This window comes from Chitinophaga pinensis DSM 2588, from assembly GCF_000024005.1.
Taxonomy (GTDB): Bacteria; Bacteroidota; Bacteroidia; order Chitinophagales; family Chitinophagaceae; genus Chitinophaga; species Chitinophaga pinensis.
Genome location: NC_013132.1, coordinates 4,094,532 through 4,152,202, shown reverse-complemented (window position 1 = coordinate 4,152,202; position 57,671 = coordinate 4,094,532). Strand labels below are relative to the sequence as shown.

The following is a 57,671-nucleotide window of genomic DNA, read 5'->3' as shown; positions in this document are numbered from 1 at the left end:
TCCGATGCCGTCAGGAAGATCTCCGGTTGCCCGCTGGTAAAACTTGTTTAAGGAAGTATGCTCGATCATGTTATTGCCGAAAGATGACGTGATCAAAGGTACCATGTTTGTGAAATCTGCAAAATTCATTCTATCACCGTTAGCCATTTCCTTATTTGGAGATCTGCCTTACCCATCGTAATATTGCGATATATGAGCTGATAAAACCAATCTATTCACCAAAGGCAAAACAAGGTCGCCATCGTGGCGAAGGCTGTAGTAAGTATGGAAAAGGTATACGATGTTATAGTGATTGGCGGAGGACAAAGTGCATTGGCGGTCGCGTATTATCTGCGACGCACCACACTCGATTATATAATACTTGACAAAGAAGCGATGCCAGGAGGCGCATGGCAGCATACCTGGGACTCGCTGACGCTCTTCTCTCCTGCTTTATGGAGCTCTCTTCCCGGCGTTATCATGCCAGGTGGCAACAATTATTATCCTACAAGAGACGAAACGATCGATTACCTGCGCAATTATGAGATGCGGTACAATTTCCCTGTACAAAGATCAGTGACCGTTTCGGCTGTCCGCAGAGAAGAAAACATATTTATCCTGTCTACCGATAAAGGGGATTATAAGGCCCGGGCTGTCATCAGCGCTACCGGTTCTTATGTAAATCCTTATATACCTGCCATCCCCGACAGGGAACTGTACAAAGGCACTGTGCTACATTCTGCACAATATAAAAACCCGGCAGCCTTTGCCGGTAAAAAAGTCGCTGTCGTAGGAGAAGGTAATTCAGGCGCCCAGATCCTCGCGGAAGTATCCAAAGTAGCCAGTACCCTGTGGATCGTACAGGAAGCGCCTTCTTTTCTCTCCGGCGAAATAGACGGCCGGTATCTTTTTGATGTCGCCACGATGGTCTATAAGGCAAAGCAGGAAGGACGGACCTACCAGGCCCCTACATTGGGACATATCGTACAGGTCCCTGCAGTAAAAGAGGCGATTGAAAGGGATATTTATCACTCTTTACCCGCTTTTGACCGCTTTACGGAAAATGGTATCGGCTGGAACGGCGGACAGGAAGCAGCTGTGGATGCAGTCATCTTCTGTACCGGCTTCTCTCCTGCTTTACAGCACCTGGCCCCATTAAATGCGACCCGTGCAGACGGTAAGATCCATACCAATGAGACGATTGCCATAGACATTCCCGGCCTTTGGCTGGTGGGCTATGGACAATGGACAGGCTTTGCTTCGGCTACCCTGATTGGTGTAGGCAGAACTGCCAGGAAAACAGTGGAGGAAATCCAGCTTTATCTGCAATAATCAATATTGACCTTTACAACAAAGTAAATTGACCTGTGCAACAAAGTGCCGGGATGGTCTTGTGTCTACCTTTGTGTTGTAAACAAAAACAAAAGGTTATGCAAAAAGTATGGTTTATAACAGGTAGCGCAAGAGGTTTAGGCAGAAGCCTGACAGCAGCAGTATTAGCAAAAGGTGATCTCGTGGCAGCAACCGCCAGAAATCCTTCACAGTTAGATGAATTCGTTCAGCAATATGGCGATCATATATTCCCCGTTCAACTGGACGTTACAGATTATACACAGGTACGCAAAGCAGTAGAAAATACCATTGCGCGTTTCGGCAGGATAGATGTACTGGTAAATAATGCCGGTTTTGGTATCATTGGGGCAGCAGAAGCATTTACAGACGAGCAGGTACGTAGTCAGCTGGAAACAAATCTGTACGCACCGATAGAAATTACAAGAGTTGTGTTACCTTATATGCGTAAACAACGCTCCGGCAGGATACTGCAGATCAGTTCCATCGGTGGTCGTATCACCAGCAATGGCCTGACCATGTACCAGAGCGCTAAATGGGGTCTCTCCGGCTTCGCAGACGGTCTTGCGAAAGAAGTAGGTGCACTGGGTATTAAAGTGACTGCCGTTGAACCAGGTGGATTTCGTACCGACTGGGCAGGCGATTCAATGACCTACGCAGCAAACGTAGAAGGATATGAATCTACGATTGGTCAGCGGACAGAGATCTTCAAAACCGGTAAATTTGTTCCTAAAGGCGATCCTGAAAAAGCAGCAGCCGTACTGGTGAACCTGGCAGATCATCCGGAACCTCCTGTACACCTCGTATTAGGTAGTGATGCAACCGGGCTACTGCAACAGGTGAATGCTGCAAGACAGGCCGAATTTGAACAATGGTTGTCTGTGAGCGAGTCCACCGATGCAGCCGACAACAAATAATTCAATCTATCCGCATAGCTGTTGACATGACAGCTATGCTTTTTACTTTTTTAATGCACTGAATATATGAGCGATAGTAAACCATTAAAGCAGATCAGTTATTCCTGCTATCATACAAAAACAAAAGAAGGGGAACAGTTCGTTGCCGAACATGTGTTCAGTTACCAGATAGCAGGTACACTTATCATGAATGATGGGGAACGCGAATATCAGTTCAATGAAGGGGAATTCCGGTTCAGCAAAAGAAATACGCTGATCAAATTCACCAAACACCCGCCTGCTAACGGAGAATATAAAAACTTATCGGTTTTTCTTGATCAGCAGACCTTGCGCAGCTTCGGCGCGGAATATGGTTATACCTCAGAGAAACACGTACAAACAGCTCCGTTTTTCTCATTACGCCCCCATGCACTGCTGAAAAACTATATGGATTCTTTACAGCCGTATGATCAGCTGTTACAGTCCGGCAATGAAGTGTTGCTGTCCTTAAAAGTGAAAGAGGCCATCGCTATACTTGTGCAGACAAATCCGCAGTTAAAAGATATCCTTTTCGATCTCAGCGAACCTGGTAAAATAGACCTGGAAGGCTTTATGAACAAGAACTTTCACTTCAATGTCCCGCTTGACAGATTTGCGTACCTGACCGGCAGGAGTCTGTCTACTTTTAAACGGGATTTTGAGAAAACATTTAATACGCCCCCAGGGAAATGGCTGCAACAAAAAAGATTGCAGGAAGCTTATTACCGGATTAAAGAAAAAGGCGTAGCGCCGTCTGACGTCTATATTGATGTCGGATTTGAAGACCTCTCACACTTTTCCTATGCGTTTAAAAAGATGTACGGTCAGGCGCCAAGCAGGATATAAATACCTGTCCGGGATGCTCAACGGACAGGTATTTACGGATACTTATTTCATATGCTTTAATGCGCAGAGCCAAGATCACGGTCTCCTTCCTCACCACTCAGCAGACGGGATAATTCATTACAATAGACAATCTTTCCATCCGCAATATGAAACTCGGCGATCAGGTGTGTGCGCGCTACCGTACCATCAGGTTTGGTAGCTGTTACGACATGATTGGTGAATACGATATTTCCTTCCTCAATAACCGTATTATATAAAAATTCCAGGCGGGTAGTACGCTGTTTTACCATGGCCATATGGGCCACAAACTGCGCATAGTTTAACTCCTTTCCATCAACGAACTGGCGATAAGACAAACCAAAATAACGGGCGATCATTTCTTCATTAAATACCGGGTCTATTAATACCTTGCTGAATGCTTCTTTTACAAGCGCTTTGTAGTTATTCATACTTGCTTTGATTTTGTATCACAAAGTAAGCGCGAATCCCTTCCTGTTCCGGTGGACAAAACCGGGTAATGTGTATATGATCGCCTATAAATGCCTGTCAGGCATCCTTTTCCCGGCTGTATTGGGTTCTGAATTGCTGTGGAGATATACTTGCTGCTTTTTTGAATAAACGGGTGAAATACCTGTAATCTTCATAGCCCAGTTGCCCGGCAATTTCGTCGATATTTAATGTCGTATGAAATAGCTGCCGTTTGGCTTCGGTCACGACTGTTTCCTGTATCCAGCGTGAGACTGTTTTTCCTGTAGCGGCTTTTACGGCTTCATTGAGATAGTCGGTGGTGATATGTAACATATCTGCATATGCCGCAGGACTTTTTATGGTCCTGAAATGTTGCATCAGCAGTGATATGAACTGACGGCTGATATCGATCATTCTTGTACCGCGGCTGTGCTGACTATGCTTTTCTTTATAGTATACGGAGGCAAATATGCTGAGGCAACTTTCGGTGAGATGCCTGATATTTTTATTATAAAACGGCAACTCATTTTTGCTTTCCGTCGTATGCTGTATCAACTGTATGTTCTGTTTTAAAAGCGCAGCTAATGAAGGGGTAAGCGGCATTGGCCGGATACTTCCCATGGCCAGGTGGAAGAGTGACTGGTATTGTTCATTGATCAGACTTGGATTGACGGCTAGCAGGAATACGGCGGACTGCTGACTGGAAAGTCCGTAATGCATTTGTCCGGGGAGAATAATAAAGAGAGATGGACCTTCAAAACTAATTTCCTGAAAATCGACAAATAGTCCGGAGCTGCCTCTTTCCTGGTATACCAGCAGATAAAAATCATCCCTGTGAACGAGCTGGAGATAATGCCTGTCTGCAATCGTTTCATCAAAATAACGCACAAAGATCCCTTCCTTATCGACCTGTGAAATAGTATGTGTGGGAATACCAGGTAATGCCCTCATTATTATGCTATTAAAATGCAAAGGTATTCATCATCCGCTAACCATTTTATATACTTTTCTGTGTGTATTGATTGCACAAAACCGATGTGCAAAAAAATAGCCTGCACAATACTAATATTATTAGTAATATTGCTAAATAAATTAGTCGTAAACAAACAGATTGTTCGTAGCAATCAGCGTCAGCTATGCCAGAAAAAGCAGATATAATTTCTCAGCTGCAAAAGGATATTCTCCGTTTGCAGGGATACAGGTCCGTACCGCAGGACAATGCGCCTGTAATAGACCTGGGTCCGGTGAATACTGCCTTTCCGAATGGCGTCTTCCCTACCGGCGTGATACATGAATTTCTTTGTCCGCTGACAGAACAGGCAGCAGCAACTTCGGGTTTTGTGAGTGCACTTACCGGCTCTTTGATGCAATTTGGCGGCGCCTGTATCTGGATAAGCGTTTCCAGGACACTCTTTCCTCCTTCATTGAAAACATTTGGCATTGAGCCACACAGGGTGGTTTTTATTGATCTGCAGCGTACAAAAGATGCACTCTGGGCATTGGAAGAAGCCCTGAAATGTGAAGGATTAGCTGCCGTTATTGCGGAATTACCGGAGATTGGATTTACACAGTCGCGCAGATTGCAACTGGCGGTAGAACAAAGTAAAGTCACCGGCTTTATCCTGCGCACTTCTTCCAGGAGTGTGAGTACGACCGCTTCCGCAGCCAGGTGGCAGATCACACCATTACCAAGTGCTATGGAAAATGATATGCCTGGCGTAGGTTATCCGCGTTGGCAGATAGAACTGCTGAAGGTACGGAACGGGCGGAATGGCGTTTGGAAAATTGAATGGTCGGAAGGCCGTTATACGATTCTGCAGGAGCCCTCTTCCAGTAAAAATGTACAGATACATCAATTAAAAGCAGGTTGATATGTCCGCACGCTTTTTTACGATATGGTTTCGTCACTTAACGACGGACTGGCAAACCCGCCGTCAGCCGGAACTGCAAAACGTTCCTTTTGTTTTTGCAGCCCTGTTACATGGCAGAATGGTCATCACTGCTGCGAATATTCCCGCTGAAACACAAGGCATCCGCATTGGTATGCCAGTCGCTGATGCAAAAGCGATTGTACCTAGTTTACAGGTCTTTGATGAATTACCGGAAAAAGCATCCCAATTGCTACAGGCGCTGGGAGAATGGTGTATCCGTTATACGCCACTGGTAGCAGTCGACCTGCCTGACGGACTCATTCTCGATATCAGCGGCTGTGCACATCTCTGGGGAGGTGAACGCGAATACCTCCGGGAGATCATTAACAAACTACGGGCGATCGGATATGATGTAAGAGGCGCTATCGCTGATACTATTGGTACCGCCTGGGCAGTCAGCCGCTATGGCAGGATTAAACCTATTATTGAAAGCGGACAACAATCTGCCGCCCTGCATCCATTACCGCCGGCCGCATTACGACTGGAACCTGAACTACTGGACAAACTACATAAACTGGGCCTGCAACAGATCGGTAGTTTTATGACAATACCAGGCAGAATATTACGCCGTCGTTTTGGTCCCGTACTCCTCTCACGTCTCAGTCAGGCCCTGGGATATGAAATAGAAGCTATACAGCCCTTATTTCCGCCCGCTCCTTATCAAGAACGCTTACCCTGCCTGGAACCGATACGGACCGCTACAGGGATCGAAATTGCCATTCAGACACTATTGGAGAAGCTATGCCTGCGTTTGCAACAGGAAGGAAAAGGATTGCGTACAGCGACACTTAAAGGATACCGTACCGATAACAGGATAGTACAGGCGAGTATCGGTACCAGCCGGGCATCACATCATGTGCAGCACCTTTTTAAACTGTTTGAACTGAAGATATCGTCCATAGAGCCCGCACTGGGTATTGAACTGTTTACGCTGGAGGCAGAACAAACTGAAGAAGTTGCTGCTGCACAGGAAGCATTCTGGACGGCAGGCCCGGGACTGAACAATCCATCTGTGGCAGAACTGCTGGACAGACTGGCCGGAAAAGTAGGCGCTGACAGTATCCGCCGGTATCTGCCACAGGAACATTACTGGCCGGAGCGCTCTATCAAGCAGACGCCTTCCCTGGAAGAACAACCGGGTACCAGCTGGCGGACCGACAAACCCCGGCCGGTACAGCTACTGGCAAAACCGGAGCCGATTGAAGTGACAGCCCCGATACCGGATTACCCGCCTATGCTGTTCCGCTATAAAGGGCAACTGCATGAGATCAAAAGAGCAGACGGACCGGAACGCATAGAACGCGAATGGTGGCTGGATGGCGGCGAACACCGGGATTATTACAGTGTGGAAGATAAAGAAGGACGACGCTATTGGTTATTCCGCTCAGGACATTATTCCGGTCAGCAGTCACAATGGTTTATTCATGGATTTTTTGCCTAGAGAAAAGTGAGGAGATATGCATTACGTTGAATTACAGGTGACCAGCAATTTCAGCTTCCTGCGCGGCGCTTCCCACCCGGATGAACTGGTGGAACAGGCAGCGGAATATGGTTACAAAGAGATTGCTATTACTGACCGGAATACACTGGCAGGTATTGTGCGGGCACATGCTGCAGCTAAAGCAAAAGGGATCCGGATTATTCCCGCCTGCAGACTGGATTTACAGGATGGTCCTTCTCTCCTGGCTTATCCCACCGATCAGGCGGCCTATAGCCGATTATCGTCCCTGTTAACCACCGGCAATCTACGGGCAGAAAAAGGGGATTGCCTCCTCTACAAAAAAGATGTGTATGCCTACGCAGCGGGCATGATTTTCATCGTAGTACCACCAGAACAACTCAATACTAAATTTGACTTCGAAACCGCTTTCAAAAACGATCTCAAAGAATACAAGGACAAACTGGGATCACAACTCTACCTCTCTGTTACCCGCTCCTATCTGGGAGACGATCACAAAAGGCTCTACCGGCTGGCGCAACTATCTGCATTATATCATATTCCGCTGGCAGCTACCAATGACGTACATTATCATCATCCTGAACGACGGCAGTTACAGGATATCCTGACCTGTGTAAGGGAAAAATGTACCATCTACAATGCCGGCTTCCGTTTACACCAGAATGCAGAAAGACATTTAAAAACACCGGCAGAAATGCAGCGGTTGTTCCGCCAGTATCCTGAAACCATCAGCAATGCACGACATATCGCAGATGCCTGCCGGTTTACACTGGAAAGCCTGAAATATGTCTATCCGGAAGAACTGACTACAGAAGGCCGTACGCCACAGGAAGAACTGACCTATCTGTCCTGGGAAGGTGCGAAAGAGCGGTTTGGCGACGATATTCCGGAAAAAATCTCCTCTGCGATCAGCTATGAACTGACATTCATAGAAGAGATGAATTATGCCGCTTATTTCCTGACGGTGCATGACATTGTACGTTTTGCCCGAAGTCAGCATATCTTGTGTCAGGGACGTGGTTCTGCCGCGAATTCCACGGTCTGTTATGTATTGGGAATTACTTCTGTGAATCCGACTAAAATCGATCTCTTATTTGAAAGATTCATTTCTTCTGCCCGTAATGAACCCCCGGATATTGATGTAGACTTTGAACACGAACGCAGAGAAGAAGTGATGCAATACGTCTTCAACAAATATGGCCGGGACAGAGCAGCCATCGTCGCTACCGTTACACAACAACACCAGAAGGGCGCCATCCGCGATGTCGGCAAAGCGATGGGATTATCCGTAGATACCATCAACCGCATGTCTACGTCTATCTGGCGGTATACGGATGAATGGTTTGATGAAGGACGCTTGCTGGAACATGGTCTGAATCCGGAAGATCCACACCTGAAAAAAGTATTGGCACTGACAAAACAGATGATGGGATTTCCGAGACAGCTGGGACAGCATACCGGTGGCTTTGTAATTACACAAGGAAAACTGCATGAACTCTGTCCGATACTCAATGCCCGTATGGAAAACAGGACGTGTATAGAATGGAATAAGGATGATATCGATACACTGGGATTCATGAAGATTGATGTACTGGCATTGGGGATGCTGACCTGTATCAGAAAGGCCTTTGACCTGGCAAAACAGCATTATGGAAAAGATTATACGCTGGCGAATATTCCTGAAGATGATCCTGCTGTGTATGAAATGATCAGTCATGCAGATACAATTGGTGTATTCCAGATTGAGAGTCGTGCGCAACAGTCGATGTTACCACGGCTACGACCACAAAGGTTTTATGACCTGGTAATTGAAGTAGCAATCGTACGTCCGGGTCCTATTCAGGGAGACATGGTGCATCCTTATCTGCGGCGGCGGAACGGACAGGAAGCGCCGGATTATCCGCCACAACTGGAAGATATCCTGAAGAAAACACTCGGCGTCCCACTCTTCCAGGAACAGGCTATGAACATCGCCATTAAGGCCGCCAGTTTCACGCCAACAGAAGCAGATGAGTTACGCCGTAGTATGGCTACTTTCAGATTGAATGGCGTCATTGAAAAGTTTGAGAAAAAACTCATTGATGGTATGACGGCCAATGGCTATGAACTGGACTTCGCGCAACGTATCTTCAAACAGCTGAAAGGGTTCGGTAGCTATGGATTCCCGGAAAGTCATGCTGCCAGTTTTGCCTTGCTGGTCTATGTTTCTTCTTATCTCAAGTGTTATTACCCCGATGTTTTTGCGTGTGCATTATTGAACAGTATGCCCATGGGTTTCTATCAGCCGGCTCAGATAGTGAGCGATGCGCGTGCACATCATGTGGAGGTCAGACCGGTGGATATTAATCATTCCAGCTGGGATAATACACTGGAAGAAAAAGAGACGATTCCTCATGCATTACGCTTAGGCTTTCGCCAGGTAAAAGGCTTAAACCAGGAAGAAATGGACGTCTTATTATCCGCCAGGAAAAAAGGCATTACCAGTATCCTGGCTTTACGGGAAGCTGGTGTATCGCAGACGGCCTTGGAAAAACTGGCAGATGCGGATGCCTTCCGGTCCATTGGTCTTGACAGGCGAAGGGCATTATGGGAAATATCCTCTTTACATGACCGGCCTATCGGTCTGTTTACCGGACAAGCATCTGAAAGCACCGTAGAACAGCCCGTTGACCTGCCTGAAATGTCTGCACCGGAACATGTGGTACAGGATTATAATGCAATGGCTCTATCCCTCAAAGCACACCCGGTAAGCTTCGTGAGAGAAAAACTGAGTCTGTTACATGTAACGTCGGTGAAAGATCTGGCGACAATACCGGATGGAATGCCGGTAAAAGTGGCAGGTCTGATATTGGTGCGACAAAGACCCGGTACAGCCAGCGGGGTCTGTTTTATTACCATAGAAGACGAGACGGGTTGTGCAAACCTCGTAGTATTTAACCAGTTGTTCGAAAAGTACCGGAAAGAGATATTACAGGCCAGGTTACTGATGGTAGAAGGGAAAATGCAACGGGAAGGTGAAGTGGTGCATGTGGTGGTGAGACAATGTTATAACCTGAACAGGTTGTTGCAGCAGATGACGGCGGTGGAAGACGTAACGGTGAAACAGTTGGAAATAAAGGCAGGTACTGAAGAATTGAAGTTGCCCGGAGCGAGGAATTTCAGGTAGGAAACCCAATCCCGGTACGCAATGTTAATTCTTCTTTGCCGACGGAGTCTGGCAGGATATATGCAGAAGAAGGATGATATCATGTAACTATGAAAAAGACCATTTTCCTGCTTTTCGCTTCATTATTAGGGATTAGATCCCAGGGAAACGCCCAGGATAAAACATCCGCGTCCTTCAACGACCTGATCGCAAAGGAGTGGAAATTAGCCTATTACGGAGATAATGGCAAGAAACAGCCTCCTTCAAAGCAACAAGCCGACAACCGGATGACCTTTTACAAGGACAAACGCGTATTGTCAGTCGAACAGGGAAAACAGGATCAGGGGGTATGGCAATATGACTCCACTACCAAAGTGCTGACTATTACGGACAATAAGACAAAAGGAATACTGGCATTGCAGGTGATGCAATTGGACCAATCCAAATTTGTCGTTGGTTATAAAGACCCGAACGGGGCTTTAGTGGAAATACATATGCTGGCTGTCCGACAGTAACTATTTCCCTTTTACTTCAATCCATACCGGCGCATGATCGCTGGTTTTCTCCCATCCCCTTACATCGCGGTCTACACCGGCAGCTTTCAGGCGTTTGCCAAAATGCGGACTAAGCAGGAAGTGGTCGATACGGAGCCCCGCGTTACGGCCATAAGCGTCCCGGAAATAGTCCCAGAAGGTATAGATCTTTTCTTCCGGGTAAAGTTTGCGGATCGCGTCCGTCCAGCCCAGCTCCACCAGTTCTTTAAATGCAGCCCTGGTTTCCGGTCTGAACAGCGCATCATCTACCCAGCGTTCCGGTTTATATACATCCAGTTCTGTCGGCATAACGTTGTAATCACCCGTCAGGATTACAGGCACATCCTGTGCGAGCAGTTCTTTGGCGTGGGCGGTCAGGCGTTTGAACCAATTCAGTTTATAGTCAAATTTAGGTCCGGGTGCGGGGTTCCCGTTGGGCAGATAAAGGCATCCCAATATAAAGTCGCCATTGATCACAGCTTCAATATAGCGGCTATGTACATCCTCAGGATCACCGGGAAGGGCTCTGCGGATCTCTTCGATCTGGAGGTTGCGGGCAAGGATGGCCACACCGTTCCAGCTTTTCTGCCCATGCCAGATGGCGTTATAACCGGCATCTCTGATGGCCTGCTCCGGGAATTTCTCCTGCGGGGCTTTCAGTTCCTGTAAACAGACAACATCGGGTGCGGACTCTTCCAGCCAGCGAAGCAGGACAGGCAGACGTCCGTTGACACCATTCACATTATACGTGGCTATTTTCATGGCGAATCGATCTGTGTTTAATAATGGATATTGCTCTTAAAATCATGCCGGTTAAAGGGCACCTTGCAATTTATCACTTTTAGGATTATCACATCAGATCTATACTGTAGAAAATACATGCATCCCCTTCCCGTGTAAAGAGATGCATGTAGTGAACGGCTATTAATGTAATTTAATCGAAACGACTTCACCTGATTCCTTGATCTCCACGAACTCTTCTACCCTGTCAGAGTGACCAACGCTGTAGTATTCAGGCGTGTAGTAGTCCGTACGACCGTAGCCGCTATAACCACTCCCTGTATATACGTTCCTGGAATGACTGGTAGACCAGCCTATAATGGCCTGCAGGAAGTACCTCCCCGGTTTCATTTCGGTAAAGGTAAAGTTGCCATAGCTGTCTGTCGTCGTTTCCAGGCGGAAGCGGAAGGCTTCATCCGACATATATACGTAGGTGTGCTTACCTTCTTTTTTCCTCCGCAGCGCGAGCCACGCGTCGAAATAAGGCGTTACGGGAAACAACACAATTTTCGTGTTGGTGGCATAAATGCGTTCAGCCAGTAGCGGTTTAACGCCAAAATTATTCTTAGGCTTTGTAAAGGCAATACCTTTGATGGTCCCTTTCCCCCTTTTCAGCTGTTCGCGGGCGGTTAAGGAGTCAAAAGCGAATTCCGGATAAATAATCTTTGGAGGTTTAGGTCCCCTTTGTGCCAAAACAATTCCTGCAAGGCATACGAATGCCATAGTCAATACTGATGATGCGATTCTCATTATACTTGTTCGTTGGTTAGCATATGGTTTTTAAAGCTTTCCGTTTTTGGGCTTTTAGGTCTTTCTATTAGGGGTTGGGCTGTGCAATTGTGTTTACGAAGCAGCGAAGGTAGAAAAAAATTAGGAATTAGGAATTACGAATTAGGAATTACGAATTAGGAATTATAGGCAAATGACTGTATAACAAGCAATAAGGAAACAAGATATCGGGGTATTAAGCCATTAGCGTATCAGGATATTGAAGATATAGTAGCCAGGTACGTTATATAACGCCTTATGGCTAACCAATTCCTAATTCGTAATTCCTAATTCCTAATTCCTAATTAAATTTGTTATATGGAAAATGTATTGAAGCAGTTCTTCTCCAAGAAATTCGGATATATAGATTTTGATGCCGATACGGCAGACGATCTCCTCTACGAGGAGTATAATTCTTTTATTAAAGTACTCTTTATGGAAGCGGGATCGGAAGTGATGGTGGATTTTAAGGAATACAAACTGGAAAAGGACGCGCTTTTCTTTATTAAAGACGGACAATGGTACAAGTGTGCCGGTAAGGGTACGCTATTATATTATAACCGTGACTTCTACTGTATCCAGATACATGATGCCGAGGTGGCGTGTGATGGTTTGTTATATAACAATGTATATGACGTACCGGTTGTGTACCTGGATGGAGAGGCTTCCCGGCAGACCAGACACATATTGGAGGAAATAAAGATGGAGGCGGTCAGTTCGGAAAGCAGTACCGAAGAAATGATCAGGATTTTCCTGAAACAGCTGATCATCCGCTCTACCCGTATGTGGAAGAAAACGCATGACATGGCCGACAACAGCGTCACACAGGAAGTAGAGTTCCTGCGGAAATTCAGTCAGCTGGTAGAAGCACATTATATTAAACACCACAACGTAGCCGACTATGCAGATATGCTGAGCATTACCCCCAAAGCGCTCAGTAAGAAAATATCCAAGTACAGTGCTAAAAGTCCGAATGATATCATTAAAGACAGGATCATCCTGGAAGCAAAACGCCTGCTGATACATACTGATCTCAGTGTAAAAGAGATCGGTTATAAGCTGGGATATGAAGATCCGGCGTACTTTGTACGTTTATTTACCAATCAGACGGAGAGTTCTCCCCTGCTCTTCAGAAAAAAATACGCAGAAGGAGAAAAAGTACAATAACTGTCGTCATTCGTGCATTGATCGCCTTCATTTGCTGCCGTAGTTTTGTGTCATCAAATTAAATGATCACAATCAACAACACACAAATGAAAAAGCAAATACTCTCTCTCGCAGTTGCCAGTATATTAAGTGCAAGCGCTTTCGCACAGAACGTAAATCCGGACAATGATCCTAACATTGACAGACACACGAAAGCATTCCTGCATGCACTAAACAACAGCGGTGGTGCACCTTTGGAAACATTGTCTCCTAAAGATGCCCGCGAAGTACTGATAGGTGCGCAGAAGAGCGTAAAAGTCGATATATCCGGTATTACAGTTACTGAAAAAACAATTACACAAGACGGTCAGACTATAAAATTACATATCGTTCGTCCGGAAGGAGCGAAAGGCATACTGCCGGTATTCATGTTCTTCCATGGCGGCGGATGGGTGCTGGGAGATTTCCCTACTCACCAGCGGCTGGTACGTGACCTGGTGGTAACTTCAGGTGCAGCCGCTGTTTTCGTTGACTATACACCTTCACCGGAAGCACACTATCCGGTAGCTATCAATCAGGCATATGCAGCCACCAAATGGGTAGCCGCAAATGGTAAAGAGATCAATATAGACAGTAAACGTCTGGCAGTTGCAGGTAACAGCGTGGGTGGTAACATGGCGGCTGTAGTAGCACTGATGGCGAAAGAGAAAGGTGGTCCGGCTATTAAGTTGCAAGTACTGCTGTGGCCTGTAACAGATGCTAACTTCGAAACAGGTTCCTATAATCAATATGCAGAACAACGCTTCCTGACGAAAAATCTGATGAAATGGTTCTGGGATAATTATACAACAGATGCAAATCAGCGGAAAGAAATCTATGCTTCTCCTTTACAGGCTACCGCTGAACAGCTGAAAGGTTTACCACCAGCACTGGTACAGGTTGCAGAGAATGATGTACTGCGTGATGAAGGCGAAGCGTATGCACGTAAAATGGATGCGGCAGGCGTGAATGTGACACTGGTAAGATATGATGGTGCGATCCATGATTACGGTCTGCTGAATCCTATTGCAGACAATCCGTCTACACGTTCTGCGATGTTACAGGCAGGCAACGAATTAAAAGCATATCTGAAATAGTTGAGGTTAAATAAATGAGGTTTTATTAAAGAGTGGTTCCGCCCTGACAGTGTTTTAATACGCTGTCGGGGCGGATCTTTTTTTGTGTTATATTTGGTTACACCAAAACCCAGATATGCTACACATCGGTCTTATACGGGAAGAAAAACAGCCACACGATAACAGAGTTGCCTTTACGCCACAGCAATGCCAGTGGATCACCAGACATCATCCGCAGGTACGCATCAGTGTACAGCCCTCCCACTGGAGATGCTTTACAGATGATGAATACGCCGCCGCCGGTATTACACTTTCCGAAGACCTCTCCGATTGTGAGGTACTGTTAGGTATCAAGGAGGTACCGGCAGACAAACTGCTTTCGGGGAAAACATATCTTTTCTTTTCGCATACACGTAAGAAACAACCACATAACCAGCATATGCTACAGACGATCCTGGAAAAACAGATCACGCTGATAGATTACGAATGCCTGGTACATGCGGATGGTGCGCGTATATTAGGATTTGGCTTCTTTGCCGGCGTCGTTGGCGCGCACAACGGTCTGCTGACGTACGGGAAGAAAACAGGCACTTACAGCCTTGTACCCGTACATCGTTGTCATGACTTTAAAGAGCTGATCAATCACTACTTCGGCGCCAAACTCCCTCCCCTGAAGATTGCCATTACCGGATCCGGACGCGTAGCCGCCGGTACACTGGAAGTCATGGGATTACTGGGCATTAAATATATTCCACCGGAAGAATATCTGATTAATACTTACGCTTACCCGGTATATACGCAGCTGAAAGCAGGCGAACTGTATCTGCGGAAAACAGATAAGACCTATAGCAGAGAAGATTTTCACCTGCATCCCGAGCAGTATGACTGCCGCTTTCTGCCTTTTGTAACAGCCACTGATATCCTGATGAATGGTATTTATTGGGATGAACGGATACCGCCGCTATTTACCTGGAATGACCTTGCAAAAGAAAACTTCCGGATTAAAGTGATTGCAGACATTACAGATGATACAAATGGATCCATTCCGTCTAATCTGGGTGATTCCAGTATTGATGATCCTGTATATGGCGTGGACAGGCAGACGAGAGAGCGGACCACTCCTTTTCTACCGGATACCCTGGATATGATGTGTGTGAGTAATCTGCCGAACGAACTGCCAAGGGATGCTTCACAGTATTTCGGAGACCAGTTGATGAAGTATGTGTTTGATGAATTGCAACAGGAGAATAGTGTAACTATCCGGAATGCAACGATTGCAGATAAAGGAGCCTTGACAGAACGCTTTGACTATTTGAAAGATTATGTGCGCGAGGAGGATTGATTACAGGAAAAGATAATAAGGCTTTAAAAGCCCTATAAACGCGGCAGTATATGTTTTCTTATCTGCTTCCCGTATGGACATGAACTGTTCGGTGGAAGGCAGCGTAACAGTCACTTTCCTGCCGAAAATACCTACACTGCGGAAATAATCATGTTGTTCACTTTGTTTTACATGCAGCACCTCCTGTAAAGAGAACCCTGTTGTCTCCGCCAATGCCTTAAACTCCGCAAAGGGCTTATACGGCAGTAATACAGAAAAACGACCAGCTGCCGACAGCTGGGTAGCTATAACCTGTAGCAACTCACTATAATCCAGTGTGATGGCGTGCATAGCCTGATTACGCAGTTGATCGACGCTTTTCAGGTCACCCTCATAAAAAGGAGGATTCGTGACGATAAAATCATACGGCTCCCCTGCCGGCAATTGTTTGGCATCCGTCTCTATCACCTGTAAGCGTTCCTTCCAGGGAGAAGCATCGAAATTAGTACGGGCCTGTCCTGCGGCAGCGGGATCCAGTTCTATACCGGTAATAGCCGCCTCAGATTGCTGCGCCAGCATCAAGGAAAGCAGTCCGGTACCTGTACCGATGTCTAAAATACGGCTGACCGGAGATTGCTCCCGGAGCCAGGCAGCGGTATACGCACCCTGCACACAGGCGTCTGTGCAGACTTTCATCGCACAGGCGTCCTGGTATACGGTAAATTGCTTGAAACTGAAATAGTGATTGGGCATCGGCAGTGACTAATGTTCAAAACCTGCTCTGGCGCCTGGAACGGCATCCAGTCCTACAAACTCCCCTGCCTGATATTTATACCAGGCGGTCATGGCAATCATCGCAGCATTATCTGTACAGTATTCAAATTTCGGTATGTAGGTTTTCCAGCCATACTTTTCACCATACTGTTGTAAAGCGTTACGTAAACCGGAATTAGCGCTCACGCCACCTGCTATACCGATCTCTTTGATACCCGTTTCCTTTGATGCTTTTACCAGTTTGTTCATCAGGATACTGACGATACGATGCTGGATAGAAGCACAGATATCCGCCATGTTATTTTCGGCGAACTGCGGATCTTTCTGTTGCTGTTCCTGGAGGAAGTAGAGAATGGAGGTCTTCAGACCGCTAAAGCTGAAGTTCAGTCCCGGGATCTGTGGTTCAGGGAATTTGAACCTGTCCGGATTGCCCTCACGGGCGTATTTATCTATCAGCGGACCACCAGGATATGGCAGGCCCAGTAATTTGGCACTTTTATCAAACGCTTCACCAGCGGCATCGTCTAATGTTTCACCGATTACCTTCATCTGCAAAGGACTGTCACAACGTACGATCTGGGTATGACCACCAGACACTGTCAGACAGAGGAAAGGGAAAGAAGGCTTATCCTCACCAATGAAATTAGCCAGTACGTGCGCCTGCATGTGGTGTACAGCTATCAGCGGAACGTCCAGGGCCAGCGCCATGGATTTAGCAAAACAACTACCTACCAGCAGGGAACCGATCAGACCCGGCGCCTGGGTAAAGGCAATGGCGTTCAGTTCCTCCTTACGTACACCCGCCACTTTCAGGGCCTGGTCCACGACAGGGACAATATTTTCCTGGTGAGCACGGGAGGCCAGTTCAGGCACTACGCCACCGTATTGCTCATGAATAGTTTGATTGGCAATAAAATTAGACAGGATCTTTCCATCGGCCAGTACGGAAGCACTTGTCTCGTCGCACGATGACTCTATGGCCAGTATTTTTACAGACATGCCCGCAAAGGTAGGAAATTATAGCTTTATCAATTGCTACGGATAGCCACCACCGGATCCAGTCTGGATGCCAGGTAAGCCGGGATGAAACCGGCAATGATCCCTACGACAGAGGACACGGTTAATCCGAGGATGATATTATTAAGTGTGAGTGTGAATTCAAAGAAATGTAAACTGTTCACCGCAACGGTGGTCAGAAATACCAGGACTAAGCCTAAAAGTCCGCCCAGCATACACAGAATCATGGATTCCAGCAGGAATTCCATCAGGATCACCTTTTTACGGGCGCCGATCGCTTTTTTCAGTCCGATGATATTGGTGCGCTCCTTTACCGTCACGAACATGATATTCGCGATACCGAAACCACCTACGATCAGGGCGAAACAGGCTATCAGCCAGCCGCCCATATTCACCATACCAAACACTTTGTTCAGGTCTCCGCTAACGGCAGTAATCTCATTCAGGGAGAAGTCGTCCTCTTCTTTCGGACGTAAACGGCGGATACTGCGCATCACCCCTCTGAGTTCGTCTTTCAGTTGTAATAAGGTAGCGCCCGGAGCGGCCTTTACCAGGATAAACGGATCCGCAAAACGGCGTTCATCCACAATGGTACGGCCAAATACATATGGTACGATCACGCTGTTGTCATAGTTGATGCCATCCACCAGACTGGCCCCCTTTTTCTTCAGGGTACCGATCACCCGCATAGGGCGGCCTGCTACGGAAATTGTTTTGTCCATCGCCTTATCAGAAGTACCAAAAAGACCCTCCCAGATATTGGCGCCCAGAATAGCCACATTAGCGCCGTTTTCGTTTTCCTTACCTGCGAAAAAGCGGCCTGACAGGAATGTCAACGCCTGGATTTTCTCATAATCGCCACTGACAGCAAACAGCTCCGTTCCCTCCATATATCCATCCTTGTATTCTACCCTTTTTCCGTTGGAAGAAAAGGCAAAAGCCGACAGACCGGCACTCTGTACCTTTTCTTTGATAGGTACGAGTTCCTGGAACTTAGGCAATGGCCGGTTTACATATTTCCACCAGGGAAAATCAGGACCGCCATCCCATGGCCATTTTTGTACATATACCACGTCGCTGCCAAGGGTTTCTACCTCATTGCGGACATTTCTTTCCAGGCTATTTGTAGCGGTAAGTACGGCGATGATACAGAATATACCAATGGTGATACCCAGCAGGGATAAGAATGTGCGGAGTTTATTGACCCGCAGCTCCAGAACCGCCATTTTCAGGCTGTTCCATAAAATTTTGATCGTGGCAATCATAGATACATGTAAATTAATGATTAAACGTGACAATTACGTACCTTTGCACACATTTTCGGTCACAAACTATATGAAGTACGCAAACGAGATCAATAAAAGAAAGACATTCGCCATTATCGCCCACCCGGATGCCGGTAAGACAACCCTGACGGAAAAGTTCCTCCTGTTCGGGGGCGCTATCCAGACGGCAGGTGCTGTTAAGTCGAACAAAATCAAGAAACATACGACCTCTGACTTTATGGAGATAGAACGCCAGCGTGGTATCTCCGTGGCGACTTCCGTAATGACCTTTGAATACAGGGATATGCTGGTGAACCTGCTGGATACTCCTGGTCACAAGGACTTCGCGGAAGATACTTATCGTACTCTGACAGCGGTAGACAGTGTCGTACTCGTGATAGACTGCGTAAAAGGGGTGGAAGAGCAGACCGAAAGACTGATGGAAGTGTGCCGTATGCGTGATACCCCGGTGATCATCTTTGTGAACAAACTGGACCGTGATGGTAAGAATCCATTTGACCTGCTGGACGAACTGGAAGAGAAACTGAGCATCCGTGTACGCCCGCTGAGCTGGCCGATCAATATGGGTACCGACTTCAAAGGCGTATATAACCTCTATAATAAAAGCTTTGTATCTTTTGCACCCAATAAAAAAGCCACTGATGATGACATCGTTCCGCTCAGTGACCTGAGCAGCAAATACATAGATGAACATTTCAATCCTCAGGATGCCGCTCAGCTGAGAAATGACGTTGAACTGATTGAAGGTGTGTACGATACCTTCGATAACACGGATTATCTGCAAGGTAAAATGGCCCCGGTGTTCTTTGGTAGCGCCGTGAACAACTTCGGTGTGAAAGACCTGCTGGATACCTTCGTGGAGATCGCCCCGGTACCTCGCGACCGTGAAGCAAGCACCCGTGAAGTGAAGGTAGAAGAAGATAAATTCAGTGGTTTTATCTTTAAAATCCACGCCAACCTCGACCCTCGTCACCGTGACCGTATTGCCTTCCTGCGCGTATGTTCCGGCCGTTTCGAGCGTAATAAATTCTATAAACACGTACGTCTGGAAAAAGACATGCGTTTCAGCAACCCATACAGCTTCCTGGCCCGTGAAAAGAACATCGTGGACGATGCTTATCCGGGTGATGTGGTGGGTCTGTTTGACACCGGTAACTTCAAGATCGGTGATACATTGACCGAAGGGGAAAAATTCTATTTCACCGGTATCCCAAGCTTCTCTCCTGAACTGTTTAAGGAGGTGGTGAACAAGGATCCGATGAAAACCAAACAGCTGGAAAAAGGTTTACGTCAGCTGACTGACGAGGGTGTTGCACAGCTGTTCACCCAGCATAACGGTAACCGTAAGATCATCGGTTGTGTGGGCGACCTGCAATTTGAAGTCATCCAATACCGTTTGCTGCAGGAGTATGGCGCTTCCTGTCAGTTCAATACCCTGCCGTTCTTTAAAGCGTGCTGGATCACAGGCGACAAGCAGAAAGTAGAAGACTTTATCCGCTTCAAACAATCCAATATTGTGGAAGACAAGGATGGGCTGCTGGTATACCTCGCGCAGTCTGAATGGTACCTGAATACAGAACGTGCAAACAATCCTGATATCGAGTTCCATTTCACTTCAGAAATACACAAACAGTAAAATAAAAAAGCCGCTTCCTGTGATCAGGAGCGGCGTATTAAGTAATTGTACGACCAACTCAAATCGAAGTACAATTGCAGACTGTCCTTAGTATGTAAAACAATAACGCAAAGCTATACCAGCTTTGCGTTACTTATTTATGCATTTGGGAATTTCATTTACGCGATAAGGAATTCAATAATGAGATGCACCTTATTGCCTGGTATATTGTATGATAATTTCGCGGCTTACCCGGCCATCCTTGCCTTCAAAATGAGCATCCATATGCTTTGTATCTTTCCAGCGATAGGTGATTTTCTGCGGATATGGACTTTGCAGATTTTCAGCAACAAACCCAACGGCTTTCAATACACGTAATTTAAAACGGATCGGTTCTCCGACAGAGTCTCTTACCGCAGCAATGGTAAAGTAGATCCCATCCCCTTCCAGGAAAAGACGCATGTCATCGACTTTTGAACTATCGCCATTTTGCAGGCGCATGGTTCTCCCCTTCCAGGTGTGATCATCCACTCTTTTCCATTTCTCGGCATACAGACCAAGTTTGGTCTTCATCGTCCAGTAGCCTTCTATATTGTCTATATACCGGAAATCGGAAACACGTACCTGTGCGCTTACCGTAAAGGCTGCGCACAGGAAAAACAGGATGAATACACTATTGCGGAACAACTGCTTCTTCTCCATACATCTGTGGTTTATATTTATGAGAAGGAGAAGGAATGAAAGGTCCGAGGTTGAGTGATGCCCACTTTTCATCAATGATCCTGATGGTAGCATCATCTGCAACAATGATATTTGGCCAGTCACGTTCAAAATTGTCAAGCGCCCGGGTTTTCAGGGTACCATCCATACCGATACCGGCGCCTACTTTGCCCGGATGACCAGGTACTGCCGGGCGTACGATAAAGCTGTCACGACGAGGATCCAGGTTGTTACAGAAACGCCAGAGTGCAGAAGGCAGATCCTGTACATCAACGGTATGTTCTACGAAGAGAACCATTTTTACATTGCTGAGATCCGGCAGATTGTATAATTGCTCTGTCAATTCCTTGATATGCAGCGGACGTGCTTTTTCTACGGATACCAGGATACATGGAATATTTTCTTTCAGCAGGGAATCATTGATATCCCTGATCTCAGGGAAACGTTTCATGACGTTCTCACGGCTGAAAGTCTGATCAGTAGTAATCAGTGCTGATTCAATCTCTTCCTCATACTTGCGGGTGCCATCGATACACATCTTGCCACCGAAGCCCATTTTAGAACAGGAGTGGTCCAGTACGTCCATCGGGCCCTGGCTAAGGTAGATATCCGTAGCAGGGTTCAGATGTTTGAATACATACTGCGCGAGTTCTTTATAGTTCTGGATACTGGTATGTTCATCCGCAACGACCAGTATTTTGTTGAACATCATTTGTCCGGCGCCCCACATGGCATTCATCACTTTCTGTGCCTGTCCCGGATAGTCCTTTTTGATCTGTGCGATCACCAGGTTATGAAATACGCCTTCTACCGGCATTTCCATATCTATCATTTCGGGAACCATTGTCATTTTGATCGGCGCCAGGAACACCCTTTCTGTCGCTTTTCCGATCCAGGCGTCCTCCTGCGGAGGGATACCTACGATGGTGGACGGATAGATGGCGTCTTTTCTGTGCGTAATGGCAGTTACGTGGAAGCGCGGGTACCAGTCGGCCAGTGAGTAATAACCGGTATGGTCGCCGAATGGCCCTTCCCAGATCAGCTCTTCTTCCGGATCTACGTAGCCTTCTATCACGAAGTCAGCATCTGCAGGGACTTCAATTTCCGGCTGGGTGATACATTTGACCAGTTCTACTTTCTGCTTACGCAGGAAACCTGCCAGCATGTATTCGTCCACATTTTCAGGAAGTGGCGCAGTAGCGGAATAGGTATATGCGGGATCTCCACCTAGAATCACCGCAACCGGCATACGTTTCTTGAGTTTTTTATATTCCATGAAGTGCTTGGCGGACACTTTGTGTTTGTGCCAGTGCATACCTGTCATGGTTTTATCGAACACCTGCATACGGTACATGCCCACGTTGCGGGTACCGGTATTCGGGTCTTTGGTATGAATAACGGGAAGGGTGATAAAAGGACCACCATCTTTCGGCCAGCACTGCATAACCGGTATCTTGCTGAGGTCCGGTTCGCTCATGATCACTTCCTGGCAGGCGCCTCTTCCGCTTACGACTTTCGGCATCCAGGAGGCAAACTGACCCAATTTTGGCAACATGGCCAGTTTATCGAGAATACCTTCTTTCGGCTTTGATAATAATTTCACCAGGGATTCGATCTCATTCGCCACATCGTCTAATTCCTGTACGCCCAGCGCCATACACATGCGCCTGTAGCTGCCCATGGAATTGATCAGTACAGGGAAATCATAACCTGTGTTTTCGAACAGCAGCGCTTTACCTCCGTTGGGCGATTTACTTACCCTGTCGGTAATTTCTGCGATCTCCAGCTTAGGGTCTACATAAGTCTTGATCCTTATCAGCTCTCCTGCCTTTTCTAATGTGTCTATAAAGTGTTTCAGGTGCTTATATGCCATATTTCTAAATGCTATAAATGCGAATGACGAATTACAATAGGTGCAAAGATACACACAATCGTAATTCGTCATCCTTAATTCCGTTGTTCTGACGGTTGAAACCCGGGTAAGGTGCTTTCCTTCCGGAAACCGCCGTCCTTTCGGAACAATTATTTTACAGCCCTACTACAATCGGACCTGTAGCGATCACTACTTTCGGAGAGCGCTGGTATACGACTCTCGGACGTGGAGGTGGTGGTGGAGCGGGTACATACACTACAGGAGCAGGTTGTACATATACTACCTGGGCCGGAGCCGGACGGCAGCTGTAATAAGCGCCTCTGTAATCCCTGTTGCAATCATCCCAACGACCATGGTGTACTCTGTAGTTTCTTGGACGGCAATCATCATGATGACCGTGTCCTCTTCTTCCCTGAGCCTGTGCACCGAGTATACCTCCCCCTATCAGCAGTAATACTAATACTATCTGTTTCATACGTTGTTCGATTTTGTAGTTGATGGAAATTAAATTAATTAGATTGGAATAGTTGTCCGCTTAGATTAAATAAGTTAATAAAGATGATGGTGTTTCGTGTTTGTGATTAAACGGTTTTTTTTAATATCTAGTATGTGTATTCGTTGGCGACGTTTTTTTTGTTCCGTCTGGTAGGTAAATTTCAAGAAGTATGCCAAAAAAGATTTATCGCTCGCCGCTCACTTATTTTTTTCTGTATACCTTAAAAAAACAGCCGCTTCTGGTAAAAGAAGCGGCTGTTGCTTAGTATGTAATAACAACACTATATTATTAGAATCTTGGACACTGTGATACTTTCTGTCTTTTCCAGTTATTATGCGCATTGCTGCCCCCACCGAAGCGATAACTGAGTGTGAAGCCTGAAAATATATACCAGTCTTTATATTTATCAGAACCACGTGTAGTGCCATCCGCAGGATAAGTACCTGGTGTAACATGACTACCGAGCGTCACTTCATCACCACGATAAGCAAAGTTAGCCGCTTTTTGTCCGCGTGTTCTTACCAGCGTATTTCTGTCTACATACGTCAGACTCACATCATCCAGGTAATCGGTAAACGTCTTACGCAGACCAAATTCGAAGCCCGCAATCCAGTTCTCCGTCAGGAGTATTTTCACACCTGCACCAAACGGAATAGAGATCTGGCGGAGATTGTATTCCTTACGCGTAGGATAAGCTGCTAACCCTTGTCCTTCTGTACCCAGGGGACGGAGATTCACGGTATTACCGAGCGAGTCTTTCGTTGTCGGATAAAAACTAAACAACGCTACGCTGGCGAATACATATGGTGTGATCTTTTTCTCGTCCAGGTCCAGGAAATTAAATTCAAAGCCCAGTTGTCCTTCCCATATCGGAGAACGGAAACTAAGGTTACGCTTCAACAGGAAAGTATCTCTATTGGTACTGTCGGCGCCCGCAATCCTTCCGTAGGAAAGGCCCCCACGGATCGTGAGGTAACGGTTGATATCTCTTTTTACAAATACACCAAGTGCAAAACGAGTGTATTTCAGATCAACTTTTGTTTGTACAAGGTCGCCGCTATAGTTACTCGTACCGATGAAACCACCCGCCTGCCAGTATTGCGCGAAACCGCTAAAAGGGGCACATATCAATAAAACAACAACCACTCTTTTCCATGCAGCACGAGATAAACGATTCTTCAATAAACTTAGATTTGGCATCAATAAAGGGATTGATTAAAGATCATGATTTATGCATCCGGACTCGTTCCGGACGTACTTCAGCAGGCATAAGGGGTAAACAGGCGGAACAATTGCAATAATTGTACTAAGTTCTATTCAAACGCGAAAAATGCATAAAAATTGTTAAATATTTCCGTTTTGAAGGCCGCGAAAGTAAGAATTTTCCATTTCTCTACGCAAAAAGTACTCAATAACATTTGGCGTTAACACGTTTTTTTTCGTCATATTCTTCTAAAAGCTTAAATTCGGAGACTATCGCTTAGTGATTTATCTAATATGTAAATTATTGTTTAAGTAAACAACAGCGTGGACGTTAGAAAAACCTACTGGAACCATTTAACACCTCAAATTAATATAGTCTATGACCCACAACCCTCCGGCTCGTGAAATGGAGCTGATGGCCCTCAAAGCGCTTAGCTATGCGGACGATCATATATCTGACGCGTTCGAGATGAAAGACGTATCCGAATACTTGGGAATCTCTTATTCTTATTTTTATCACAGTTTTACAACCGTTATCGGAGAGCCATACTGGCAATATGTGAAACGGCACCGGCTGGAAGTATCTGCGGGTTTGTTGCGACACAGCGGTTACAATATCAGCGAGATAGGCGACAGAACAGGTTATGCTACCGTAGCCGCCTATACTAAAGCATTTACGCAGTACTTCAACAAGAGTCCGCGTAATTTCAGAAAGATAGAAACATTGCCCAATGAAAAGCGGACGCTGGACATGGTAAACCTGATCGTACAGGCATTTGATAAACAGGGAGAACTGTTCACTCCTTTGTTCAGTTTTGAGCGGACAGAAACCGATCACCTGCCGGATAGTACGCTGTATTATAACCTGTTATCCCGTGGCCAGGATCCTGTTGCACAGATGATCATGAAAATGAACCGGGAAGAACAGCGGATGCGTGGCATCATCAGTAATCATAACCTGGTCAATGCAAAAGTGATCACCAGTACACTGGACTCAGTGCCTGTAACTGATTATGAACGTATGAGCATGTATGCGGGTATCCTGATACCGAATAAGGATGTCACACCGGCATTGGAACAGACCATCCTGGGAGAAAAATTAATGATCAAACGTATACCTGGCGGACATTATATCACGCTGCCGGTACCAACGGATTTTGCGACTGCAGGTATTCCCATGTACGAGTTTATAGACCGCTACATCAAAGAAGGCGTTTTCAAAATGAGTGGTACTCATTTCTTTATATCGATGCTCGCGCCTAATTCGTGCGTCATTTATATCCCCCATTTCAAGCAACTCATCTGATGCGCAGTTTCTGTTTCCCTCTTTAAAAATATATATTTGAGGGAAATAAGACTGTCCATGAATCAAGTAAAGCTGCCATTTAATGCCCGGCTGGCCTACACCCTGTTATGCATTATACTGATTATCTATGTTGCCCGCCTGGGACATGAGCTGATCATTCCTCTTGCATTTGCCATGCTGGTGTCTATTATGCTGTTGCCGATGGCTAATCAGCTGGAAAAGTGGCGCTTCTCAAGAGGACTGGCGGCATTTACCGTCATTTTCCTCTTTGTGATAATGTTGTTAGGCATCTTATTGCTGCTGGCAGCACAAATGGGATCGTTTGTGGCGGATTTCCCACAGTTGCAGCAACAACTGTTGACTTCGCTCAACTCTTTACAGCAATGGATAAACGTAAAGTTCCATATTGATACCGCTCGTCAGATGGATTACCTGGAACAGATGGCTATGGGTACCCTGGGCAGCGCGACCGGTTTTATCAGTAGTACCCTCCTCTCCTTATCTTCTCTGCTGATCTTCGTCATCTTCGTATTATTATATAGTTTCTTCCTGCTGTTATACCGTTCCCTGATCTTCACTTTTCTGATACGCCTGTTCAGGGAAAAACACCGCGACAAGCTGCTGGACGTAGTGATGCAGACCCGTTATATTATTAAAGGATATGTATCCGGACTGATGATAGAAATGCTGGTGGTCGCGGTTGTGAACTGTGCGATGTTATGGATATTCGGTGTGAAATACGCCACCCTGCTGGGTATCATGGCTGCCCTCTTCAATCTTATCCCCTATCTCGGCATATATGTAGCCACTATTATTTGTATGTTGCTCACGCTCACTAACAGTTCCCTCGCGGCGTCTATACAGGTGGGTGCAGGCCTGCTGCTGGTCCATTTCTTAGACAGTAACATCCTCTTACCGCGTATTATGGGTTCTAAAGTGAAGATCAATGCATTAGTCACCATCCTCGGTGTTGTATCCGGTAACCTGATATGGGGCGTTCCCGGCATGTTTCTCGCTATTCCATTTATCGCCATTCTGAAAATCGTATTTGAACATATAGAATATATGCAACCCTGGGCCCTGTTGCTGGGGGACGTTACCTTAAAAAGCAAGAAAGCACCGGTCATAGAAGAAAAAGGACCGGATCCAGTCAGTGAATAAACAGTCATGATGGAAATACCCACGCTTACAACCGGCGATATCAGTCTGCGGACAATAGACGAAAGGGACATTGCAGCGCTCTTCAGCCTTTTTTCTCACGAAAAAGTGGTGCGCTTTATGGACATCGAAAAGTTTGTGAATGTATCGGAAGCCGTACAGCTGATCTCTTTTTTCAGAGAAAAGCTGGCCAGCGGCGAGGGTATGCGCTGGGCCATCACTATTAACGGACGCAATGAACTGATCGGTACCTGTGGCTTTCATCATATCAACCGTACACATTATAAAATGGAACTGGGATACGACCTCCTCCCCGCTTACTGGGGAAAAGGTATTATGACAAACAGTATCCATCGTCTACTACAATATGGCTTCGAAGAATTACAGATGAACCGCATCGAAGCCTATGTGGATCCCGCCAATATTAATTCTTATCGTTTGCTGCAACGCCTTGGGTTTGAACAGGAAGGACTTGTACGCGAAGCGTTCTTTCAGAAAGGAAAGTTTGTGAATGCTTTTATTACGAGTTTACTGCAGAAGGATTACCGTTATGATATGCAATTTTAGGTAAGCAATTAGCGGCCGTAAAAGCTGTCAGCTCTCTCCCTTCATGTGTCAGAACAGGGTTATATAATACTCATTTTTCGTTCAATCCTTCGTTTTGATCGCAAGTATAACGTTGGATAAGTATAGTCAGACTATACATAAAACAGTGTCTTTTGATCTTGTGATAATAACTACAAAACAAGGGAAGATTTCACTGCGAATGATGCCGGTTTTTATTACGTTTGCGTCTATCTAATCACATCAGTATAATGAACTACAGGAACGCTACGCAGGAAGATCTTCCGGAAATTGTCGCTATTTACAACACAACTATTGCAGGTCGTATGGTAACGGCCGATACAGAACCGGTTACTGTGGAAAGCAGACAGCATTGGTTTGACATTCATTCTCCGGAAAAACGTCCTTTATGGATGGTAGAAGATGAAGGTGTTTCCGTGGGATGGGTCAGTTTTCAATCTTTTTATGGTCGTCCGGCGTATGACGGCACTGCCGAGATCAGTATTTACCTGCATGAAAATACACGTGGTAAAGGATATGGTAAGAAAATCCTGGAATATGCAATGGAACAGTGTCCTGCCATTAAAGTACATACTTTACTCGGTTTCATCTTTGCGCATAACATTCCCAGTTTGAAGTTGTTTGAACAGTTAGGATTTAAAGAATGGGCGCACCTTCCGAATATTGCGGTGCTGGATGGTGTAGAAAGGAGCCTGAACATACTTGGTAAAAGAATCTATTGAGCATGTGGTGGTTATATGCATTACTTTCTGCTTTATTTGCTTCACTGACAGCAATTTTTGCTAAAATTGGTGTGGCCGGAGTGAATTCTGACCTGGCGACAGCTATCAGAACAGTGATTATCCTGATCATGGCCTGGGGAATTGTCTTTTTCCGGGGTGAGGGGAAGGGATTGCAGCACCTGTCGAAGACGAACCTGGTCTTTCTGGTATTGTCGGGTATGGCGACGGGGCTTTCCTGGATCTTTTACTTTAAGGCCTTGCAAATGGGTAAAGTATCACAGGTTGCACCAGTAGATAAGTTAAGCGTTGCATTGACCATTATTTTATCAATAATATTTTTACATGAGGCACTGACAATAAAGATGGCGATCGGGGCGGTGTTGATTATAGCGGGGACCTTGGTATTGATTCTATAATTGGGTTTTAGTTGGAGCATACAGCTGAGGGGCTTAGTTGGAGCATACGGTTGAGGGTTTGAGAAGGAGCTATCAGCCAGATAGCCCTTCTCAAATCCATAGCAGCATACATCTCGCTTAGCAACCAGGACATTTTTTAAATCAACAATAATATAAGGAGGCATACTGACATAATTGAAAAAGGGTACATCCAACGGATATACCCTTTTAATTATTTATGAGCAACTATGCTTATCGACTGGTAATCAACTCTTTAATACGCGTGATCTTATATACGCAACGACGGTTACCGGCAATAATGTGATCGACACGTTTTACGTCTACTTCCTCACCCATGATGGTACGGAAGGTTTTCAGTTCAGACTCGCAGATATTAGCGCACTGCGTGGCAGCGCAGCAGATAGGGCAATGATTTTCAATGAATACAAAGCCATCTTCTTCCTCTTTCCATTCGGCCAGGTAGCCTTCGGAAGAGCGGATAGTCGCAAATTGCGCCAGTCTTTCTGCCAGGCCGGTAATGCCTGTCAGTGCATTGATATATTTCTCCTGTTGCTGGAATTCACGGGCGGCCACGACTTTTTCAAGAGCAGCTTCGCCGAGTTCCCGGCGGATGGTTTCTATTAATTGCAGTGTCAGCTCTACATGTGTGTCTGGAAAATGGGCATGACCTAATGGTGTAAGATCCCATATCTGAACGGGCCGGCCCACGCCTCTTGAGCTGGTAGCCGACACCACAAGCCCTTCTTCTGCAAGCTTCAGCAGCTGCAGGCGGGCGCCCTCTCCTGTTATACCTAGCGCAGCAGCCAACATAGCGGCCGACTGAGGCCCCTTCGTTTTGAGTAACTGCAAAAACTTGTCAGCAGTTGCTTTTGTGATGGGTCTATAATTTTCCAAGTTATTACTTGTTTTATTCTCAAATGTCGTAATTTTGTAGGAGTTAAAAAAATTTGTTGCCAGAACAACAGCTTAAAACAGGAGAATTTTAAATGAACGTCTTGATCTTCAACGGCACAATGGACAGTAGCCCCTATACAACTGCCAATCAGTTGACGGGGTACTTCGAAGAACAGTTCCGCCAAAAAGGATTTTCTACGGAAGTGTTCAGCCCTGTTGACGGCCATATTCCGTTCTTTGCATATCCCAAGGGAGAAATGCCCGAATCCGTTAAAAAAATGTGCGATGCCTTCTGCAAGGCGGATGTCCATGTATGGCTCACTCCGCTTTATCATGGCAGTATGACGGGCGTCATGAAGAATGCCCTGGACTGGCTGGAAATGACCAGCAAGCTCAGTAATCCTTATTTAACGGGAAAGGTTGTAGCTTTGGTGTGCTGGGGAGACGGTTCTCAGGCCATGCAGGGTATTAATGCGATGGATTCGGTAGCTAAAGCCCTGAGGGCATGGGTGTTACCATTTTCCGTACCCATTATGAAAGAACATCTTTATGACCAGGAGACGAAAACATTCACCACGTCATATAAGAATAAGTTCGACAGAATGATCTCTCTGCTGGGAGATGCCAAAATCGGGGCAAAGATCCCGTTGGTAAATGTGAATGATAATCTCTGAGAAGGAAGTATTTACAATTTCCCGATAAAATAAACGTCAGGTAAATGGTCTCACCACGCATTATCATACTATGGTGAAATCTGTATAAAAGGAAGCAATATGATAACAGTATCAGAAAAAGCAGGCGAATATATAAAGGACCTTATGGTCAAGGAGAACCATGCTCCCGGTACTTTCGTACGCGTTGGCGTAAAAGGTGGCGGTTGTTCAGGACTGGAATATGTGTTGAAGTTTGAAAGTTCAGAGCATGAAGAAGGCGATCAGACCTTTGAAGATAAAGGTGTTAAAATTGTGGTGCAGATGAAGAGCCTCCTGTACCTGTATGGCACCGAGTTGGATTATTCCGATGGTCTCAACGGCAAGGGGCTTTATTTCAACAACCCGAATGCTACCCGTACCTGTAGCTGTGGGGAAAGCTTTGCGGTATAATTCCCATTATCACCAGCAGGCTTCTGCATTACTTAATTAACTCGGAAAATGAGAAACAGCAACGAAATAATTGATGACATAGCCAACCGGGAATATGAGTTTGGCTTCACTACTGACATTGAGATGGAAATGGCGCCGGTGGGTCTGAATGAAGACACCATCCGTTTTATTTCTGCCAAAAAAGAAGAGCCGGAATGGATGCTGGAATGGCGTCTGAAGGGTTTCCAGGCTTTTAAAAAGATGCAGTTCCCTAAATGGCAGCATTTCGAAATGCCGGAACTGGATCTTCAGAAACTCTCCTACTACGCTGCTCCTAAGAAGAAAAAACAGCTGGGCAGCCTGGACGAAGTGGATCCTGAACTGCTGGCAACCTTCGAAAAACTGGGCATTCCTATCAATGAACAGAAAGCATTGGCCGGCGTTGCTGTAGACGTTGTCTTTGACAGCGTTTCCGTTGCCACTACTTTCAAAGCCAAATTACAGGAACTGGGCATTATCTTCTGCTCCTTCGGAGAAGCGGTAAGAAACCATCCTGACCTGGTTAAAAAATACCTGGGTACTGTAGTCCCTCACTCTGATAACATCTTTGCCGCGCTGAATGCAGCTGTATTCTCCGATGGCTCTTTTGTATACATTCCAAAAGGCGTACGCTGTCCGATGGAACTGAGCACCTACTTCCGTATCAACGCGGAAAACACAGGTCAGTTCGAACGTACCCTGATCATTGCTGACGATAATTCCTACGTAAGTTACCTGGAAGGTTGTACGGCGCCAAGACGTGACGAAAACCAGCTGCACGCAGCAGTGGTGGAACTCATTGCGATGGACCATGCAGAGATCAAATACTCTACCGTACAAAACTGGTATCCTGGTGATAAAGACGGTAACGGCGGTATTTACAACTTCGTAACCAAACGTGGTATCTGTAAGGGTAAAAGCAGCAAGATCTCCTGGACACAGGTAGAAACCGGTTCTGCGATCACCTGGAAATATCCAAGTGTGATCCTGCAGGGGGATGATGCTGAGGGTGAATTCTACTCAGTAGCCGTAACCCGTAACAAGCAGATCGCTGATACCGGTACCAAGATCTACCACCTGGGCCGCAATACCCGCAGCCGTATCATCTCCAAAGGTATTTCCGCTGGTTTAAGCGACAATACTTATCGCGGACTGGTACAGGTAGGACCACGTGCTGCCAATGCACGTAACTTTACACAGTGTGACTCCCTGCTGATCGGCGATCGCTGCGGTGCACACACCTTCCCTTACATCGAATCAAGGAACAGTACTGCTACCGTTGAACACGAAGCAACTACTTCCAAAATCGGGGAAGACCAGATCTTCTATCTTAATCAACGTGGTATAGAAACAGAAAAAGCAGTTGCACTGATCGTAAATGGTTACGCACAGGAAGTGCTGAACCAGCTTCCGATGGAATTTGCCGTAGAAGCGCGCAAACTGCTCTCTATCACACTGGAAGGTAGCGTAGGATAATAAAAACATTTTCAAAGCAAAAACAACAGAGAAACATACAATCATGCTGACGATTAAAAATCTGCACGCAGAAGTAGACGGTAAAAAGATCCTGAAAGGCATCAACCTGGAAATCAGGAAAGGTGAAATGCACGCCATCATGGGCCCTAACGGCTCAGGAAAGAGCTCATTGTCTTCTGTGTTAGCGGGTCGTGAAAATTATACTGTGACAGAAGGCGAAGTGATCTTCGAAGGTAAAAACCTGCTGGATCTGTCTCCGGAAGACCGTGCACGTGAAGGCCTGTTCCTGGCATTCCAGTACCCGGTTGAGATCCCAGGCGTATCTAACCTGCACTTCCTCAAGACGGCCTTGAATGAGATCAGGACTTACCACAATCTGCCTCCGCTGGAATCCAAAGAATTCCTGAAGCTGACCAAAGAAAAACAGCAACTGGTAGATTTTAACGCCAACCTGATGAACCGCTCTCTGAATGAAGGTTTCTCCGGCGGTGAGAAAAAAAGGAATGAAGTATTCCAGCTGGCTATGCTCGACCCGAAATTAGCGATCCTGGATGAAACTGATTCCGGCCTGGATATTGACGCACTGCGTATCGTTGCAGCCGGCGTTAATAAACTGCGCAGTGCAGATAAGGCTTTTATGGTTATTACCCACTACCAGCGTTTGCTGGAATACATCGTGCCTGACTTCGTACACGTACTGTACAATGGTCAGATCGTAAAGACCGGCACCAAAGAACTGGCGCTGGAACTGGAAGAGAAAGGCTACGACTGGCTGAAGGAAGAGGTACACCAGAAAGAATCTGTATAACGCAAAAAGAACCATGACGAGCGATAAATCATTCTACGAATTTATATCCAATGGGGTACCCGGACCTGAGCAGAAAGTGGATGCGGACAACGCAATCATGCCTGCACGTAAGCTGGCTTTCAGCCGCTTCAAGGAACTGGGTCTGCCTACCATTAAAACAGAAGAGTGGCGCTATACCAACGTACAGCGCTTCCTGAAAGATGCTTTCACCCTGGCACAGGAAGAACAGGTGACTGTAACACCTGATCAGCTGAAAGCTGCCAACATCCCTCAACTGGACAGCTACCGCGTTGTACTGGTGAACGGACGTCTGCAGGCGGATCTTTCCGAACTGCCAGCTGGTGGTAAAATCACCGTTTCCAAACTGAGCGATGCAGCCGGTAATACACAGCTGCAGGCATGGTTTGACAAACACCCCCATCTTCAGTCACAGCCATTCGCTGCACTGAATGCTGCACTGTTTGCCGACGGTCTCTTTATCGAGGCAGGTGTTAATGCAACGCTTGACAAACCTTTACAGATCATTCACGTATATACAGCTTCTGCTAACGCCTTTATTCAGCCACGCCACCTGGTGGTGCTGCATAAAAGCGCTACCCTGGAAATCATCGAAAGCGCTGTAGGTCTCAATGACTCCGCCATCGCTTTCGTAAACGCAGTAACAGAAGTGGTACTGGAAGAAAATGCGGAACTCTGGCACTACAACATCCAGAGCACCATCAAAAACAGCCGCCACATCTATCATACTTCTGCTACCCAGAAAGCTGATAGCCGTTATCATCACTTCAATTTCACCCTGCCTTCCGCAGAACTGACCCGTAACAACCTCAGCGTAGCGCTGACAGGCAGCAATACGGAAACCAATCTGCACGGCCTTTACCTTGCTACAGGCAGCCAGCACGTGGATAACCACACCTTCGTGGACCACCTGGTACCAAACTGTAACAGTAATGAGCTGTATAAAGGCGTACTGCTGGACGACGCTAACGGTGTATTCACCGGCAAAATCCACGTACACCAGGATGCGCAGAAAACAAACGCTTTCCAGCAGAACAACAACCTGCTGATGAGCGAAAAGGCCAACATCAACTCTCAGCCACAGCTGGAAATATATGCAGATGATGTGAAGTGCAGCCACGGTTTTACCGTAGGACGCTTCAGCGAAGAATCGCTCTTCTACCTGCGTTCCCGTGGTATTGGTGAAGAAGCCGCCAAGTCACTGCTGGTGAATGCATTTGCATTTGACATTACCGATCAGGTACACATACCGGCATTACAGGATTTCCTCGCAGAAAAGATCCGCCAGTATGTAGCCGGCGCTATCAATAACTAATTCGATCAGAAATTCCGATCTTTGCACGAGGTCATCCAGGTTCATCCCGGATGACCTCTGATGCTTCAGAGAAGAACGATAAATTATAGAGTATTATGCAACACGTACCAGACATCACTGTTCCGGCACTAGATGTAGAAAAGATCAGAAAGGACTTCCCGCTGTTACAGGAAAAAGTATACGGCCAACCGCTTGTATATCTTGATAATGCGGCCACTACCCAGAAACCGCAGGTTGTACTGGATACGCTGATAGAATACTACACCCGCATCAACAGTAACGTACACCGTGGTGTACACCACCTGAGCCAGGAAGCAACCAATGCTTACGAGAACTCCCGTAAAATCATTGCTTCCTTCATCAACGCCCGCAAATCCGAAGAAGTGATCTTTACCAAAGGTACTACCGACGGTATCAACCTGATCGCTTACGCCTTCGGCCGTGGCGAAATCAAACCAGGCGACGTGGTACTGACATCCGCGATGGAACATCACTCCAATATCGTTCCCTGGCAGATGATGTGTGAAGACCGTGGCGCAGAACTGAAAATCATCCCGATGGATGAAAAAGGAGAACTGCTCATGGACGAATTCAGCGCATTGCTGACCGACAAAGTAAAAATCATCGCTGTTACATACGTTTCCAACTCCCTCGGCACCGTTAATCCCATACGCGACATTATTGCCCAGGCACATGCCCGTAACATTCCTGTTCTGCTCGATGCAGCACAGGCAGTACAGCATATGCCGGTAGATGTGCAGGAGCTGGATGTTGATTTCCTCGTATTCTCCGGTCATAAGATCTACGGTCCTACCGGTACCGGTGTACTCTATGGCAAGGAAGAATGGCTGGACCGCCTCCCGCCTTACCAGGGTGGTGGAGATATGATCAAAACCGTGACCTTCGCTAAAACAATCTATAATGTACTGCCTTACAAATTTGAAGCAGGTACGCCGGATATCAGCGGAGCGATCGCATTGGGAACAGCAGTACAATATGTACAACAGATAGGTGTTGAAAATATACAGGCATGGGAAGAACAACTGGTGGAGTATGCCGTACAGCAGCTGCAACAGATTGAAGGCATCCGCTTTATCGGTAATCCGAAACACCGTTCCGGCGCCGTTTCCTTCCTGGTATACGATATCCACCCCTACGATCTCGGCGAACTGCTGGATAAACAGGGTATCGCTATCCGTACCGGACACCATTGCGCTGAACCTGTCATGGATTTCTTCTGTATTCCAGGCACCGTGCGCGCATCATTCGCAGTGTATACTACCTTTGAAGATATAGACAGATTAGTGGCAGGCATTAAAAAGGCTGTCTCTATGTTAAGATAACAGGATTATGACTATCAAAGAACAACAGGACGAACTTATATCAGACTTCTCCTTTATGGAGAACTGGATGGATAAATACGAGCATATTATTCAACTGGGCAAGGAACTGCCGCTGATAGACGAAAAATATAAAACGCCTGATCACCTGATCAAAGGTTGTCAGTCGCAGGTATGGCTGCATACGGAAATGCAGGACGGTAAACTGGTCTTTACAGCAGACAGTGACGCCGTGATTACCAAAGGACTGGTTAGTCTGATGGTAACCGTATTTTCCGGTCACACGCCTAAAGAGATCGCAGAATCTGAAATATTCTTTATAGACGCTATCGGTTTGAGTAATCATCTCTCCCCTACCCGTTCTAACGGACTACTGAGTATGCTCAAACAGATTAAGTTATATGCAGTTGCCTACGAGGCAAAATCTCAATCACAAAAAAACGGCACAGAACTATGAGCGAAAATACAATGACCTTACGCGATAGGATTGAAGAGGTACTGCGCACAGTATATGACCCGGAAATTCCGGTGAATATATTAGAGCTGGGTCTTGTCTATGAAATCAGAATAGGCGAGAATAACCGCATCGGCATCACGATGACACTGACTGCTCCGGGTTGTCCTGTGGCAGGCGATATCATCCGTGAGGTAGACGAAAAAGTAAGAGATATAGACGGCGTATCCGATGTAGATGTAACACTCACTTTTGATCCACCATGGAACAAAGAAATGATGAGTGAAGAAGCCAGATTAGAACTGGGCTTCATGTAGAACAACCACCCTCAGTATAAGCGGGCCGTGTCAGATAAATGATACAGCCCGCTTTTTATTTATATGCGGCAGTAAGTGTTTATCTAAGCAACATACGTTGCTATTACCTACCCCTGACATCTGCCATTCCGGATGCTTATTAAGGTGAACAATTCTCGCCGGGATCTATTCATATGATTCTTCTAAAGAACGAGAAGTTACCGGTTTATCATACAGCAGTTATGGCATGATGAATGAAGCAGCAGCGTCTAAAATATTACTCCTTACGTTTCACGTTAAAGATTGTCGCGCATCTTTACCAGATAAGAAGAATCTGGACATATGTCCGTACGCCGGATACTTATCAAAGTATATAGCTTCCAAAGCAACTGGTTAATGGCTCCAATTAGCAACAGGGTGTGGAAGTCTTTTCTATTGTAACAGTCTTCAATAAAAATCCTGACATGCAGATTATACGATCTGCCCAAAGCAAACTACCATACACTCCCGATGATTACTTCTCCGCACCCCCCCTGTCCCTTATTACTACAGTTAATTATCATCATTTTTCTGGTAACATATTTGTTATGAACCAACCTATAGATAAGATTGTTATAAGGTTCCATACCTTTGTCATCTTATTTATCTTATAAAACGCTTTTATGTTAGAACAATTAACGCAACTGATCCAGCAAAGTGGTCTGCAATCTGTCATCAACAATCCGGAAGTGCCTAATGAGCACAATGATGGCGTGATCGCAGAGGCGCAGAACACGATCCTCTCCACCTTCAGCCAACTGCAAGCCAACGGCGAAACACAACAGGTAAATGAGGCACTGGAATCAGCTGATCATCCGGTAACACAGAATATCCAGCAGAACTTCGCCGGCAATATCATGGAGAAATTCGGTATTAATGGTTCTACTGCCGCCAGTATCGCTGCAGTACTGATTCCAACAGTATTGAATGCTATGAAAGGTGGTCAGCAGGGCGGCGGCGCTGGTAACGGCTTTAATATCCAGGACATTCTGTCTTCCCTGGGTGGTGGTAATCTGGCGGGTGGCCTCGGCAACCTCGGCGGCGGCAACATCCAGAATACCATCAACAACATCGGTGGCAAATTCGGTCTTGATAAAGACGGCGACGGTGATGTTGACCTCAACGATCTGACTAAAATGTTCAGATAAACATACTCCCCGAAAATTTTTAACCATTCCAATCTATAATTATGAGAAACAAACAATTGAGCATTGCGTTCCTTTGCCTGGCACTGGCTTTCATGGTAGCTTGTAAAGGCAAACCTTCCGATACGCAGATCCAGGCTAAAGTAACTGAACAACTCAGTGGTATGCCTGAAGTTACGGCTGACGTAAAAGAAGGTGTTGTAACCCTGGCGGGTAATGTACCTGACGATGCAGCCAGAACTGCTGTAGAAACTAAAGTAGCGGCAGTAGAAGGTGTTAAAAGCATTACGAATAACATCATGGTTACTCCTCCTGCTCCACCGGCACCTGTTGTGGATACAACCGCTGCACCAGTAAATGCTGCTGATGACGCACTTCGTACAGGGGTAACTGATATCACCAAAGACTTCCCTGGCGTGGATGTAAAAGTAGACGCCGGCGTTGTGACGGTTACCGGTGAATTGTCTGCTGCCAAATGGAAAACGCTGAAACAGGCGCTTGATGGTCTGCATCCGAAGAAAGTAGATGCTTCTGGTCTGAAAGTAAAATAACCTTCTAAATTCATTGTTTTATGTCATTACAGGACAAATACAAAGAACTGATAGATACTGCCAGATCATCCGGCACTGACAATCTTCAGGTGAATGAAACGGATGGCGTACTGCATATCAGTGGCGAAGCGCCGAGTGGTGCAGTAAAGGACAATCTCTGGAATATTTATGGGAAGATTGATCCGAATTTTCTTACAGGTGATGTCGTAATGGATATCAAAGTAGCAACCGCGGTGGAAGGTGCGAAGCTGGAAGTCGTGACGCAATCGTCTAATCTGAATGTGCGGAAAGGCCCGGGAACGGATCAGCCGATTATCGGGAAAGCCGGGCATAAAGAGATTGTGTCATTGGTGAGTAAGCATAGTGATCAATGGTGGTTGATCAGAACGAAAGACGGCGAGGAAGGATATGCGCATGCGCAGTATCTGCGGCCGGTTGAGTAGTTGGTCATTTTTATCTTTTTAGCCGGATGGTGTTGAGCCGTCCGGCTTTTTTTATTGATTCGCGGTAATTGTTGAGTTTATTAATTGGGGGGGTGATGTTGCTTATTGGGGTTGCGGGTGGGTGGTTGCATATAGGTTTTGTATATGGCTGTTGCGGGTGGGTGTTGTATATGCAGAGGTATTGTATATGACTGTTGCGGGCAGGTGTTGCGTGCGGTTTCAGCAGGGATCCCGGACTGACGTTCTTTGAAGTTATCGCTATGGGGCGTGGTCGGTCGTGTTGAGCGTTGGGAATGGATGATTCTTCGGACAACGTGTTGGCATACTTCAAGAGCTAAGGCCCGGGATCTCCTCCTGAAACCTGCCGCTGAACATGTCTTACTGGGGGCTTAATGGGGGCTTTATCAATGTGCTGCGTATATATCCTTACACCTTGCTATTCCTGCTCTGTTCATTCTCTAACTATCTGCAATTCCTTTATTACTTTATTCTTTTATTCATTTGCTATTCATTCTTTATCACCTTTATTCATCTGTAATTCTTTACTCCTTCTCGTCCATTCTATATTATCTTATTCCGCTGCAAATCCGTTGTTTGCTAGTATTCTGCCCTATTCTACATATTTGTCTATTATCCGTTGTTTTCTTATGTTTTTACATGGTTCACCCGATTTGTCTCCTATTCCCTTATTCACGTGCTATTCATTCTCTTCCGTCTACACTTCACTACCTACCTTTGTTTACGTCTGTTCCGGCTTCGTTCACGCCGTTCCTTCTCCTACTCCTGTATTCACATTTGCTACTTTACCTCTATCTCTTTATTTCACTACTTACCCTTTATATCCGTCTATTTCTACTTCGTTTATGCCGTTCGTCTTCTATTGCTGTATTCACTTGTTATTCATTCTCTTTCCTCACCATTCCACTGTCAATCCTCTATTCCCTCCTACCTCTTCTCCCATTCCTTCCTCTTAATTCAACACAGTTCCCATTTGCAGATCCTTTACTTCCAGCTCTTCCGGAGTAAACGTCTCCTGATAGGTACGATCTCCAACCTTATAATACACAATAACATTAAAGTCCTCCTGTTTTAGCAGATTAACTTTTGTTCCGGGAATGACCAGACCGGAATAACGGCGTTCGACGGTCTTCTTTCCTTCTACATTAAAGCCGGGTTGAAGCGGGTTACCTTCGAATTTGATCATAAATTTCGTCAGACTGAATCTTCCTGAGATAGCGATATCAGTGACCGCTTTTGTAGCGGCGGAATTGTTGTAAAATTTGAGGTTAATTTCCGCCCTGGCAATTGTATAGCCCGTGCGGATGATGGAATAGCGGGTGTCATATCCATACAGGATCAGTCGTTTTTCCTGTAGTCTGACTTTGCCCCGGAGTTTAAAGAAACGGCCAAAATAAATGGTGAATATGCGTACCAGCAAAGCGCCGGCAGCGAATCCGGTGAGGCCCCAAATTAAGTTTTCTGTATCGCAATCCATGGTTTTTCAGCTATTGATTAATATGATTAAATATTACAATGGTTGTTGTCGTTAATGCCTGATTACGGATAGCACATGGGGTCAGCTGTAATGGCTGTTAGCACCTTGATGCTATTTTCTGCTATCTGTAATCAGGTCATTAATGTGTCCCAGGGTTAATTGGTAGTACTAAAGTAACAACTTATTTTGCTTCTTTGAGCATATAGCTATTACCTTGTTTTGTCAGTTTATATTTGATTGTACGTTTACCACCGGTAGGTTTACTGTCGATATCTGTGTCACCATACAAGGGATAGGTACGTACAACATATTTTTGCTGAATGTAGAACGAATCGCGTCCTCTATAGCCTTTCTGATCAACATTATCTATATCTCCGGAGAAGATACGTACACCCTTATTATTAATATAAGTAACACCATACACACTGCCGGTTCGTTCTGTTCCTTCGGCAGCAGTGAACAGATATATTTCCGGATTTTTATCGTTATCAAGATCGTCTATGGCTGTCTGCTGCAAAATACCCTTTACGTCATGAATGGTAGTACTGTCAGCTTTCAGCGAATCAATCTTTGTGTCTGTATCAGCGATCGTGATCGTACGTCCGCTGCCATCTCCTTTAGAAACGATCGCATACTTATAATGCTTAAATCGGAGCGTCGTCGACACAGCATCATTTCCCCCTTTGGTTACATTGGAACTTTCCTCTCCAGGAGCCGGTGCACTTCCTGCATTAGCAGTACCTCCGCTGGCATTCTCACTGGAATTACTGGAGGCAGCCTGAGTTGCATCTTCCTGGGAACTGGATGAATCAGACATCTCCTGTTTACTTTTCAAAGGGGAATTACAGGCAATACCACAAATCAGTAGAAAATAAATAATGGGTTTCATACATTCACTTTTATTTTTTAATCTATTTTAATTTCTAATGTATCTCATAATGTGTATGTTATAAACGAAAACAAGGAACATGCCTGAACAAGAGAGCACAACCATAATTTTATGTGTATCTTGCTATCATGTCTTTGCTACCGTACTTACTGGTCCCCCTGTTATCCGCTTTTCTCCGTCCCTACACTTCGGCATTATTTACTTATCTGTTTACAATCGCACTGTTGCTCTTCTATCCACAGATCTATTTTTTTGTGGAAGAAAAGCTGCATCCCAGACCAATTGAGGAAGCATTTGCCGGCAGGTGTGGCATGATAGAGTTTTCTTTCATCTTTAGCCATTGGCTCGTTTTTATGCCGGCAGCACTCCTGCTCCAGGTAATTTTTAACAAACTTTTTAAACGCTGGAAAGCCACAAAAGAAGCATCCGAAACGATTAACAAATAATAAATTTTTACCGTTCGTCAAATCCGCATTTGGATTAAGCGCGCTTCATTTTTATATTTGTGCTACCAACTGAGAGCGAATTATTATTCATGATCAACACGAACAGGTATATTATGCGCAGGTTTTTACTGTACTTCCTGCTGTTCTGTGGCCTTATGACAGGCCACTCAGCCGTAGTACATGCAAAATCGCCCTTTAAGCAGAAAAGTCTCTGCTTCGAGCGCCTGTTTGATCATGAGAAAATAGAAATCCGCTGTATCGACAGCGAAGACCTCGGTATCGAAGAACCTGAAGACGTACCTGTTTTCCTGCGCGTCACCAAGGTACCTCGTAAGAAAAGATATTATCTCAATAGTCCTTCCCAGTCTTCTTCAAGTTATACGACCCGCTTCACCCAACTGGAGCATAACCTGGAGTTCTATATACCTGTACAACAAAATAAGACCGGCGTCTATCAGCAACAAAGTGCGTTTCTGCCGGCTTATTATAGTTTCCTGTCCAGGTATACCCCCTTCTGATCTGAATAGTTTTACCTATTTCTCTCCGTCACCCGTTTTTTACAAATAACATGCAGCTGTCAACAGCTGACAATCATCCTTTGCTTGTCGGCTGATGCTGTATGTATTTCAACATGACGGACCACACACAGTGGTCCTGTAAAACTATTCACTCCTATCATGCGAACGTCCAGGAACATATATATATTAGCTATCAGCGCTGCCCTTGGTGGTTGTATCACTAAAGGTGAGAACGTGAACAATGAATCAACATTAAATACCTACCCGGTCCTACAACTGTCACTCTGTGATACCGTTCTTCACAAAAATTACGTGGCAGATATCGAAGCCGTACGTAATGTGGAAATACGTGCCCGTGTTAACGGCTTCCTGAACAAGATTTATGTGGACGAAGGGCAACATGTTCAACAGGGGCAGTTGCTCTTCTCCCTCAACGATGAGGAATATCGCTCCGAACTGGCAAAAGCCAAAGCAGCACTCAGCAGCGCCATCGCAGAAGCAAAAGGCGCACAGCTTGAAGTAGATCGTGTGCAGCTGCTGGTCGAGAAAAAGGTCATCGCTAAAAGTGAACTGGAAGTAGCCAAAGCAAGACTGGCTGCTGGCAATGCCCGCATCGATGAAGCCCGTTCCTCTGAAGCCAATGCAGCCACAAGATTGTCCTATACTGTTATCCGCGCTCCTTTTGACGGATATATAGACAGGATCCCATCAAAATCCGGTAGCCTGATCGGAGAAGGTGAACTACTGACCTCCGTTTCTGATATCAAAGAAGTATACGCTTATTTCAATGTTTCTGAAACAGAATACCTGCAACACAGTCGTGCGAACAAAGGAAAAGAACATCCTATAGTACACCTCGTACTGGCAGACGGTAGTGATTATCCCTACACCGGTAAGGTAGAAACAATTGAAAGCGAATTCGAAGAAACAACCGGCTCCATCGCTTTCAGAGCCAGATTCCCCAACCCACAGTACTTACTGAAACACGGCGCCAGCGGAAAGGTACAGCTGAGCAATGCTATGAGCGATGCCATGCTCCTGCCGCAAAAAGCCGTATTTGAAATGCAGGACAAAAACTATGTATTCATCCTGGATAAATCTAACCAGGTAAAAATGAAAAACTTCGTACCAGGCGCACGACTGGCCAACTGTTACATCGTACAGTCAGGTCTCAATGCAGGCGACAAAGTTGTCTACGAAGGCGTACGCAACCTGCGCGATGGTATGAAGATCAATCCTGCTGCCATCACACTCGACAGCATTAAAGCACTGTAAAAACAGCTGCTACACCAGGCAACATATATCCGGTATCCTACAGGTACCGGTATGTGGCAGGCCAACGTATTTTCTGCTGACAACTGCTTTGCGGATACCGGGCTTTTCAGTCCGGCGTTATTTTTCATTTTTTATTACATCGTTTTATGTTCGATACTTTTATCAAACGACCAGTATTGTCGCTCGTGATCTCCCTGATCATCGTCCTGCTTGGATTGCTGGCGTTATTTACATTACCTGTTACACAATTCCCGGATATCGTTCCTCCATCCGTAACGGTGACCGCCAAATATACCGGCGCCAATGCCGAAGTATGCGCCAAAGCCGTTGCTACACCACTGGAACGCGCCATCAATGGTGTGCCGGGTATGACCTATATGTCTTCTGTTTCCAGTAATAACGGTATCACCCTTATACAGGTCTTCTTCAATGTAGGTACTGACCCCGATCAGGCGGCAGTAAACGTACAGAACCGCGTAGCGACCATCATCGATGAATTGCCGGAAGAAGTGATCAAGGCGGGTGTGACCACCGAAAAAGAGGTCAATAGTATGCTGCTCTACCTCAACGTAATGAGTGAAGACAGTACGCTCAACGAACAGTTCATCTACAACTTCGCTGATATCAACGTCTTACAGGAACTGAAAAGGATTGATGGTGTTGGTTTTGCGGAGATCATGGGTGCAAAGGAATATGCGATGCGCGTATGGCTTAAACCTGACCGTATGCTGGCCTATAATCTCTCCGCGGATGAAGTGATCAGTGGTATCCGTAAACAGAACATTGAAGCAGCGCCTGGTAAAACAGGTGAAAGTGCCGATAATGATCCACAAGTATTACAATACGTACTCCGCTATACCGGTAAATTCTTTGACCCTGCACAATACGAAAATATCATCCTCAGAGCAAATCCGGATGGTTCCGTATTAAAACTGAAAGATGTGGCGGACGTCACTTTCGGCGCCCTCAGCTACGGCATGGTATCTAAAACAGATGGTAAGCCCTCTGCCTCTATCATGCTGAAACAACGTCCCGGCTCCAACGCACAGGAAGTTATTGCCAATGTGAAAACACGGATGGCTGAATTAAAGGTCAGCACCTTCCCGCCGGGTATGAGCTATAACTTCAACTATGATGTATCCCGTTTCCTGGACGCTTCAATTCATGAAGTACTACGAACATTGATAGAGGCATTTATCCTGGTGTTTATCGTTGTATATCTCTTCCTGCAGGACTTCCGGTCTACACTGATCCCGGCGCTGGCTGTGCCTGTAGCACTGATCGGTACCCTGTGTTTTATGCAGATGCTGGGCTTCTCCATCAACCTGCTGACACTGTTCGCACTGGTGCTCGCCATCGGGATAGTCGTCGATAATGCCATCGTGGTGGTAGAAGCAGTGCACGTCAAGATGCAGGAAACCCATCTGCCACCATTGGAAGCTACGCTCGCCGCCATGAGAGAGATCAGTGGAGCACTGGTAGCAATCACGCTGGTCATGTCTGCTGTATTTGTACCTGTGGCATTCCTTTCTGGTCCGGTAGGTGTGTTCTACCGCCAGTTCTCGCTCACACTCGCTATTGCGATTGTGATATCAGGTATCAATGCCGTTACGCTGACACCCGCACTGTGTGCTATTATGCTGCGTCACAACCACGATGCGGGTAAGAAGAAAAGTTTGCTGCAACGCTTCTTTGATAAATTCAACTTCGGATATAATAAAACAGAACGCAGCTATTCAAAACTGGTCGGTTACATCGCCGGCAGAAAGATGATCACGTTTGTACTGATGATCGTCTTCTTTATAGCTACCTGGGGCGCAAGCGCTATTCTGCCGGGCGGTTTCATTCCTTCGGAAGACCAGGGTATGATCTACGTAAACGTAACCACACCTGCCGGCGCCACCGTGGCCCGTACAGAAGCAGTACTCGATCAGGTGCAACAAATCGCTGCACGTCTGCCGGAAGGAGAATCTGTGTCTACCCTGGCGGGATTCAGTCTGGTGAATGATGTTGCTGGTGCTTCTTACGGTATGGGTATGATCAACCTGAAGCCCTGGGAAGAGCGTAAACGCTCCGTGAAAGAGATCATTGCTGCACTGGAAAAAGAAACCAGGAATATAGGTGATGCCAGTATTGAATTCTTCCCGCCTCCCACGGTACCGGGTTTTGGTAACTCAAGTGGTTTCGAACTGCGTGTACTTGACCGTAGCGGTAGTGGCGATCTGAGACAAACGGCGGATGTGACCAATAAGTTTATCGCCGAACTGAAGAAACGTAAAGAAATCGGTAGTGCATTTACCAGCTTTGACCCCGATTTCCCGCAATATATGATTCATGTGGATCAGGCGATGGCCGCCAAGAAAGGCGTAAGTGTAGAAAATGCCATGTCCACCCTGCAAACCTTGCTGGGTAGTTTTTACGCCTCCAACTTCATCCGTTTCGGACAAATGTATAAAGTCATGGTACAAGCCTCTCCGCGTTATCGTACGAAACCGGAAGATGTGATGCACCTCTATGTAAAGAATGATACGGGGGAAATGGTGCCGTTCTCCAACTTTATCCGCATGGAAAGAGTGTACGGTCCGGAACAGCTGACCCGTTACAATATGTACACCGCGGCCATGATCAACGGTGACGCGGCACCGGGCTTTAGTAGTGGCGATGCCATCAAGGCGATTGAAGAAGTAGCCGCAAAATCACTTCCACGTGGCTTTGCCTTTGAATGGAGTGGTATGACAAGAGAACAGATCTTATCGGGTAATCAGGCGGTTTATGTCTTTGCCTTGTGTCTGTTATTCGTATACCTGTTGCTGGCTGCACAGTATGAAAGTTTCCTCTTACCGTTACCGGTGATACTTTCCCTGCCGGCAGGTATATTCGGCGCCTTTATCACCCTGAAAATGGCCGGACTGGAAAACAACATCTATGCACAGGTGGCATTAGTCATGCTGATCGGATTGTTGGGTAAGAATGCCATCCTGATCGTGGAGTTTGCCATCCTGCGTACCAAACAGGGACTCTCTGTGCTGGAAGCTGCCAAAGAAGGGGCCGTATCACGTCTGCGCCCGATCCTGATGACCTCCTTTGCATTCATTGCCGGTCTGATCCCTTTATGTATCGCAAGTGGTGCAGGTGCGATGGGCAACCGTTCTATCGGTACGGCTGCAGCGGGTGGTATGTTGATCGGAACGGTGTTCGGCGTACTGATCATCCCGGGCTTATATGTTTTATTCGCTTCTATTGGCAGTAAAAAGAAGACCAGGCCACAGACACCAAAACATGCGGTAGGCGCATTAACAGTGTTACTGATCGCAGGTCTGCTGACCGGTTGTTATACGCCATCCAAGGTGATCTTCCCTGATGCACCTCAGGCACCACAGGCGTTCAGCAATCCGGTGAACGACAGCAACAAAGTGGCGACCGCCGATAGCAGCAGTATCGCTACTATATCTTACAAGCAGTTCTTCACCGATTCCCTGCTGCAACAATTACTCGATACCGCCTTGCGTAATAATACCGACATGCTGATAGCGACACAGCGGATGGAAACGGCCCGTGCTCAGCTGATGGCAGCCCGTCGTGCCTGGACGCCGGAAGTAAATGCAGTAGTAAGTGCTGGTGTGGATCGCTGGGGAGATTACACACTGAACGGCGTAGGTAACTACGATACGAACCTCTCACCCAATATTGACGATAAACAAAGAATACCCGGACCTACACCTGATTACTTTGTAGGATTGCGTAGTTCCTGGGAAATAGACCTCTGGGGAAAAATGCGAAGCCGTAAAAAGGCGGCCATGCTGCGGTTCATGTCCAGCGAACAGGGACGCCAGCTGATAAGCACACAATTGATCTCGCAGGTGGCCGGCATGTACTATCAGCTCATGGTACTGGATTACGAGCAGCAGGTGATATTGCGGAATATTGCTTTACAGGAGTCTGCACTGGCGACAGTACAGATACAGCAGGAAGCAGGCCGGGCCACTTTACTCGCGGTACAACAATTCAATGCGCAATTGCTCAATACCCGCAGCATGTCACTGGGACTCCGGCAACAGACCCTGGAACTGGAGAATCAGCTCAATGCCCTGCTGGGCCGTTTCCCGCAAAGCATCAAACGCGATTCTGCACTGCTGACAATGCCACTACCACCGTTTGCCCGAACGGGTGTTCCGGCAGGTATGCTGGCACTCCGGCCAGACATCCGACAGGCGGCATTGGAACTGGAAGCCGCCAAAGCAGACATTCATGCGGCGAAAGCATCTTTCCTGCCATCACTGAATATCACGCCTTACCTGGGCCTGAATTCATTTAACGCGGGCACACTGTTCAACACGCCTGCTTCTGTAGCCTATGGAGTACTGGGTGGTTTATCAGCGCCATTGCTGAACAGACAACAACTGCGTTCGCAGTATAATATCACGACAGCTGCTGGTATGACTGCCTTTTATGACTACAGACAGCGGGTGATCAATGGCTACCAGGAAGTGATATCAGCATTGGGTAAGATACAGAACGGACAGGAAGCCTATACGCTGAAGGAAGCAGAGGTAGAAATGCTGAAGAACGGTGTTTCCACAGCTAATGTCCTATACGCCACAGGTTATGCTAATTACCTGGAGGTGATCACTGCACAAAAAAGTGTACTGGAAGCTGAACTCGCATTGGCCGGTAATAAAAAAGAATTATTGTTGGGGACCATCACCCTATATAGGGCGCTGGGCGGAGGAAGACAATAAAAACCAGGGATTTATATGATAATACCTAAATACGGAAGCGCGGATGTACGAATATCGAAAGCAGATATTCGTACATTCGCGCTTCCGCATTTAGGAAGATAGTACCGGGGCGGAACGATTTTTGAGGTATCCCTATAGCCAATTATATTAAATAAGAATGATATTAATTGTAGATGATAAACCGGAAAACATCTTATCCCTGCGAAAGGTCCTGGAATTGCATGATTTTGAAGTAGATACGGCGTCCTCCGGTGAAGAAGCATTGAAGAAGATACTAAGGAATAACTACGCGCTCATCATACTGGATGTACAGATGCCCAGTATGGACGGCTTTGAAGTTGCAGAAACCATTTCCGGCTATAGTAAAGCAAAGGATGTACCCATCCTTTTCCTGTCAGCAGTCAATAAAGACAAAAAATTTATTGCCAAAGGCTACGCCTCCGGCGGATTGGACTACATTACCAAACCCGTCGATCCGGATATCCTGCTGATGAAGGTGAAAACCTTTATTCGTTTATACGAGCAAAACAGGCAATTGCAGGTCATGCACGCCTCTCTCCAACAGGAAGTAGAGGTACGTAAACGTGCGCAGGCAGCTCTGAATGCCAAAGTACAGGAACAACATTCCATTCTTGAATCACTACCACAGGTCGCCTTTACGGCCCGGGCGGATGGTGCGGTAGAATATGCGAACCGTTTCTGGTTCCACTACTCTCCTTCCCTCGGACAATTCCCTGTCACATACGACCAGGAGCAGGCGCCCATCTCGGTATGGGAACATGCCATCAAAGCAGGCCTCCCGCTGGAGAAAGAAGTCTATCTCCATCACCGCCTGCATAACCATTTCCGTTGCCACCTTCTCAGGGCGATCCCCCTGGAAGAAGATGGCCAGATTGTGAAATGGGTAGGTACTTTCACCGATATCGCCCATCAGAAACAGGCCAACGAAATACTGGAGCAAAGGGTGATAGAACGTACACACGAACTACAGGAAATGAATCAGGCCCTGGAAGCCAGTAACCACGAGTTACAGCAGTTTGCTTCCGTCGCTTCTCATGACCTGAAAGAACCACTGCGTAAAATACAGTTATTCGGTACCATTCTGCGTGACCGTCATATCGGGACCAATCCCGATGCCATGCAATATATGGAGCGTATCGTCAGTTCTTCAGAACGCATGACAAGGCTGATCAACGACCTGCTGCGCTATTCCAGGCTTTCTGCCGATGTCTCTTTTGAACCGGTGAACATCAATGTAATTATCAAAGAAATACTGGCTGACCTGGAACTGTCTGTGCGGGATGCCTGTGCAGAGATCACCGCCAATGAGTTTCCGGTATTGGAAGCCGTACCAGGACAAATCAGACAGGCATTACAGAACATCATCAGCAATGCATTAAAGTTCAGTCGCGAGGGAGTAGCGCCCTGCATCCGGATCCATGCGGAACGTGTCGTGGAAAAGGAATTTGATAGTCAGCCTGCTGAAGAAGGGGCCTATTGCCGGATTACCATCAGCGATAATGGCATCGGGTTTAATGAGCTGTATCTGCCAAAAATCTTTACACTGTTCCAGCGACTGCATAGCCATGAAGTGTATGAGGGAACCGGTATCGGATTGGCCATCGCAAAGAAAGTGGTCGAAAGACATCAGGGGATTATTGGGGCCAGCAGTAAGGAAAATGAAGGGGCTACGTTTATCATCGTATTGCCATTGGAGCAAAGGCAGATGGTTAGTTAGGGCTTAACAGAGGTCTTTTACAAAGGCTACCAGTTCACGGATATTTAAGACTTTATCTACAGGAACATTATTCATCGCATAACGAGGCATAAAAGCCACTTCCGCGTTGGCAGGATCCTGTACGGCGGTAAAACCTCCCAGGTCATGAACAGCCTGTAATCCTTCGGAACCGTCCATATTAGCGCCGGACAAAAGAATACAATATAAGCGTTCAGCAAATACCTCTGCGGCCGACATAAAAGTAACGTCAATACTCGGCCGGCTGTAATGTACCTTTTCAGAGGCATCCAGCGTAAGTGAGCCATCAGGTTCTATCAATAAATGATAATCCGAAGGCGCTACATAGATACATCCCGGCATCAATATATCTTTCTCTTCCGCATCTTTTACAGGCAATACCGTTTTAACTGACAGCAGTTCTGTCAGCAGGGTATCGTTATCATTCTTACGATGTAATACGATGATCATTGCCAGTGGCCATTGGGGTTCCAGCTCAGGCAACAGTTGCAACAGTACGTCGAGACTGCCTGCAGAGCCGCCTATCACCAGCAGTTTGGGAAGAGCCGTCATGTCGAAATTTTTCTCCAGATCTTTTCTTTGTTTGCAAAGGGTTTGAATAATGGCGCTACCGTGGTAAAGCGGAGCGTTTCTTTAGCGCCCAAGGCCATGAATCCCAGTTGTTCCAGGCTGTCGCTGAAGAGATGTAATACTTTATCCTGCAATTCCTTGTTAAAATAGATCAGTACATTCCGGCAGATGATCAGCTGAAACTCGTTAAAGGAGTGGTCTGTCACGAGGTTATGTGCCGCAAAGATGATCTTCTCACGTAACCTGTCGGTGAACTTCGCATATTCATAATTGGCTGCATAGTAAGCGGAAAACTCCTGCTGTCCGCCGGAAGCCAGGTAGTTCTGCGAATACTGCTGCATATGTTGCAGGGGGAAGATGCCTTTACGGGCTTTCTCCAGCACACTTTCATTGATATCCGTAGCATAAATAACAGATTTATGCAGCAGGTTCAGTTCATCGAGCAGGATCGCCATGGAATAGACCTCCTCTCCTGTTGAACAACCAGCATGCCATATCCTGATCAGGGGATAGGTGGCCAGTACCGGTAATACCTGTTTACGGAGGATCTCAAAGAAATGAGGGTCCCTGAACATTTCTGTTACATTGACCGTGATCTGTTCCATGAGATAGATGAGATATTCGGGGTCCGATTTCACCCTGTAGCGGAACTCAGCAAAACTGGGGAATCTGTCTGCACTATATACACGCTGCAACCTGCGTTTTACTGAGGCGAATGAATAATCTGTAAAGTCATATCCATATTGCTCCAGCAAGTCATTTAACAGTACTAAAACATCCTCATCCTTCAAATGGCGTAGGCTATCCATCATTGCGTAGTCGTTCTGTTTTGCCGATGTAAGTTCGCAAAGTTTTCTGGCATTTCAATAATCGTATATCGTTATAGCTTCATATTGCAGTATAAAATAAGACGTATAGGCATTAACGACCTGTTAACCGAATTCCCAGATCCAACTTTTCCCACAATACGTATATATAATGAAATTTTACTATCTTTAGTATACCTTGTTGTCAATGTGAATCTTTAGAGTAACTATTCCAGACCTGGTCAACGCCAACTTATGCCAATTAACTTTACCAGGGGTCGTATTGTAGCGGCCTTATTGCTGGCAGGTATTACTGTCAGCGCTTTTCGTTCTCCGTCAGATAAAGGCAGGATGCGCCTGCACGGTATCACCACTGCTACCGACAGGACCGTTATTTCCTATAATGAGGATAGGACGGTCGCCGAACTGCTGACCACCTATAAGACAGAAGAAGGGAGTTATACAACGACCCGTATTCCCGTATATAAAAACGGGCGGCTTGTAAAAACGTTTGTGACAGATGATGAATCGTCACATGCGCCTACCCTTTTCGCCACATATGATTATTCGGAGAAAGGGAATATCAGGAGGATTATTTATTACCTGGATGGGCTGGTGCATAGCTATGATTCGCTGGTGTATAATAGTAGCGGACAAATCACTGCCCGTTATTTCTTCAATGATACACAGGACGGACTGGCCTTCGAAAATAATAGTTGTCAGTTCTACACCTGGGACGTAAAAGGGAATATCATCAGCGTGCATAATATGGGCCGTGTGAATAAGAAACTGCCTTTTACAAAGGCTTCCACGACTACTTATACGTACGACGATCATCCGAACGCACAGCATAGCATCCCGGCACTGCCTTACCTGGTAGACATTGCAGCCGTCAATCTTTCCGCAAATAATATCATAACAGAGACTATCACGCCCGTTACGGGTAATAACCGTATCGTGAACCAATATAAGTATGCTTACAATGAAGAAGCTTATCCGAAGCAGATCACAACGACTTATGCAGAGGGAGGCGAAACAGTGGTGACAGAACTGGAATGGAGCTGGTAATGGTCAACGCCCAATAAAAGAACACCCGACGGGCGAAAGCCTGCCGGGTGTTCTCATTTTAAATCCCTTTGTATGCACGTATTGATTACTGTGGATACAGGATCTGTGTTGCCAGAACATCACCAGCGGTGAAGCCGTTCCAGTTCAACACAAAAGAGTTCATTACAGAATTAGCATCAACACTGGGCGTACCAGGAATGAAGATACCCTGGTTCTGGTTAGTGTGATAGAAACCGATCGTGTGCCCCAGTTCATGAGTGATGGCAAACAGTTTCTGACTGGCAGGCAGACTGTTGTAGTTACTGTTGATCTCAACGCTTACACCCGGACGGCTGTTGGAGCCTGGCAGATAAGCACGTGCGATCCAGTTGGCAGACTCAAAGCCCATGAAAACTCTTGTGTCAGAGTTAGCCTGTGAAGTCACGATAGACATACCCAGTCTGGTACCATTAACGGCATTCCAGTTGTTTACTGCCCCCTGGATAGCGGTTCTCCAGGCAGTAGGTACAGCCGCATCGATGTACAGTCTCACATTGGAGTTGTAGGCATTACTGATAATGTAAGTACCTCTCCAGTGTTCAGTACCTGCGATACCGTCTGTTTTGTCTTCGTTAGCTGCACGTTTGGCCAGTTCAGCTTTCGTAATGAGCACATCGCCATCGATGATGTAGGTGTCACCTTTCAGCTCGATGTTCTCTTTTTTGAAACCTAACCTTTCCAGGTAACTTACCAATTTGTCTTCAGCTGGCTTAGCTTCTGTTGCGATTTTGTCTTTGCTACATGCAAAGAGGAACATTGACAATGCGAAGAAAAGAAAATGAATTTGACGCACATAGATTGACTGGGTTTTCTTTTTCATACTTAAGTGGTTTTTATTTGAGGGTAAAAAAAGAGCTCGCTGACAGATAAATTGAATTTACAATAAAAATGGAATGCAAAAACAATTATTACTATCACTGCTAAACGTAAACAAAGCAAAACCACAGCGACTAAAAACAAGACAGGGCAAGCCTTTGAGGCTTGCCCTGCTGCAGAGATGTTGCGGCATCAGTGCCTGTTAATTAGCACCCTGCTGCTCTTTTATAAATGTATTTATTTTTTTTCCGCTACCTGCAATCCAGACGATATCCCCCTCCAGCAAGTGCATTCCCGACTCTGGATTTAAGATCCTTCTTCCCTGCCTTTCCACGCCCAGCACAATTCCGCGGGTACGTTCACGTATACCGAGTTCACGTATAGTCTTGTTGGCAAGACGTGATTTTTTACCTATCAGGAATTGCCGCAAAGCGATCGGATCCGTATCCTGCGGCTGTGCATCAGCATCTACTGATAATGGTTCGAGAAAACTGTTGAACTTCTCCAGTTGTTCATCGGTACCAATTCCCGTGATAATATCGCCAGGAAACAGTCTTTCATATTTATCAGGTGCATAGATCTTCTGTCCGCTTCTGTTGATTAACGCAATATTTATCCCGAAGTTTTCGCGTAGAGCTAATTCGAGCAAAGTCTTACCTGATACCGGCGATAAAGGACGTATCTCCGCCACCGCAAGATGCGCGTGCCAGGGAGCGAGCACATATTTATTAATGTTGCCCACTTTAGCTTCACGTGCATTGAAATTGGAAAAGAAGCGTCCTTCGATCGTCGTATAAAACGTCTGTATCTTATGTCTTAACAGGAAAATCAAGGCAATGATACCCGCCGTTACCAATACTGCAATAGAATAAGAGAAGAAACGGTCCATAAAGAAACCGATCAGGAACACCGCCAGTATCATTCTTGAGAAACGTACCAGCAGTAAAGGTCCGCGGTACTTTTTCTGTTCCCATATATTAGAGGACGCCTGACTGCTGATATTCCGTAACGCCAGTGCCCATAGGAAAGGCATCAGTAATATCAGCGTGATCAATGCACTCGCTATACGCCCCCAGTTATACCCGTTGAATTTGATATTGATCAGCGGCAGCAGATAGTAATAAGAGAGCAAGGTGATCGCCAGGATCACCACTGCATAGATCGTCATATTAACCACATAAGAACGTAAGAGCTGTTTCCAGTCACTGACCACAGAGATCGTCTGCGTAGCTGCACTATAACGGTTCAGGGAAGTCTTCCAGCGATGTGGTAAGACGCCTGCGAGCTTCTCATAAAACGGAGCGGACAAACGTATCATATAAGGCGTGGTGAACGTCGTAACCGCAGATACGGCTACCGCTACCGGATACAGGAAATCGCTAGTTACTTTTAAAGACAACCCGAGCTGTGCAATAATGAAAGAGAACTCCCCTATCTGCGCAAGACTCATACCCGCCTGCACAGACGTTTTTAAAGGCTGACCTGAAAGCAATGCTCCTATACAGGTGCTGAGGGTTTTACCCGCCAGTGTCACCAGTGTAATAATCGCTACGGGAAGGGCATATTTCACCAGCATAGCCGGATCAATCAACATACCTACCGAGACAAAGAAAATGGCTCCAAAGAGCTCTTTTACCGGTTTAATGAGATGTTCTATCTTCTCCGCCTGGGTCGTTTCTGCAAGAATAGATCCCATGATGAATGCACCCAATGCCGGAGAGAAACCTGCCTGTGTAGCCAGTACGACCATCAGCAGACAAAGACCAATAGCCGTCACTAAGAGGGTCTCTTCATTCATCAGCTTCTTTGTTTTACGCAGCAATGTCGGAATGAAGAAGATCCCTGTTATAAACCAGGCAATGAGAAAAAAGACAAGTTTGATAACGGAATTGAGCATTTCTCCGCCGGCAAACTGCTGACTGACAGCCAGGGTTGATAATAAAACCAGCAGCACGATGGCTACCAGGTCTTCTACGACCAGGATACCGAAGACGAGCCCGGCAAACTGTTGGCCTTTAATGCCTAGTTCTTCGAATGCCCTTATGATGATGGTTGTGGATGATATAGACAATATGCCTCCGAGGAAGATGCTGTCCATGGAGGACCATCCCATCAGCTGACCGACAAGATATCCCAGGAGCAGCATAAATACGACTTCTACGATTGCGGTGATAGACGAAGAGCCACCGACTTTAATCAGTTTCTTAAAACTGAATTCAAGTCCGAGACTAAACAGCAGGAAGATGACACCAATCTCCGACCATATTTTGATATTAGCCTCGTCCGAGACTGTCGGCACGAGGGATACGTGTTGTCCCACCAGGAGTCCGGCCACAATATATCCAAGCACGAGCGGCTGCTTCAGTTTTTTGAAGATCAGTGTTGTGATAGCAGCAGCAATTAAGATCAAAGCCAGGTCGGCAATCAGCGGTGGTAAATGTATCATTCGTAAAATCCGGTTTAGTGAGTTGAGATAATTGAATAACGCCAAAGTCCCTGCCGATGTTAAAACGGTAGGGATGGCAATAAAACAGTGTAAAGTCAATTACTTCACCAGAAAATATGCTGGGGGAAAATAAGCGATCGAATGATAGTGTGCAGGTCGGGCAACAAACGCGCTGCCTGCACTTTACAGGTATATAGTGTGATCCGTCCAGGAAAAAGGCCCCTTCCGGATCCCGTACCTTCACGGGTGTCTGTTTTAACGGATACGATAAAAGACTGATGGGAGGTCGTGCACACCGTGTCGGGGAGTCTGGATTCCCCGTAATGGTTCAACTGATGGTCACATGACAGTACTCTCAGATATGGCTGGACGGAAACGGCTGTTATATCATCTTTACCGCATTCTGTCATTGCTGCGCTGACCTTCAGTCCGCAGCAAAACAGTATAATGGAAAGACACAGATAGAAAAGATTCCGCATACGGACAAAGATATCGTTTTATCCTTATCCCCGTACTTTATCGAGCAGATCGCTGAGTACAGCAGCTTCAGCGGCTGTGATCCTGTCTGCCAGATCATCATAAAAAGTATCCATCAATACATCTACGTCGGATAGGAGTTTCAGTCCCTGTGGCGTGATATTGATGTCCATTTTTCGTCTGTTATGTGGGCAAAGGCGGCGCTGTACGTACTCAAGTTTTTCGAGTTTGTCCAGCAAACGGGTTACGTCACTTGCTTTATCAAGCATGACGTCTTTGATATCGCCGGCTGACACAGGGTCCGGATGGCGTCCCTTGATGATGCGCAGGGCATTGTAGTGCTGCGGCAACAATCCGTGTTCTTTCAGGTTGGCTCCAAGGGCGTCACGTAGCCAGTTACCTGTGAACAACAGGTTTACTACGATCTTATGATAGTCGTCCTTGAACTTCCGCTGATTAATAGCTTGTTCAATCTTCATAGCCCAAAGATAATAAATATGGGTGTTGCAACATATTTGCTTTAATGTATTCTTTTAACAGTCTGTGGATATTTTAAATAAGGAGCGATCACTATATTTGTAAACCACCATTCCTGATTACAGATACCTTCCTTTTATACCATCTGCAATTTAAATTGTCTATGAATATCTTAACTACGCCATGGCCATGGTATGTTGCAGGTCCGCTGATAGGGCTGACCGTCCCCCTCCTGCTATTGCTGGGCAACCGTCATTTCGGTATTTCAGCCAATCTACGGCATATCTGTGCGGCCTGTCTGCCAAATAAAATCCCTTTCTTTTCCTATGACTGGAAAAAAGAATCATGGAATCTGTTCTTTGCGGCCGGTATTATGATTGGTGGTTATATAGCTGTCACCTTTCTGGCCAGTCCTACGCCATCTGTTATTGCGCTGCAACTGGAAACCGAATTACAGGGCTATGGCCTTTCCTACACTGGTTCCCTCCTGCCGGCAGACCTCTTTAACTGGCCGGCACTGCTGACGGCAAGGGGATGCATCCTGATGGTTGCCGGCGGCTTCCTGGTAGGTTTTGGTACCCGCTATGCCGGCGGTTGTACCTCGGGTCACGCCATCATGGGCCTCTCTAATCTGCAATGGCCTTCACTAGTGGCTACCTGCTGCTTTATGGCAGGTGGTTTTATCATGGCCAATCTGATCCTTCCTTTTATCCTTCAACTGTAAACTTATAACAATGTCTTTACATGGATACAGACTTTGAAGTGGTGAGCACCTCCACTACTAACAACGCTCCTGCAAAAAAGACCCCCTGGTGGTCTCAGCTGCAATTCCTGGCCGCTGGTATATTCTTCGGGATCATCCTGATCAAATCAGAAGTAATGTCCTGGTACCGGATACAGGAAATGTTCCGCTTACAATCCTTTTACATGTATGGCGTCATCGGTTCGGCGGTCGTGACAGGAATCATCTCCGTGCTGATCATCAAAAAGACCGGGGCTAAAACGCT

General features: G+C 46.2%; 55 protein-coding genes (2 of these 55 cut by a window edge). 35 read left to right on the top strand and 20 right to left on the bottom strand.

Features of this window, described 5'->3' with window-relative positions; genetic code table 11:
• Positions 1–129, bottom strand: the 5' portion of a protein-coding gene (locus CPIN_RS16800; RefSeq protein ID WP_245552114.1) for a helix-turn-helix domain-containing protein. Its footprint begins 840 nt before the window's first position; the window shows 129 of its 969 coding nt (coding positions 1–129); the start codon lies at positions 127–129; the stop codon falls past the left edge of the window.
• 114 nt (positions 130–243) lie between these two features.
• Here CPIN_RS16800 and CPIN_RS16795 point away from each other — a divergent pair, with 114 nt between their 5' ends.
• From CPIN_RS16795 to CPIN_RS16785, 3 genes are all read left to right on the top strand, one after another.
• Positions 244–1,311 carry an ArsO family NAD(P)H-dependent flavin-containing monooxygenase gene (locus CPIN_RS16795; RefSeq protein WP_222838213.1) on the top strand — a complete coding sequence of 356 codons (1,068 nt, stop codon included), beginning with the start codon at positions 244–246 and terminating at the stop codon, positions 1,309–1,311.
• Positions 1,312–1,409: 98 nt separating this feature from the next.
• Positions 1,410–2,246 carry an SDR family NAD(P)-dependent oxidoreductase gene (locus CPIN_RS16790; RefSeq protein WP_012791029.1) on the top strand — a complete coding sequence of 279 codons (837 nt, stop codon included), beginning with the start codon at positions 1,410–1,412 and terminating at the stop codon, positions 2,244–2,246.
• Positions 2,247–2,312: 66 nt separating this feature from the next.
• Complete coding sequence (locus tag CPIN_RS16785) at positions 2,313–3,110, top strand: helix-turn-helix domain-containing protein (protein WP_012791028.1); 798 nt, start codon at positions 2,313–2,315, stop codon at positions 3,108–3,110.
• Positions 3,111–3,166: 56 nt separating this feature from the next.
• On the opposite strand, the gene CPIN_RS16780 is transcribed toward CPIN_RS16785, so the two are convergent.
• Positions 3,167–3,559, bottom strand: a complete 393-nt coding sequence (locus CPIN_RS16780) for a nuclear transport factor 2 family protein (RefSeq protein WP_012791027.1) — start codon at positions 3,557–3,559, stop codon at positions 3,167–3,169.
• A 97-nt stretch (positions 3,560–3,656) separates the two neighbouring features.
• Positions 3,657–4,529, bottom strand: a complete 873-nt coding sequence (locus CPIN_RS16775; protein ID WP_012791026.1) for an AraC family transcriptional regulator — start codon at positions 4,527–4,529, stop codon at positions 3,657–3,659.
• 185 nt (positions 4,530–4,714) lie between these two features.
• Here CPIN_RS16775 and CPIN_RS16770 point away from each other — a divergent pair, with 185 nt between their 5' ends.
• From CPIN_RS16770 to CPIN_RS16755, 4 genes are all read left to right on the top strand, one after another.
• Positions 4,715–5,449 carry an ImuA family protein gene (locus CPIN_RS16770; protein WP_012791025.1) on the top strand — a complete coding sequence of 245 codons (735 nt, stop codon included), beginning with the start codon at positions 4,715–4,717 and terminating at the stop codon, positions 5,447–5,449.
• A gap of 1 nt (position 5,450) precedes the next feature.
• Positions 5,451–6,950, top strand: coding sequence for a Y-family DNA polymerase (locus tag CPIN_RS16765; RefSeq protein WP_012791024.1), 1,500 nt, complete (start codon positions 5,451–5,453; stop codon positions 6,948–6,950).
• A 16-nt stretch (positions 6,951–6,966) separates the two neighbouring features.
• Positions 6,967–10,134, top strand: coding sequence for an error-prone DNA polymerase (locus CPIN_RS16760; protein ID WP_012791023.1), 3,168 nt, complete (start codon positions 6,967–6,969; stop codon positions 10,132–10,134).
• An 89-nt stretch (positions 10,135–10,223) separates the two neighbouring features.
• The gene (locus tag CPIN_RS16755; protein WP_012791022.1) at positions 10,224–10,628 is read left to right on the top strand and encodes a hypothetical protein; all 405 of its coding nucleotides are present in this window, start codon (positions 10,224–10,226) and stop codon (positions 10,626–10,628) included.
• Here the strand turns inward: CPIN_RS16755 and xth are convergent, their stop codons facing one another.
• Together xth and CPIN_RS16745 are read right to left on the bottom strand one after the other, a co-directional pair.
• Positions 10,629–11,408 carry an exodeoxyribonuclease III gene (gene xth, locus CPIN_RS16750; RefSeq protein WP_012791021.1) on the bottom strand — a complete coding sequence of 260 codons (780 nt, stop codon included), beginning with the start codon at positions 11,406–11,408 and terminating at the stop codon, positions 10,629–10,631.
• A 162-nt stretch (positions 11,409–11,570) separates the two neighbouring features.
• Complete coding sequence (locus CPIN_RS16745) at positions 11,571–12,176, bottom strand: carboxypeptidase-like regulatory domain-containing protein (RefSeq protein WP_012791020.1); 606 nt, start codon at positions 12,174–12,176, stop codon at positions 11,571–11,573.
• A gap of 336 nt (positions 12,177–12,512) precedes the next feature.
• Between CPIN_RS16745 and CPIN_RS16740 the strand changes: the two genes are divergently transcribed.
• The 3 genes from CPIN_RS16740 to CPIN_RS16730 all read left to right on the top strand — a co-directional run bounded on the left by CPIN_RS16740 (position 12,513) and on the right by CPIN_RS16730 (position 15,797).
• Complete coding sequence (locus CPIN_RS16740; protein ID WP_012791019.1) at positions 12,513–13,361, top strand: AraC family transcriptional regulator; 849 nt, start codon at positions 12,513–12,515, stop codon at positions 13,359–13,361.
• Positions 13,362–13,447: 86 nt separating this feature from the next.
• On the top strand, positions 13,448–14,476 hold the full coding sequence (locus CPIN_RS16735; protein WP_044221772.1) for an alpha/beta hydrolase: 1,029 nt from the start codon (positions 13,448–13,450) through the stop codon (positions 14,474–14,476).
• A gap of 115 nt (positions 14,477–14,591) precedes the next feature.
• Positions 14,592–15,797: an NAD(P)-dependent oxidoreductase gene (locus CPIN_RS16730; protein WP_012791017.1), complete on the top strand. Its 1,206-nt coding sequence runs from the start codon at positions 14,592–14,594 to the stop codon at positions 15,795–15,797.
• Here CPIN_RS16730 and CPIN_RS16725 read toward each other — a convergent pair whose 3' ends face one another.
• The 3 genes from CPIN_RS16725 to CPIN_RS16715 are packed head-to-tail and all read right to left on the bottom strand — an operon-like array spanning position 15,798 to position 18,832.
• Entirely contained in the window at positions 15,798–16,529 is a 732-nt protein-coding gene (locus CPIN_RS16725; RefSeq protein WP_012791016.1) for a tRNA1(Val) (adenine(37)-N6)-methyltransferase, read from the bottom strand.
• A gap of 9 nt (positions 16,530–16,538) precedes the next feature.
• A complete protein-coding gene (gene tsaD, locus CPIN_RS16720; protein ID WP_012791015.1) occupies positions 16,539–17,549 on the bottom strand; it encodes a tRNA (adenosine(37)-N6)-threonylcarbamoyltransferase complex transferase subunit TsaD in 1,011 nt (336 codons plus the stop codon).
• Between the two features lie 29 nt (positions 17,550–17,578).
• Positions 17,579–18,832 (bottom strand): ABC transporter permease, encoded by a 1,254-nt coding sequence (locus CPIN_RS16715; protein WP_012791014.1) that lies wholly within the window; start codon positions 18,830–18,832, stop codon positions 17,579–17,581.
• Positions 18,833–18,902: 70 nt separating this feature from the next.
• On the opposite strand from CPIN_RS16715, the gene CPIN_RS16710 reads away from it, so the two are divergent.
• Complete coding sequence (locus tag CPIN_RS16710; RefSeq protein ID WP_012791013.1) at positions 18,903–20,489, top strand: peptide chain release factor 3; 1,587 nt, start codon at positions 18,903–18,905, stop codon at positions 20,487–20,489.
• A gap of 192 nt (positions 20,490–20,681) precedes the next feature.
• Here the strand turns inward: CPIN_RS16710 and CPIN_RS16705 are convergent, their stop codons facing one another.
• The 4 genes from CPIN_RS16705 to porG form a co-directional block, all read right to left on the bottom strand.
• Entirely contained in the window at positions 20,682–21,170 is a 489-nt protein-coding gene (locus CPIN_RS16705; protein ID WP_012791012.1) for a DUF6265 family protein, read from the bottom strand.
• Positions 21,142–23,061, bottom strand: a complete 1,920-nt coding sequence (locus CPIN_RS16700) for a menaquinone biosynthesis decarboxylase (RefSeq protein WP_012791011.1) — start codon at positions 23,059–23,061, stop codon at positions 21,142–21,144. Before CPIN_RS16700 ends, CPIN_RS16705 begins: the two co-directional genes overlap by 29 nt.
• 154 nt (positions 23,062–23,215) lie before the next feature.
• A complete protein-coding gene (locus CPIN_RS16695) occupies positions 23,216–23,536 on the bottom strand; it encodes a hypothetical protein (protein WP_012791010.1) in 321 nt (106 codons plus the stop codon).
• A 309-nt stretch (positions 23,537–23,845) separates the two neighbouring features.
• A complete protein-coding gene (porG, locus tag CPIN_RS16690; RefSeq protein ID WP_052306823.1) occupies positions 23,846–24,739 on the bottom strand; it encodes a type IX secretion system protein PorG in 894 nt (297 codons plus the stop codon).
• Positions 24,740–25,139: 400 nt separating this feature from the next.
• Between porG and CPIN_RS16685 the strand changes: the two genes are divergently transcribed.
• The 5 genes from CPIN_RS16685 to CPIN_RS16665 all read left to right on the top strand — a co-directional run bounded on the left by CPIN_RS16685 (position 25,140) and on the right by CPIN_RS16665 (position 28,947).
• Complete coding sequence (locus tag CPIN_RS16685) at positions 25,140–26,066, top strand: helix-turn-helix transcriptional regulator (protein ID WP_012791006.1); 927 nt, start codon at positions 25,140–25,142, stop codon at positions 26,064–26,066.
• Positions 26,067–26,123: 57 nt separating this feature from the next.
• Positions 26,124–27,227 carry an AI-2E family transporter gene (locus CPIN_RS16680; RefSeq protein ID WP_012791005.1) on the top strand — a complete coding sequence of 368 codons (1,104 nt, stop codon included), beginning with the start codon at positions 26,124–26,126 and terminating at the stop codon, positions 27,225–27,227.
• A 6-nt stretch (positions 27,228–27,233) separates the two neighbouring features.
• Positions 27,234–27,791 carry a GNAT family N-acetyltransferase gene (locus CPIN_RS16675; protein WP_012791004.1) on the top strand — a complete coding sequence of 186 codons (558 nt, stop codon included), beginning with the start codon at positions 27,234–27,236 and terminating at the stop codon, positions 27,789–27,791.
• A gap of 248 nt (positions 27,792–28,039) precedes the next feature.
• Positions 28,040–28,531, top strand: coding sequence for a GNAT family N-acetyltransferase (locus CPIN_RS16670; RefSeq protein ID WP_012791003.1), 492 nt, complete (start codon positions 28,040–28,042; stop codon positions 28,529–28,531).
• A 2-nt stretch (positions 28,532–28,533) separates the two neighbouring features.
• Entirely contained in the window at positions 28,534–28,947 is a 414-nt protein-coding gene (locus CPIN_RS16665; protein WP_012791002.1) for an EamA family transporter, read from the top strand.
• A 231-nt stretch (positions 28,948–29,178) separates the two neighbouring features.
• On the opposite strand, the gene CPIN_RS16660 is transcribed toward CPIN_RS16665, so the two are convergent.
• Entirely contained in the window at positions 29,179–29,841 is a 663-nt protein-coding gene (locus tag CPIN_RS16660) for a helix-turn-helix transcriptional regulator (RefSeq protein ID WP_012791001.1), read from the bottom strand.
• 92 nt (positions 29,842–29,933) lie between these two features.
• On the opposite strand from CPIN_RS16660, the gene CPIN_RS16655 reads away from it, so the two are divergent.
• The 11 genes from CPIN_RS16655 to CPIN_RS16605 all read left to right on the top strand — a co-directional run bounded on the left by CPIN_RS16655 (position 29,934) and on the right by CPIN_RS16605 (position 38,847).
• Positions 29,934–30,515 carry an NADPH-dependent FMN reductase gene (locus tag CPIN_RS16655; protein ID WP_012791000.1) on the top strand — a complete coding sequence of 194 codons (582 nt, stop codon included), beginning with the start codon at positions 29,934–29,936 and terminating at the stop codon, positions 30,513–30,515.
• Positions 30,516–30,614: 99 nt separating this feature from the next.
• The gene (locus CPIN_RS16650) at positions 30,615–30,944 is read left to right on the top strand and encodes a HesB/IscA family protein (protein ID WP_012790999.1); all 330 of its coding nucleotides are present in this window, start codon (positions 30,615–30,617) and stop codon (positions 30,942–30,944) included.
• Between the two features lie 48 nt (positions 30,945–30,992).
• On the top strand, positions 30,993–32,438 hold the full coding sequence (gene sufB, locus CPIN_RS16645; RefSeq protein WP_012790998.1) for a Fe-S cluster assembly protein SufB: 1,446 nt from the start codon (positions 30,993–30,995) through the stop codon (positions 32,436–32,438).
• 43 nt (positions 32,439–32,481) lie between these two features.
• Entirely contained in the window at positions 32,482–33,246 is a 765-nt protein-coding gene (sufC, locus tag CPIN_RS16640; RefSeq protein ID WP_012790997.1) for a Fe-S cluster assembly ATPase SufC, read from the top strand.
• 13 nt (positions 33,247–33,259) lie between these two features.
• Positions 33,260–34,579, top strand: coding sequence for a Fe-S cluster assembly protein SufD (gene sufD, locus CPIN_RS16635; RefSeq protein ID WP_012790996.1), 1,320 nt, complete (start codon positions 33,260–33,262; stop codon positions 34,577–34,579).
• A 95-nt stretch (positions 34,580–34,674) separates the two neighbouring features.
• Entirely contained in the window at positions 34,675–35,922 is a 1,248-nt protein-coding gene (locus CPIN_RS16630) for an aminotransferase class V-fold PLP-dependent enzyme (RefSeq protein WP_012790995.1), read from the top strand.
• Between the two features lie 7 nt (positions 35,923–35,929).
• Positions 35,930–36,376, top strand: a complete 447-nt coding sequence (locus tag CPIN_RS16625; RefSeq protein ID WP_012790994.1) for a SufE family protein — start codon at positions 35,930–35,932, stop codon at positions 36,374–36,376.
• On the top strand, positions 36,373–36,690 hold the full coding sequence (locus CPIN_RS16620) for an iron-sulfur cluster assembly protein (RefSeq protein ID WP_012790993.1): 318 nt from the start codon (positions 36,373–36,375) through the stop codon (positions 36,688–36,690). Before CPIN_RS16625 ends, CPIN_RS16620 begins: the two co-directional genes overlap by 4 nt.
• A gap of 641 nt (positions 36,691–37,331) precedes the next feature.
• On the top strand, positions 37,332–37,856 hold the full coding sequence (locus CPIN_RS16615; RefSeq protein WP_012790991.1) for a hypothetical protein: 525 nt from the start codon (positions 37,332–37,334) through the stop codon (positions 37,854–37,856).
• 41 nt (positions 37,857–37,897) lie between these two features.
• The gene (locus CPIN_RS16610; RefSeq protein WP_012790990.1) at positions 37,898–38,404 is read left to right on the top strand and encodes a BON domain-containing protein; all 507 of its coding nucleotides are present in this window, start codon (positions 37,898–37,900) and stop codon (positions 38,402–38,404) included.
• 20 nt (positions 38,405–38,424) lie between these two features.
• Positions 38,425–38,847: an SH3 domain-containing protein gene (locus CPIN_RS16605; protein ID WP_012790989.1), complete on the top strand. Its 423-nt coding sequence runs from the start codon at positions 38,425–38,427 to the stop codon at positions 38,845–38,847.
• A 970-nt stretch (positions 38,848–39,817) separates the two neighbouring features.
• On the opposite strand, the gene CPIN_RS16600 is transcribed toward CPIN_RS16605, so the two are convergent.
• Both CPIN_RS16600 and CPIN_RS16595 read right to left on the bottom strand, forming a co-directional pair.
• Complete coding sequence (locus CPIN_RS16600; RefSeq protein ID WP_012790987.1) at positions 39,818–40,342, bottom strand: hypothetical protein; 525 nt, start codon at positions 40,340–40,342, stop codon at positions 39,818–39,820.
• 181 nt (positions 40,343–40,523) lie between these two features.
• Positions 40,524–41,231 (bottom strand): hypothetical protein, encoded by a 708-nt coding sequence (locus tag CPIN_RS16595; RefSeq protein ID WP_012790986.1) that lies wholly within the window; start codon positions 41,229–41,231, stop codon positions 40,524–40,526.
• A gap of 128 nt (positions 41,232–41,359) precedes the next feature.
• Between CPIN_RS16595 and CPIN_RS16590 the strand changes: the two genes are divergently transcribed.
• From CPIN_RS16590 to CPIN_RS16570, 5 genes are all read left to right on the top strand, one after another.
• On the top strand, positions 41,360–41,677 hold the full coding sequence (locus CPIN_RS16590; RefSeq protein WP_012790985.1) for a hypothetical protein: 318 nt from the start codon (positions 41,360–41,362) through the stop codon (positions 41,675–41,677).
• 113 nt (positions 41,678–41,790) lie between these two features.
• Positions 41,791–42,195: a hypothetical protein gene (locus CPIN_RS16585; RefSeq protein WP_148230581.1), complete on the top strand. Its 405-nt coding sequence runs from the start codon at positions 41,791–41,793 to the stop codon at positions 42,193–42,195.
• Positions 42,196–42,354: 159 nt separating this feature from the next.
• Positions 42,355–43,470 (top strand): efflux RND transporter periplasmic adaptor subunit, encoded by a 1,116-nt coding sequence (locus CPIN_RS16580; RefSeq protein WP_012790983.1) that lies wholly within the window; start codon positions 42,355–42,357, stop codon positions 43,468–43,470.
• Positions 43,471–43,616: 146 nt separating this feature from the next.
• Positions 43,617–48,209 (top strand): efflux RND transporter permease subunit, encoded by a 4,593-nt coding sequence (locus CPIN_RS16575; RefSeq protein WP_012790982.1) that lies wholly within the window; start codon positions 43,617–43,619, stop codon positions 48,207–48,209.
• Between the two features lie 157 nt (positions 48,210–48,366).
• Positions 48,367–49,947 carry a hybrid sensor histidine kinase/response regulator gene (locus CPIN_RS16570; protein WP_012790981.1) on the top strand — a complete coding sequence of 527 codons (1,581 nt, stop codon included), beginning with the start codon at positions 48,367–48,369 and terminating at the stop codon, positions 49,945–49,947.
• A 3-nt stretch (positions 49,948–49,950) separates the two neighbouring features.
• On the opposite strand, the gene CPIN_RS16565 is transcribed toward CPIN_RS16570, so the two are convergent.
• Together CPIN_RS16565 and CPIN_RS16560 are read right to left on the bottom strand one after the other, a co-directional pair.
• Positions 49,951–50,517, bottom strand: a complete 567-nt coding sequence (locus CPIN_RS16565) for a chemotaxis protein CheB (protein ID WP_012790980.1) — start codon at positions 50,515–50,517, stop codon at positions 49,951–49,953.
• On the bottom strand, positions 50,514–51,347 hold the full coding sequence (locus CPIN_RS16560; protein WP_012790979.1) for a CheR family methyltransferase: 834 nt from the start codon (positions 51,345–51,347) through the stop codon (positions 50,514–50,516). Before CPIN_RS16560 ends, CPIN_RS16565 begins: the two co-directional genes overlap by 4 nt.
• Before the next feature lie 249 nt (positions 51,348–51,596).
• On the opposite strand from CPIN_RS16560, the gene CPIN_RS16555 reads away from it, so the two are divergent.
• Positions 51,597–52,409, top strand: a complete 813-nt coding sequence (locus tag CPIN_RS16555) for a hypothetical protein (protein ID WP_044218923.1) — start codon at positions 51,597–51,599, stop codon at positions 52,407–52,409.
• Between the two features lie 85 nt (positions 52,410–52,494).
• Here CPIN_RS16555 and CPIN_RS16550 read toward each other — a convergent pair whose 3' ends face one another.
• From CPIN_RS16550 to CPIN_RS16540, 3 genes are all read right to left on the bottom strand, one after another.
• Positions 52,495–53,268 (bottom strand): M57 family metalloprotease, encoded by a 774-nt coding sequence (locus CPIN_RS16550; RefSeq protein WP_012790977.1) that lies wholly within the window; start codon positions 53,266–53,268, stop codon positions 52,495–52,497.
• 198 nt (positions 53,269–53,466) lie between these two features.
• Positions 53,467–55,710 carry a monovalent cation:proton antiporter family protein gene (locus CPIN_RS16545; RefSeq protein ID WP_012790976.1) on the bottom strand — a complete coding sequence of 748 codons (2,244 nt, stop codon included), beginning with the start codon at positions 55,708–55,710 and terminating at the stop codon, positions 53,467–53,469.
• A gap of 503 nt (positions 55,711–56,213) precedes the next feature.
• Entirely contained in the window at positions 56,214–56,666 is a 453-nt protein-coding gene (locus CPIN_RS16540; protein ID WP_012790975.1) for a MarR family winged helix-turn-helix transcriptional regulator, read from the bottom strand.
• A 161-nt stretch (positions 56,667–56,827) separates the two neighbouring features.
• Between CPIN_RS16540 and CPIN_RS16535 the strand changes: the two genes are divergently transcribed.
• Both CPIN_RS16535 and CPIN_RS16530 read left to right on the top strand, forming a co-directional pair.
• The gene (locus tag CPIN_RS16535; protein WP_012790974.1) at positions 56,828–57,388 is read left to right on the top strand and encodes a YeeE/YedE family protein; all 561 of its coding nucleotides are present in this window, start codon (positions 56,828–56,830) and stop codon (positions 57,386–57,388) included.
• Positions 57,389–57,408: 20 nt separating this feature from the next.
• On the top strand, positions 57,409–57,671 hold the 5' portion of the coding sequence (locus CPIN_RS16530; protein WP_012790973.1) for a DUF6691 family protein. 217 nt of this gene lie beyond the right edge of the window; 263 of the gene's 480 nt are visible here — the first part of the coding sequence; the start codon lies at positions 57,409–57,411; its stop codon lies beyond the right edge, outside the window.

What these genes read in the sequence shown, in the direction of transcription:
- CPIN_RS16790 (WP_012791029.1), top strand. Translation starts at nt 1,410, where the DNA reads ATGCAAAAAGTATGGTTTATAACAGGTAGCGCAAGAGGTTTAGGCAGA.
- CPIN_RS16785 (WP_012791028.1), top strand. Translation starts at nt 2,313, where the DNA reads ATGAGCGATAGTAAACCATTAAAGCAGATCAGTTATTCCTGCTATCAT.
- CPIN_RS16780 (WP_012791027.1), bottom strand. Translation starts at nt 3,559, where the DNA reads ATGAATAACTACAAAGCGCTTGTAAAAGAAGCATTCAGCAAGGTATTA.
- CPIN_RS16775 (WP_012791026.1), bottom strand. Translation starts at nt 4,529, where the DNA reads ATGAGGGCATTACCTGGTATTCCCACACATACTATTTCACAGGTCGAT.
- CPIN_RS16770 (WP_012791025.1), top strand. Translation starts at nt 4,715, where the DNA reads ATGCCAGAAAAAGCAGATATAATTTCTCAGCTGCAAAAGGATATTCTC.
- CPIN_RS16765 (WP_012791024.1), top strand. Translation starts at nt 5,451, where the DNA reads ATGTCCGCACGCTTTTTTACGATATGGTTTCGTCACTTAACGACGGAC.
- CPIN_RS16760 (WP_012791023.1), top strand. Translation starts at nt 6,967, where the DNA reads ATGCATTACGTTGAATTACAGGTGACCAGCAATTTCAGCTTCCTGCGC.
- CPIN_RS16755 (WP_012791022.1), top strand. Translation starts at nt 10,224, where the DNA reads ATGAAAAAGACCATTTTCCTGCTTTTCGCTTCATTATTAGGGATTAGA.
- xth (WP_012791021.1), bottom strand. Translation starts at nt 11,408, where the DNA reads ATGAAAATAGCCACGTATAATGTGAATGGTGTCAACGGACGTCTGCCT.
- CPIN_RS16745 (WP_012791020.1), bottom strand. Translation starts at nt 12,176, where the DNA reads ATGAGAATCGCATCATCAGTATTGACTATGGCATTCGTATGCCTTGCA.
- CPIN_RS16740 (WP_012791019.1), top strand. Translation starts at nt 12,513, where the DNA reads ATGGAAAATGTATTGAAGCAGTTCTTCTCCAAGAAATTCGGATATATA.
- CPIN_RS16735 (WP_044221772.1), top strand. Translation starts at nt 13,448, where the DNA reads ATGAAAAAGCAAATACTCTCTCTCGCAGTTGCCAGTATATTAAGTGCA.
- CPIN_RS16730 (WP_012791017.1), top strand. Translation starts at nt 14,592, where the DNA reads ATGCTACACATCGGTCTTATACGGGAAGAAAAACAGCCACACGATAAC.
- CPIN_RS16725 (WP_012791016.1), bottom strand. Translation starts at nt 16,529, where the DNA reads ATGCCCAATCACTATTTCAGTTTCAAGCAATTTACCGTATACCAGGAC.
- tsaD (WP_012791015.1), bottom strand. Translation starts at nt 17,549, where the DNA reads ATGTCTGTAAAAATACTGGCCATAGAGTCATCGTGCGACGAGACAAGT.
- CPIN_RS16715 (WP_012791014.1), bottom strand. Translation starts at nt 18,832, where the DNA reads ATGATTGCCACGATCAAAATTTTATGGAACAGCCTGAAAATGGCGGTT.
- CPIN_RS16710 (WP_012791013.1), top strand. Translation starts at nt 18,903, where the DNA reads ATGAAGTACGCAAACGAGATCAATAAAAGAAAGACATTCGCCATTATC.
- CPIN_RS16705 (WP_012791012.1), bottom strand. Translation starts at nt 21,170, where the DNA reads ATGGAGAAGAAGCAGTTGTTCCGCAATAGTGTATTCATCCTGTTTTTC.
- CPIN_RS16700 (WP_012791011.1), bottom strand. Translation starts at nt 23,061, where the DNA reads ATGGCATATAAGCACCTGAAACACTTTATAGACACATTAGAAAAGGCA.
- CPIN_RS16695 (WP_012791010.1), bottom strand. Translation starts at nt 23,536, where the DNA reads ATGAAACAGATAGTATTAGTATTACTGCTGATAGGGGGAGGTATACTC.
- CPIN_RS16685 (WP_012791006.1), top strand. Translation starts at nt 25,140, where the DNA reads ATGACCCACAACCCTCCGGCTCGTGAAATGGAGCTGATGGCCCTCAAA.
- CPIN_RS16680 (WP_012791005.1), top strand. Translation starts at nt 26,124, where the DNA reads ATGAATCAAGTAAAGCTGCCATTTAATGCCCGGCTGGCCTACACCCTG.
- CPIN_RS16675 (WP_012791004.1), top strand. Translation starts at nt 27,234, where the DNA reads ATGATGGAAATACCCACGCTTACAACCGGCGATATCAGTCTGCGGACA.
- CPIN_RS16670 (WP_012791003.1), top strand. Translation starts at nt 28,040, where the DNA reads ATGAACTACAGGAACGCTACGCAGGAAGATCTTCCGGAAATTGTCGCT.
- CPIN_RS16665 (WP_012791002.1), top strand. Translation starts at nt 28,534, where the DNA reads ATGTGGTGGTTATATGCATTACTTTCTGCTTTATTTGCTTCACTGACA.
- CPIN_RS16655 (WP_012791000.1), top strand. Translation starts at nt 29,934, where the DNA reads ATGAACGTCTTGATCTTCAACGGCACAATGGACAGTAGCCCCTATACA.
- CPIN_RS16650 (WP_012790999.1), top strand. Translation starts at nt 30,615, where the DNA reads ATGATAACAGTATCAGAAAAAGCAGGCGAATATATAAAGGACCTTATG.
- sufB (WP_012790998.1), top strand. Translation starts at nt 30,993, where the DNA reads ATGAGAAACAGCAACGAAATAATTGATGACATAGCCAACCGGGAATAT.
- sufC (WP_012790997.1), top strand. Translation starts at nt 32,482, where the DNA reads ATGCTGACGATTAAAAATCTGCACGCAGAAGTAGACGGTAAAAAGATC.
- sufD (WP_012790996.1), top strand. Translation starts at nt 33,260, where the DNA reads ATGACGAGCGATAAATCATTCTACGAATTTATATCCAATGGGGTACCC.
- CPIN_RS16630 (WP_012790995.1), top strand. Translation starts at nt 34,675, where the DNA reads ATGCAACACGTACCAGACATCACTGTTCCGGCACTAGATGTAGAAAAG.
- CPIN_RS16625 (WP_012790994.1), top strand. Translation starts at nt 35,930, where the DNA reads ATGACTATCAAAGAACAACAGGACGAACTTATATCAGACTTCTCCTTT.
- CPIN_RS16620 (WP_012790993.1), top strand. Translation starts at nt 36,373, where the DNA reads ATGAGCGAAAATACAATGACCTTACGCGATAGGATTGAAGAGGTACTG.
- CPIN_RS16615 (WP_012790991.1), top strand. Translation starts at nt 37,332, where the DNA reads ATGTTAGAACAATTAACGCAACTGATCCAGCAAAGTGGTCTGCAATCT.
- CPIN_RS16610 (WP_012790990.1), top strand. Translation starts at nt 37,898, where the DNA reads ATGAGAAACAAACAATTGAGCATTGCGTTCCTTTGCCTGGCACTGGCT.
- CPIN_RS16605 (WP_012790989.1), top strand. Translation starts at nt 38,425, where the DNA reads ATGTCATTACAGGACAAATACAAAGAACTGATAGATACTGCCAGATCA.
- CPIN_RS16600 (WP_012790987.1), bottom strand. Translation starts at nt 40,342, where the DNA reads ATGGATTGCGATACAGAAAACTTAATTTGGGGCCTCACCGGATTCGCT.
- CPIN_RS16595 (WP_012790986.1), bottom strand. Translation starts at nt 41,231, where the DNA reads ATGAAACCCATTATTTATTTTCTACTGATTTGTGGTATTGCCTGTAAT.
- CPIN_RS16590 (WP_012790985.1), top strand. Translation starts at nt 41,360, where the DNA reads ATGTCTTTGCTACCGTACTTACTGGTCCCCCTGTTATCCGCTTTTCTC.
- CPIN_RS16585 (WP_148230581.1), top strand. Translation starts at nt 41,791, where the DNA reads ATGCGCAGGTTTTTACTGTACTTCCTGCTGTTCTGTGGCCTTATGACA.
- CPIN_RS16580 (WP_012790983.1), top strand. Translation starts at nt 42,355, where the DNA reads ATGCGAACGTCCAGGAACATATATATATTAGCTATCAGCGCTGCCCTT.
- CPIN_RS16575 (WP_012790982.1), top strand. Translation starts at nt 43,617, where the DNA reads ATGTTCGATACTTTTATCAAACGACCAGTATTGTCGCTCGTGATCTCC.
- CPIN_RS16570 (WP_012790981.1), top strand. Translation starts at nt 48,367, where the DNA reads ATGATATTAATTGTAGATGATAAACCGGAAAACATCTTATCCCTGCGA.
- CPIN_RS16565 (WP_012790980.1), bottom strand. Translation starts at nt 50,517, where the DNA reads ATGACGGCTCTTCCCAAACTGCTGGTGATAGGCGGCTCTGCAGGCAGT.
- CPIN_RS16560 (WP_012790979.1), bottom strand. Translation starts at nt 51,347, where the DNA reads ATGATGGATAGCCTACGCCATTTGAAGGATGAGGATGTTTTAGTACTG.
- CPIN_RS16555 (WP_044218923.1), top strand. Translation starts at nt 51,597, where the DNA reads ATGCCAATTAACTTTACCAGGGGTCGTATTGTAGCGGCCTTATTGCTG.
- CPIN_RS16550 (WP_012790977.1), bottom strand. Translation starts at nt 53,268, where the DNA reads ATGAAAAAGAAAACCCAGTCAATCTATGTGCGTCAAATTCATTTTCTT.
- CPIN_RS16545 (WP_012790976.1), bottom strand. Translation starts at nt 55,710, where the DNA reads ATGATACATTTACCACCGCTGATTGCCGACCTGGCTTTGATCTTAATT.
- CPIN_RS16540 (WP_012790975.1), bottom strand. Translation starts at nt 56,666, where the DNA reads ATGAAGATTGAACAAGCTATTAATCAGCGGAAGTTCAAGGACGACTAT.
- CPIN_RS16535 (WP_012790974.1), top strand. Translation starts at nt 56,828, where the DNA reads ATGAATATCTTAACTACGCCATGGCCATGGTATGTTGCAGGTCCGCTG.